The 57,671-nt window shown below is 33.1% G+C and carries 52 protein-coding genes and 1 riboswitch (2 of these 53 cut by a window edge); of the genes, 15 read left to right on the forward strand and 37 right to left on the reverse strand.

All coding sequences use genetic code 11. From position 1 onward, the window contains the following. From BUB42_RS06535 to BUB42_RS06595, 13 genes are all read left to right on the forward strand, one after another. Positions 1–543, forward strand: the 3' portion of a protein-coding gene (locus BUB42_RS06535) for a carboxylate-amine ligase (protein WP_073018349.1). The gene continues 564 nt to the left of window position 1, outside the view; only the last 543 of its 1,107 coding nucleotides appear in the window; its start codon lies beyond the left edge, outside the window; its stop codon occupies positions 541–543. Positions 544–585: 42 nt separating this feature from the next. Then, on the forward strand, positions 586–1,416 hold the full coding sequence (locus tag BUB42_RS06540; protein ID WP_084118301.1) for a type 1 glutamine amidotransferase: 831 nt from the start codon (positions 586–588) through the stop codon (positions 1,414–1,416). A gap of 15 nt (positions 1,417–1,431) precedes the next feature. Further along, positions 1,432–2,622 (forward strand): hypothetical protein, encoded by a 1,191-nt coding sequence (locus BUB42_RS06545; protein WP_073018353.1) that lies wholly within the window; start codon positions 1,432–1,434, stop codon positions 2,620–2,622. 344 nt (positions 2,623–2,966) lie between these two features. Further along, complete coding sequence (locus BUB42_RS06550; protein WP_073018355.1) at positions 2,967–3,530, forward strand: gluconate 2-dehydrogenase subunit 3 family protein; 564 nt, start codon at positions 2,967–2,969, stop codon at positions 3,528–3,530. A gap of 49 nt (positions 3,531–3,579) precedes the next feature. Then, positions 3,580–5,283, forward strand: coding sequence for a GMC oxidoreductase (locus BUB42_RS06555; protein WP_073018357.1), 1,704 nt, complete (start codon positions 3,580–3,582; stop codon positions 5,281–5,283). An 11-nt stretch (positions 5,284–5,294) separates the two neighbouring features. Beyond that, the gene (locus BUB42_RS06560) at positions 5,295–6,455 is read left to right on the forward strand and encodes a Gfo/Idh/MocA family protein (RefSeq protein WP_244533893.1); all 1,161 of its coding nucleotides are present in this window, start codon (positions 5,295–5,297) and stop codon (positions 6,453–6,455) included. Between the two features lie 34 nt (positions 6,456–6,489). Beyond that, entirely contained in the window at positions 6,490–7,542 is a 1,053-nt protein-coding gene (locus BUB42_RS06565) for a sugar phosphate isomerase/epimerase family protein (protein ID WP_073018360.1), read from the forward strand. An 18-nt stretch (positions 7,543–7,560) separates the two neighbouring features. Further along, positions 7,561–7,932 carry a c-type cytochrome gene (locus tag BUB42_RS06570; RefSeq protein WP_073018774.1) on the forward strand — a complete coding sequence of 124 codons (372 nt, stop codon included), beginning with the start codon at positions 7,561–7,563 and terminating at the stop codon, positions 7,930–7,932. Positions 7,933–8,018: 86 nt separating this feature from the next. Beyond that, the gene (locus BUB42_RS06575; RefSeq protein ID WP_073018371.1) at positions 8,019–9,476 is read left to right on the forward strand and encodes a Gfo/Idh/MocA family protein; all 1,458 of its coding nucleotides are present in this window, start codon (positions 8,019–8,021) and stop codon (positions 9,474–9,476) included. A 67-nt stretch (positions 9,477–9,543) separates the two neighbouring features. Next, on the forward strand, positions 9,544–10,248 hold the full coding sequence (locus BUB42_RS06580; RefSeq protein ID WP_139257303.1) for a 3-keto-disaccharide hydrolase: 705 nt from the start codon (positions 9,544–9,546) through the stop codon (positions 10,246–10,248). A 50-nt stretch (positions 10,249–10,298) separates the two neighbouring features. Continuing rightward, positions 10,299–11,516 carry a nucleoside permease gene (locus tag BUB42_RS06585; RefSeq protein ID WP_073018375.1) on the forward strand — a complete coding sequence of 406 codons (1,218 nt, stop codon included), beginning with the start codon at positions 10,299–10,301 and terminating at the stop codon, positions 11,514–11,516. Positions 11,517–11,526: 10 nt separating this feature from the next. After that, positions 11,527–12,414, forward strand: coding sequence for a hydroxypyruvate isomerase family protein (locus tag BUB42_RS06590; protein WP_073018377.1), 888 nt, complete (start codon positions 11,527–11,529; stop codon positions 12,412–12,414). A 19-nt stretch (positions 12,415–12,433) separates the two neighbouring features. Beyond that, entirely contained in the window at positions 12,434–13,309 is an 876-nt protein-coding gene (locus BUB42_RS06595; RefSeq protein WP_073018379.1) for a sugar phosphate isomerase/epimerase family protein, read from the forward strand. A gap of 72 nt (positions 13,310–13,381) precedes the next feature. Here BUB42_RS06595 and BUB42_RS06600 read toward each other — a convergent pair whose 3' ends face one another. From BUB42_RS06600 to BUB42_RS06705, 22 genes are all read right to left on the reverse strand, one after another. Further along, entirely contained in the window at positions 13,382–15,034 is a 1,653-nt protein-coding gene (locus BUB42_RS06600) for a M1 family metallopeptidase (protein ID WP_073018381.1), read from the reverse strand. A 59-nt stretch (positions 15,035–15,093) separates the two neighbouring features. Continuing rightward, positions 15,094–16,140 carry an alkaline phosphatase D family protein gene (locus tag BUB42_RS06605; RefSeq protein WP_073018383.1) on the reverse strand — a complete coding sequence of 349 codons (1,047 nt, stop codon included), beginning with the start codon at positions 16,138–16,140 and terminating at the stop codon, positions 15,094–15,096. A 141-nt stretch (positions 16,141–16,281) separates the two neighbouring features. Next, the gene (locus BUB42_RS06610; RefSeq protein ID WP_073018395.1) at positions 16,282–17,496 is read right to left on the reverse strand and encodes an ATP-grasp domain-containing protein; all 1,215 of its coding nucleotides are present in this window, start codon (positions 17,494–17,496) and stop codon (positions 16,282–16,284) included. Between the two features lie 3 nt (positions 17,497–17,499). Beyond that, entirely contained in the window at positions 17,500–18,933 is a 1,434-nt protein-coding gene (locus BUB42_RS06615) for a leucyl aminopeptidase family protein (protein WP_073018398.1), read from the reverse strand. A gap of 52 nt (positions 18,934–18,985) precedes the next feature. Beyond that, positions 18,986–20,119, reverse strand: coding sequence for an alpha/beta hydrolase (locus BUB42_RS06620; RefSeq protein ID WP_073018399.1), 1,134 nt, complete (start codon positions 20,117–20,119; stop codon positions 18,986–18,988). A 202-nt stretch (positions 20,120–20,321) separates the two neighbouring features. Beyond that, entirely contained in the window at positions 20,322–20,921 is a 600-nt protein-coding gene (hisIE, locus tag BUB42_RS06625; RefSeq protein WP_073018401.1) for a bifunctional phosphoribosyl-AMP cyclohydrolase/phosphoribosyl-ATP diphosphatase HisIE, read from the reverse strand. 66 nt (positions 20,922–20,987) lie between these two features. After that, positions 20,988–21,743 carry an imidazole glycerol phosphate synthase subunit HisF gene (hisF, locus tag BUB42_RS06630; protein ID WP_073018402.1) on the reverse strand — a complete coding sequence of 252 codons (756 nt, stop codon included), beginning with the start codon at positions 21,741–21,743 and terminating at the stop codon, positions 20,988–20,990. Between the two features lie 41 nt (positions 21,744–21,784). Then, positions 21,785–22,543 (reverse strand): 1-(5-phosphoribosyl)-5-[(5-phosphoribosylamino)methylideneamino]imidazole-4-carboxamide isomerase, encoded by a 759-nt coding sequence (hisA, locus tag BUB42_RS06635; RefSeq protein WP_073018404.1) that lies wholly within the window; start codon positions 22,541–22,543, stop codon positions 21,785–21,787. A 91-nt stretch (positions 22,544–22,634) separates the two neighbouring features. Then, on the reverse strand, positions 22,635–23,261 hold the full coding sequence (gene hisH / locus BUB42_RS06640) for an imidazole glycerol phosphate synthase subunit HisH (RefSeq protein ID WP_073018406.1): 627 nt from the start codon (positions 23,259–23,261) through the stop codon (positions 22,635–22,637). A 62-nt stretch (positions 23,262–23,323) separates the two neighbouring features. Then, positions 23,324–24,460 carry a bifunctional histidinol-phosphatase/imidazoleglycerol-phosphate dehydratase HisB gene (hisB, locus tag BUB42_RS06645; protein WP_073018776.1) on the reverse strand — a complete coding sequence of 379 codons (1,137 nt, stop codon included), beginning with the start codon at positions 24,458–24,460 and terminating at the stop codon, positions 23,324–23,326. Between the two features lie 286 nt (positions 24,461–24,746). Next, positions 24,747–25,799 (reverse strand): histidinol-phosphate transaminase, encoded by a 1,053-nt coding sequence (gene hisC / locus BUB42_RS06650; protein WP_073018417.1) that lies wholly within the window; start codon positions 25,797–25,799, stop codon positions 24,747–24,749. Continuing rightward, positions 25,789–27,081 (reverse strand): histidinol dehydrogenase, encoded by a 1,293-nt coding sequence (gene hisD, locus BUB42_RS06655; RefSeq protein WP_073018419.1) that lies wholly within the window; start codon positions 27,079–27,081, stop codon positions 25,789–25,791. The genes hisC and hisD overlap by 11 nt, the downstream gene beginning before the upstream one ends. A 143-nt stretch (positions 27,082–27,224) precedes the next feature. Then, complete coding sequence (gene hisG / locus BUB42_RS06660) at positions 27,225–28,082, reverse strand: ATP phosphoribosyltransferase (RefSeq protein ID WP_073018778.1); 858 nt, start codon at positions 28,080–28,082, stop codon at positions 27,225–27,227. Between the two features lie 262 nt (positions 28,083–28,344). Next, a complete protein-coding gene (locus BUB42_RS06665; RefSeq protein ID WP_073018421.1) occupies positions 28,345–28,857 on the reverse strand; it encodes a DUF2231 domain-containing protein in 513 nt (170 codons plus the stop codon). 255 nt (positions 28,858–29,112) lie between these two features. Further along, entirely contained in the window at positions 29,113–30,228 is a 1,116-nt protein-coding gene (locus BUB42_RS06670; protein WP_073018423.1) for an efflux RND transporter periplasmic adaptor subunit, read from the reverse strand. 10 nt (positions 30,229–30,238) lie between these two features. Then, positions 30,239–34,573 carry a CusA/CzcA family heavy metal efflux RND transporter gene (locus tag BUB42_RS06675; RefSeq protein WP_073018425.1) on the reverse strand — a complete coding sequence of 1,445 codons (4,335 nt, stop codon included), beginning with the start codon at positions 34,571–34,573 and terminating at the stop codon, positions 30,239–30,241. 57 nt (positions 34,574–34,630) lie between these two features. Then, a complete protein-coding gene (locus BUB42_RS06680; RefSeq protein WP_073018427.1) occupies positions 34,631–36,025 on the reverse strand; it encodes a sensor histidine kinase in 1,395 nt (464 codons plus the stop codon). Positions 36,026–36,031: 6 nt separating this feature from the next. Then, positions 36,032–36,694 (reverse strand): response regulator transcription factor, encoded by a 663-nt coding sequence (locus BUB42_RS06685; protein WP_073018779.1) that lies wholly within the window; start codon positions 36,692–36,694, stop codon positions 36,032–36,034. A gap of 25 nt (positions 36,695–36,719) precedes the next feature. Then, the gene (locus BUB42_RS06690; protein ID WP_073018429.1) at positions 36,720–38,093 is read right to left on the reverse strand and encodes a DUF3570 domain-containing protein; all 1,374 of its coding nucleotides are present in this window, start codon (positions 38,091–38,093) and stop codon (positions 36,720–36,722) included. 43 nt (positions 38,094–38,136) lie between these two features. Then, positions 38,137–38,349 (reverse strand): DUF4266 domain-containing protein, encoded by a 213-nt coding sequence (locus tag BUB42_RS06695; protein ID WP_073018440.1) that lies wholly within the window; start codon positions 38,347–38,349, stop codon positions 38,137–38,139. A 15-nt stretch (positions 38,350–38,364) separates the two neighbouring features. Next, positions 38,365–39,348 (reverse strand): FAD:protein FMN transferase, encoded by a 984-nt coding sequence (locus BUB42_RS06700; RefSeq protein WP_073018442.1) that lies wholly within the window; start codon positions 39,346–39,348, stop codon positions 38,365–38,367. Beyond that, positions 39,348–39,782 (reverse strand): thioredoxin family protein, encoded by a 435-nt coding sequence (locus tag BUB42_RS06705; protein WP_073018443.1) that lies wholly within the window; start codon positions 39,780–39,782, stop codon positions 39,348–39,350. Before BUB42_RS06705 ends, BUB42_RS06700 begins: the two co-directional genes overlap by 1 nt. A gap of 170 nt (positions 39,783–39,952) precedes the next feature. Here BUB42_RS06705 and BUB42_RS06710 point away from each other — a divergent pair, with 170 nt between their 5' ends. Further along, complete coding sequence (locus BUB42_RS06710) at positions 39,953–42,052, forward strand: LTA synthase family protein (protein WP_073018445.1); 2,100 nt, start codon at positions 39,953–39,955, stop codon at positions 42,050–42,052. A gap of 64 nt (positions 42,053–42,116) precedes the next feature. On the opposite strand, the gene BUB42_RS06715 is transcribed toward BUB42_RS06710, so the two are convergent. Continuing rightward, positions 42,117–43,115 carry a zinc dependent phospholipase C family protein gene (locus BUB42_RS06715; protein ID WP_073018447.1) on the reverse strand — a complete coding sequence of 333 codons (999 nt, stop codon included), beginning with the start codon at positions 43,113–43,115 and terminating at the stop codon, positions 42,117–42,119. Positions 43,116–43,212: 97 nt separating this feature from the next. On the opposite strand from BUB42_RS06715, the gene BUB42_RS06720 reads away from it, so the two are divergent. Then, complete coding sequence (locus BUB42_RS06720; RefSeq protein ID WP_073018449.1) at positions 43,213–43,953, forward strand: YoaK family protein; 741 nt, start codon at positions 43,213–43,215, stop codon at positions 43,951–43,953. On the opposite strand, the gene BUB42_RS06725 is transcribed toward BUB42_RS06720, so the two are convergent. The 14 genes from BUB42_RS06725 to BUB42_RS06790 form a co-directional block, all read right to left on the reverse strand. Beyond that, entirely contained in the window at positions 43,946–44,860 is a 915-nt protein-coding gene (locus tag BUB42_RS06725) for a YeiH family protein (RefSeq protein ID WP_396177673.1), read from the reverse strand. The genes BUB42_RS06720 and BUB42_RS06725 overlap by 8 nt on opposite strands. Before the next feature lie 133 nt (positions 44,861–44,993). Continuing rightward, positions 44,994–45,890 carry a LysR family transcriptional regulator gene (locus tag BUB42_RS06730; RefSeq protein WP_073018453.1) on the reverse strand — a complete coding sequence of 299 codons (897 nt, stop codon included), beginning with the start codon at positions 45,888–45,890 and terminating at the stop codon, positions 44,994–44,996. Between the two features lie 17 nt (positions 45,891–45,907). Further along, positions 45,908–47,935, reverse strand: a complete 2,028-nt coding sequence (locus tag BUB42_RS06735) for a hypothetical protein (protein WP_073018455.1) — start codon at positions 47,933–47,935, stop codon at positions 45,908–45,910. 69 nt (positions 47,936–48,004) lie between these two features. Next, on the reverse strand, positions 48,005–48,751 hold the full coding sequence (gene fabG / locus BUB42_RS06740) for a 3-oxoacyl-[acyl-carrier-protein] reductase (RefSeq protein WP_073018457.1): 747 nt from the start codon (positions 48,749–48,751) through the stop codon (positions 48,005–48,007). A gap of 186 nt (positions 48,752–48,937) precedes the next feature. Continuing rightward, positions 48,938–50,260: a Na+/H+ antiporter NhaC family protein gene (locus BUB42_RS06745; RefSeq protein WP_073018459.1), complete on the reverse strand. Its 1,323-nt coding sequence runs from the start codon at positions 50,258–50,260 to the stop codon at positions 48,938–48,940. Between the two features lie 55 nt (positions 50,261–50,315). Then, a riboswitch (SAM-I-IV-variant riboswitch) is annotated at positions 50,316–50,412 on the reverse strand. Between the two features lie 112 nt (positions 50,413–50,524). Then, positions 50,525–50,947, reverse strand: a complete 423-nt coding sequence (locus tag BUB42_RS06750; protein ID WP_073018461.1) for a hypothetical protein — start codon at positions 50,945–50,947, stop codon at positions 50,525–50,527. Positions 50,948–51,094: 147 nt separating this feature from the next. Then, entirely contained in the window at positions 51,095–51,967 is an 873-nt protein-coding gene (sucD, locus tag BUB42_RS06755; protein ID WP_073018463.1) for a succinate--CoA ligase subunit alpha, read from the reverse strand. Positions 51,968–52,062: 95 nt separating this feature from the next. Next, a complete protein-coding gene (locus tag BUB42_RS06760) occupies positions 52,063–52,425 on the reverse strand; it encodes a hypothetical protein (protein WP_073018465.1) in 363 nt (120 codons plus the stop codon). A gap of 1 nt (position 52,426) precedes the next feature. Next, a complete protein-coding gene (locus tag BUB42_RS06765) occupies positions 52,427–53,356 on the reverse strand; it encodes a UDP-3-O-(3-hydroxymyristoyl)glucosamine N-acyltransferase (protein WP_073018467.1) in 930 nt (309 codons plus the stop codon). A gap of 76 nt (positions 53,357–53,432) precedes the next feature. Continuing rightward, positions 53,433–53,999, reverse strand: a complete 567-nt coding sequence (gene efp / locus BUB42_RS06770) for an elongation factor P (RefSeq protein ID WP_073018469.1) — start codon at positions 53,997–53,999, stop codon at positions 53,433–53,435. A gap of 130 nt (positions 54,000–54,129) precedes the next feature. Then, positions 54,130–54,915, reverse strand: coding sequence for an acyl-ACP--UDP-N-acetylglucosamine O-acyltransferase (lpxA, locus tag BUB42_RS06775; RefSeq protein WP_073018471.1), 786 nt, complete (start codon positions 54,913–54,915; stop codon positions 54,130–54,132). A 69-nt stretch (positions 54,916–54,984) separates the two neighbouring features. Beyond that, entirely contained in the window at positions 54,985–56,373 is a 1,389-nt protein-coding gene (locus BUB42_RS06780) for a bifunctional UDP-3-O-[3-hydroxymyristoyl] N-acetylglucosamine deacetylase/3-hydroxyacyl-ACP dehydratase (RefSeq protein WP_073018781.1), read from the reverse strand. Then, positions 56,366–57,409: a UDP-3-O-(3-hydroxymyristoyl)glucosamine N-acyltransferase gene (gene lpxD, locus BUB42_RS06785; RefSeq protein ID WP_073018482.1), complete on the reverse strand. Its 1,044-nt coding sequence runs from the start codon at positions 57,407–57,409 to the stop codon at positions 56,366–56,368. The genes BUB42_RS06780 and lpxD overlap by 8 nt, the downstream gene beginning before the upstream one ends. Positions 57,410–57,537: 128 nt before the next feature. Then, positions 57,538–57,671 carry the final stretch of an HD domain-containing protein gene (locus BUB42_RS06790; RefSeq protein ID WP_073018484.1) on the reverse strand. The gene runs 1,096 nt beyond the window's last position, so 134 of the gene's 1,230 nt are visible here — the last part of the coding sequence; its start codon lies off the right edge, out of view; its stop codon occupies positions 57,538–57,540.

Here is a 57,671-nt window from a genome sequence, read left to right on the forward strand (position 1 = left end):
CCAGAGTATTTTGACTCCGTTGAAGCATATCAAAACTTTCTTGATACATTAGTAAAAACAAAATGTATTGATAACCCGAAGAAGATATGGTGGGATTTGCGTTTGCATCCATTTTTTAACACGATTGAATTTAGGATATGTGATATGTGCTTAACGGTTGATGAAACCATTTGTATTGTCGCCATTATCCAAGCAATTGTAGCTAAACTCTACAAATTAAATATCAACAATACTAGTTTCAATATATACAGATTAGCGCTTATTAAAGAAAATAAATTTCGCGCTGCTCGCTACGGAATTGAAAATAATATGATCGATTTTGGTTTGCAGCAAGAGGTTGAGACTAAAATGCTGATTCTTGAATTACTTGATTTTGTTGATGATGTAGTTGATGAATTAGGGAGTCGTGATGAAATTAATTTTGTTCACGAAATTTTAAAAAATGGAACTGGAGCTGATAAGCAATTAGCAGTATTTAATGAAACTAGTGATCTTTCACGTGTTGTCGATTTTATAACGGGAGAATTTACAAAGGGATTGTAAAATAATAAATTATCTTTGCATCTCTCTAATTAATAAATGATTATGCTTAACGAAATAATTAAAATTGCCCTTTTAGATATGTACAATGGAGAACCTAATCAGGGCATGCGTTGTATTATAGATGTGGTAAATCGATTTAGTCCAGTGATAAGTTTTCAAATATTTGATGTTCGTGGCAAATGTGAATTACCCGAAATTAATAAATTTGATATTTATATATCTACTGGCGGCCCAGGAAATCCCTTGATAGGAGACGGAAATTGGGATGTGAAATATTATCAATTTATCGATTCACTGACAAAATGGAATAACGAAAATACAGTTAAAAAGCACGTACTATTTATTTGTCATTCGTTCCAGATGGCATGTTTGCATTTTGGACTAGCCACGGTTACAAAAAGGAATGATACTTCTTTTGGAGTAATGACTATTCATAAAACTAAAGAAGGCGTTAATGATTCGCTTTTTGAAGGATTAGCAGATCCCTTTTACGGAATCGATTCTCGCGATTATCAAGTTGTTCAACCCAAATTAAGTGTTTTTGCTAAAAAAGGAGCAAAAATTATATCACTTGAAAAAATTAGAGATCATGTGCAATATGAACGTGCGATAATGGCAGTGCGTTTTACCGACTATTTTGTTGGTACACAATTTCATCCAGAAGCCGATCCTATAAGTTTTGTGATGCATTTACGAAATAAAGTAGCAAAAGAAAAAATGAAAAAAATGAAAGGTGAAAAAAAATTTCGAGAAATGCTGGAAGATTTAATGGATGATGATAAAATCTATAAAACAAATGAAACTTTGATTCCCAATTTCCTTCGTACTGCAATTAATGATTTATTGAAAACAAAGAAAATGTTATCTAATTAGTAAATTTCTAAGTTTATGATTTCAAAATATCGGGAGTTGTTTAATGCTCAGTTTACAGATCAAAAATATCAAGATTTTAAAAGTGATATCTCTTCCGATTTTAATTATTTGCCCACTTTTAGAGTGGCCGAAACTCCATTTTTTATTCCGAAAACCTTAAAAGCGCAATTAATTGACGGATGTAGTGAAGTTATATCTTTTATTAAACAAAAAAACTTTAAAATTCTTACAGACAAATCTTTAGAGCTTAATCATAAAGTTCCCAATGAAGACGAACACACTACTTTCTTGGCTGTAGATTTTGGTATTTGTGAAGAAAATGGAGAAGTTGTACCTAAACTAATTGAAGTACAAGGTTTTCCTTCGTTATACAATTATCAAGCTAACCTTTACGAAAAATTTAAAAATCAATATCCGTTTTTAGAAGAATTTACTCCTTTTTTTGATGGGATTGAAAGCCAGCGCTATCAGGATATTTTAGAGGAAGCAATTTGTAATTACCATCCTAAAGAAAATGTAATTCTGCTCGAAATTGAACCCGAAAAGCAAAACACAAAAATCGATTTCTATTACTGCAATAGAGATATTGGAATTCCAATAGTTTGTGTTACCGAATTGATAAAAAGAGCAAAGCAGCTTTTTTATAAAAATGAAAAAGGAGATGAAATCCTCGTTAAGCGAATTTACAATCGGGTTATTTTTGACGAACTTGATTTGCGAACTGATTTAAAATTGAATTTTCACTTCTCCGATGATTTAGATGTTGAATGGGCAGGTCATCCCAATTGGTTTTTTAGAATCAGTAAGTTCATTTTGCCTCATCTAAAAGGGAAGTATTTTATAGAAACTACGTTGTTAAGTGAATTAAAAGAAATTCCAGAAGATTTAGAAAACTATGTTTTAAAACCATTGTTTTCATTTTCGGGAACGGGCGTAATTTTTCATGTAAAAAAGGAAGATATTGAGTCAGTTGTCGAGAAAGAACTTTACATACTCCAGAAAAAAGTAAATTACAAGCCGATAGTCCAATCTCCAGATGGAAAAGTAAAAGCGGAGGTTCGTGTACTATGCGTTTGGAAAAAAGGCGACGAAGCTCCTACTCTTCTTTGTAATTTAGTTAGATTAAGTCGTGGTGAAATGATAGGAGTGAAATTTAATAAAGACAAGGACTGGGTCGGAGGAACTTTAGGACTTTTTGAGAGGTAATTTAGATTTGCCTAAGTTCTTGAAAATAAATAATACCCAGCAGTATCGTAAGTTGTAAAAAATAAAATAATATTTCGAATTTTGTATTTTTTTACGATTTCATCAGTTATTACCTTGCTAAAATTAGAGAAATACAATTTTAAATACTCTCACAAAATTTTACTATTGTAAAATATTAGACCCTTTTATGACCCTTTTTTGAATTTAGTAAAGTGATTGTCGTAAATGACTGTTAAAAATTGAAATGTGCAATAATTTAACATTAAAAAAATTAACATAGTTTTTTTTTCGTTATTATTGTATTGTAAATAGTGTTTGCTAATCAATTTTTAATCTTGGTCACAATGAATAGAAGAGAAGCATTAAAGAGTGTTGCGTTTTTGATGGGAAGCGCAATTTCAGCCACAACAATGGGCGTTTTATTCGAAAATTTTGTTTTGCCTGAGAAGGAGAAAAACTTCGTGTCGTTTTCTGCCACTGATGAGCAAATTCTCTCTGAATTTGCCGAAACAATTATCCCAACTACAGCCTCTTCTGCAGGAGCTAAAGCTGCTGGACTCGGTACTTTTATTCCAATGATTATAAGAGATTGTTATCCAGCTAATTTTCAGAAACTTTTTGCAGATGGATTGAAAGAAATGCAAATCAAATGTTCAGAAGAGTTTAATAAAGACTTTATCGCAATGTCTAACGAGGAGCGTAATCAATTGATGTCTTCTTTACGAGATGATGCCATTGCAACAAATAAAGCACCTTCCTTTTTTCTAATTGCAAGAGATTTGACTATTTTAGGATATTATACCTCTGAAATTGGATGTACGCAAGCTCGTGAATATCTTCCTATTCCCGGTCGATATGACGGAAATGTTCCTTACATAAAGGATCAGAAGGCTTGGGCGACAAACTAGAAATAATTAGAAATAGTGATTATATCAATCTTATTAAAAAATACTTCACGTGAATATAAATACTAATTTAAAAGCGGAAAATACGTATGATGCTATTGTCATAGGTTCAGGAATTAGTGGTGGTTGGGCAGCAAAGGAGCTTACCGAGAAAGGTTTAAAAGTGCTTATGCTAGAACGAGGAATGAATATTGAGCATATCAAAGATTATGACTCGGCAATGAAAGCGCCTTGGGAATTTGAACGAGCTGGAAAGCTTACCGCGGAGCAAAAAAGAACGCATCCTGTGCAAACACGAGATTATCCGTACAATGAAGCAACCGAAAAATGGTGGGTTAATGATTTAGATTGTCCCTACACTGAGGATAAGCGCTTTGATTGGTATAGAGGTTTTCACGTAGGTGGAAAATCGCTGATGTGGGGAAGACAAAGTTATCGTTTTAGTGACCATAATTTTGAAGATAATGCCAAGGATGGCTATGGAAATGATTGGCCTATTCGTTATAAAGATATTGCCAAGTGGTATGATCACGTGGAAAAATTTGCCGGAATAAGTGGTCAGGCCGAAAATTGGCCTCTGTTACCTGATGGAAAATTTTTACCACCAATGGATTTAAATTGTGTAGAAAAATCGGTTAAAGAAAGATTAGAAAAACATTATAATAAAACAAGAATACTTACAATTGGTCGTACTGCAAATTTAACCGTTCCGCACAAAGGACGAGGGAGTTGTCAATATAGAAACTTGTGCAGTCGCGGTTGTCCTTTTGGAGCTTATTTTAGTACGCAGTCCTCTACATTACCAGCAGCAATGGCTACCAACCGTTTAACCGTCAGACCCTACTCGATTGTAAATCATATTATATATGATAAAGAAACGAAAAAAGCCAAAGGCGTGATGGTTATTGATGCAGAGACAAATGAAACAATGGAATTTTATGCTAAAATCGTTTTTGTAAATGGATCTACTTTAGGTTCAACTTTTATATTATTAAATTCTACTTCGGAGGCACATCCTAACGGTATGGGAAATGCCAGCGGACAATTAGGTCATAATCTTATGGATCACCCTTTTCGGGTGGGGGCTGAAGGTTCCGCCGAAGGTTTTGAAGATAAATATACGTACGGACGAAGAGCAAATGGAATTTACATTCCTAGGTATCAGAACATGGGTAATGATAAAAGAGATTATTTACGAGGTTTTGGTTATCAAGGTGGCGCAAGTCGCGGTTCATGGCATAAAGAAGTTGCTGAATTAGCTTTTGGCGAAAATTTTAAAAATACGATGTCTTTACCAGCTGATTCTTGGAGTATGGGATTAGGTGGGTTTGGAGAAATGTTACCTTATTACGAAAATAAAGTGTACATCGACCATAATAAAAAAGATAAGTGGGGACAATCTGTGCTAGCAATTGATTGCGAATACAAAGAGAATGAAGCAAAAATGCGCGAAGATATGATGAATGATGCTGCCGAAATGTTAGAAGCGTCTGGTATCAAAAATGTGCAACCTTATGATAACGATTGTTATCCTGGAATGGCGATACACGAGATGGGTACAGCAAGAATGGGTAACGACCCGAAGGAATCGGTGTTAAATAGATGGAACCAAATGCATGAAGTCAATAATGTATTTGTTACTGACGGCGCTTGTATGCCTTCGTCAGCTTGTCAAAATCCATCATTAACTTATATGGCTTTAACAGCTCGTGCTTGCGATTATGCGGTAAAAGAACTAAAAAAAGGAAACATTTAGTTTTAAACAGTATGAGAAAATTAAGAATGGGAATGATAGGCGGTGGTCGTAATGCTTTTATTGGAGCAATCCATCGTCTAGCTGCAAATATGGACGGACTGATAGAATTATCTTGCGGTGCTCTAAGTTCTATACCTGAAATTGCATTACTGTCAGCTCAAGATTTATTTCTTCCAGAATCGCGGTCGTACACAAATTATGAAGAAATGATCGTCGCCGAAGCCGCATTGCCATCTGATGTTAGAATCGATTTTATTACTATTGTTACACCAAATTTTGCTCACTTTGCGCCAGCGATGATGGCTTTAGAATATGGCTTTCATGTAGTAATTGAAAAACCAATGACCTTTTCACTGGAAGAAGCAAAACTGTTACAACAAAAAGTTTTAGAAACAGGACTGATACTTTGTTTGACACACACCTATTCTGGTTATCCAATGGTAAAGCAAGCAAAAGCAATGATAAATGACGGGAAATTAGGGAAAGTCAGAAAAATTTGGGTTGAATATCCTCAAGGTTGGCTAAGTACGCTTTCTGAAAAAGAAGGTAATGCACAAGCTGCTTGGAGAACAGATCCTTCAAAATCAGGAAAAAGTTCAGTTATGGGAGATATTGGCACTCATGCTGCACATTTAGCCGAATATATTACAGCTTTGAAAATTACTGATGTTTGTGCAGAATTAAATACAATTGTTGAAGGACGTATAATGGATGATGATGGAGCGGTTTTATTGAAATTTGATAATGGCGCAAAAGGTGTTCTGATTGCATCACAGGTTGCTACTGGTGAAGAAAACGCATTAAAAATAAGAATTTACGGAGAAAAAGGCGGAATTGAATGGTTGCAACACGAACCAAATACTTTAATTGTAAAATGGTTGAATGAGCCAACACAGATCTTGCGAGCAGGAACTAATTATGGTTATTTATCTTCTTTTGCAACTCATAACTGTAGAACACCAGGCGGACATCCAGAAGGTTATATTGAGGCATTTGCTAATATTTATAGAAATTTTGCACTAACACTCAACTGTAAATTAGAGGGAATAAAACCGGCCCTAGAAATGTTAGATTTCCCCACGGTTGAAGAAGGAGTTCGCGGCATGGCATTTATTGATAATGTAGTTGCATCATCAAAATCTGATAAAAAATGGACTTCTTTTAAAGTGTAATTATTTTGTTCTAAAATTCTTATTTACTTGAAATATGACAACAATTAAAGGACCGGCAGTATTTTTAGCACAGTTTATCAGTGATGATGCTCCGTTTAATTCTTTAGACGGAATTTGTCAATGGGCTGCTGATCTCGGTTTTAAGGGAATTCAAATGCCAACCTTAGATGCTCGATTTATTGATTTACAAAAAGCAGCAGAAAGTAAAACTTACGCTGATGAGCTTACAGGCACAATTGCAGGATATGGACTTGAAATCACTGAATTATCGACACATTTACAAGGTCAATTAGTAGCAGTACACCCAGCTTATGATGACTTTTTTGATGGCTTTGCGCCAAAAAATGTTCGTGTAAATCCTAAAGCTAGACAAGAATGGGCGGTTCAACAATTAAAATATGCTGCAAAAGCATCTCAAAACATAGGTCTAAATGCGCACGCCACTTTTAGCGGCTCCTTGCTTTGGCAATATTTTCATCCTTGGCCACAGCGGCCTGCTGGACTTATTGAAGATGGTTTTGCAGAATTAGCAAAACGCTGGACTCCTATTCTAAATGAGTTTGATCATAATGGGGTTGATTTGTGTTACGAAATTCATCCAGGAGAAGATTTATTTGACGGAGAAACCTATGAGATGTTTTTAGAAGCGGTGAACAATCACCCTCGAGCGTGCATCCTTTATGATCCATCCCACTTTGTCTTACAACAATTAGACTACGTACAATATATTGATTTTTATCATGAAAGAATAAAAGCTTTTCATGTTAAGGATGCCGAGTTTAACCCAACAGGCAAGCAAGGAACTTTTGGAGGATACCAGAATTGGGCGAATCGTGCTGGACGTTATAGATCGCTTGGCGATGGACAAATTGATTTTAAAACTATTTTTAGTAAGCTCGCACAATATGATTTTACAGGTTGGGCCGTTTTGGAATGGGAATGCTGTATAAAAAATCAAGAGGACGGCGCTCGTGAAGGCGCTGAGTTTATTAAAAATCATATCATTAAAGTAACGGACAAAGCATTTGATGATTTTGCAGCAGTAGAAACAAATCAAATTTTAAATAGAAAAAACTTAGGATTGTAAAATATAAATCAAATTATGATGAAAATAAAAATTTTGCTTTTTGGAATTATCTTTTTAGGATTGACTTCTTTTTCAGCTAGCGATTCAGATGCACCTTACGTTAATATTGGTAAAAAATCGAATATAAAATATCAATCTTCTGAAGGGGAAAAATTAATAGCGAAGTCAGATTGTATTGGATGCCATAAAATAGATAAAAAATTAATTGGTCCCTCCTATTTAGATATTGCTAAGAAATATCCACTAAATGAAAAAAGCATTAATTATTTGGCCTCAAAAATTATAAAAGGTGGATCTGGAGTTTGGGGCGCAATTCCAATGGCAGCTCATTCAACATTAAAAAAAGAAGACGCTAAATTGATGGCAAAGTATATTTTATCTGTAAAGTAAAGAATACAGTATTATTTTGCAATACTTACATCATTTGTAACACTAGAACTTATATTATTACTATTAACTAACCATTTGAAAAAGTAATGAAACCTACAGAAGAAGAAAATGAGATCATAAATAATCGTCGTGATTTTATAAAAACAACCGCTATTGCAGCGGCGGCGTTTATGATTGTTCCTCGACATGTTTTGGGTAGAGGATTTGTTGCACCTAGTGATCGTTTATCCATTGCTGGTATTGGTGTGGGCGGTAAAGGAAAGTCGGATATCGCGATGTTTGCTAAAAGCGGAAAAGCAGATATCTCTTTTTTATGTGATGTAGATACAAGACGAGCTACCGAAAGTGTAAAAGCATTTCCAAAAGCTAAATTTTATAAAGATTGGCGTGAAATGTTAGACAAAGAACATAAAAATTTTGATGCTGTATCCGTCTCAACTCCTGACCATAATCATGCTATACAATGCCTTGCAGCAATGCAACTAGGAAAACATGTATTTGTTCAAAAACCTATGGCACATGATATTTATGAAGCTCGGATTATGACGCAAGCAGCCAAGAAGTACAAAGTGGTTACCCAAATGGGAAATCAAGGTGCTTCAAATGATGGCACTCGAATTATGAAAGAATGGTACGAAGCGGGCTTAATAGGAGATGTTCACACTGTACATGCGTGGACAGATAGACCGGTGTGGCCACAAGGAATTCCTTGGTCAAGCAATAAAGCTGATATTCCAAAAGAATTAGACTGGGAATTATGGCTAGGAACTGCTCCATACAAAGAATACGTAAATAAATTAGTACCGTTCAACTGGCGCGGTTGGTGGGATTATGGCACAGGTGCATTGGGAGATATGGGATGTCATCTACTTGAAGCACCATTTAGTGTTTTAAATTTAAAGTATGCAAAAGACGTTCAATGTAGCGTAGGTTCTGTTTACGTTGATGAATTTCAACGCGGTTATTTTCCAGAAAGTTGTCCTCCATCAAGCCATGTTACTTTAACATTCCCAAAAACAGAAAAAACAAATGGAGATGTCGCAGTCCACTGGATGGATGGTGGAATTCAACCAGAAAGGCCATCAGAATTAGGTGCAAAAGAAATTTTTGGAGATGGCGGAAGCGGAACTTTATTTACGGGTACAAAAGGAAAAATGATGTGCGATACCTACGGATTAAATCCTCGTTTACTTCCTCTCAGTAAAAATGAAAATTTAAACGTTACCCAAAAGTACAAGCGAGTGACCGATGGTGCAGATGGACATTACAAACAATGGGTTGATGCCTGTATTGCGGGCTACGGAAAACAAGAATTAAGTTCGCCTTTCGAGATTGCAGGACCATTAACTGAGGCTTTGTTGATAGCCAATTTAGCAATTAGAGGTTATGATCTCAAAATTGATGATTTAGGTGAAGATGTTTATCCTGGTCGTTCAGCTAAATTGTTATGGGATAACGATTCGATGAAAATCACCAATTTTGATGAAGTCAATCAATTTGTAAAACGGGATTATAGAGAAGGTTGGAAATCGATTACTTTATAAACAAGATTAAATATTAATTTAAAAAAAAACTGAAATGATAAAAAATATTTTTTATTCAATATTCGCAATGATAGTAGTACAAACAGCAAGTGCACAGCAAGACGCTCCTCCTAAAGGATTTAAATACATTTTTGATGGCAAGTCAGCAACCGGATGGCATACTTATGGTAAAAAAACGGTTAGTTCTGGTTGGAAAGTTGAAAATAATGAATTGCATTTTGATCCGTCGGCGGCGCAAAATGGTCAAGGAGGCGATATTGTTACCGATGCTGAATATGAAAACTTCCACTTAAAACTGGAATGGAAAGTAGCCCCTAATGCTAATAGCGGTATCATATTTTATGTAAATGAAGATTTAACTAAATTTAAAAATACGTATGATACAGGTGTAGAAATGCAAGTTTTAGATAATGATGGGCATCCTGATGGAAAAATTGAAAAACACAGAGCTGGTGATTTATACGATTTAATAAAAAGTAGTTCTGAACCAGTAAAAGCTGTGGGAGAATGGAATAATGTTGACATTGTATGCAAATTTGGAAAACTTACAATGATGTTAAATGGAGTAAAAGTTGTTGAAACCGTTTTGTGGGATGCTAACTTTAACAATTTAGTAGCAGGAAGCAAATTTGCGAGTTGGGCTGGTTTTGCTAAATTTAAAAAAGGAAAAATTGCGTTGCAAGATCACGGCGATAAAGTTTGGTTTAGAAATATAATGATCAAAGAGTGGAATACAATGAAAATAACAACTGGTTGCGAAGCTGGTATGTAATTAGATTCTGCTATACACTGACTAAACCTAAATTTTATACCGAATAACTAATGAATAATACCATCCGAACAAAATTATCCCTAATGATGTTCCTTAACTTTTTTGTGTGGGGAATATGGTTTGTTACTATGGGTACATTTTTAACCAAAGGAGGAATTGCAGCTACAGGAACTCAAACCGGACTTGCTTACGGAACCCAATGTTTAGGAGCAATTGTAGCTCCTTTTATCGTAGGAATGATTGCTGATAAATACTTTGCTGCACAAAAAATATTAGGATTACTGCACCTTTTTGGCGCCGTTATTTTGTATTTACTATCAACGCAAACAAGTTTTGATTCTTTTTATTCTTTATTGTTGATTTACATGATTCTTTTTATGCCCACTTTGGCATTAGTAAATTCTATTTCATTAAATCAAATGACAAACTCTGAAAAAGAATTTGCTAAAATTAGAGTTTGGGGCACTATAGGCTGGATTGTTGCTGGTTTAACTATAGGTTTTATGTCGTGGGAATCTGCGCCAAAAACATTAAATATCACGTTTGAAATTTCAGCTATAATCTCAGTAGGATTAGGTGTGTTTAGCTTTTTCTTACCTAACACACCACCACTTAAGAAAGGGAAATCAGTTAGTTTTGCTGAAACTATAGGATTGGATTCTTTTAAGATTTTAAAGGATAAGAACTACTTGACCTTTTTCATAGCGTCAATTTTAATTTGTATTCCTTTGGCTTTTTATTACGGGCAGGCTAACCAATTTTTGAATGAATCTGGGATGGAAAAAGCAGCGGCTAAAATGACAATCGGGCAAATGTCAGAAATGGTTTTTCTTTTTTTAATGCCTTTTTTCTTTTTAAGATTTGGTATCAAACAAATGCTATTATTTGGTATGTTCGCATGGGTTTTGCGTTATTTATTATTTGCTTATGGCGATACTGGAAGCGGTATTTGGATGTTGTATTTAGGAATTGCATTGCATGGAATTTGTTATGATTTTTTCTTTGTAACAGGACAAATTTATACAGATCAAAAAGCTGGACCTGAGTCGCGTTCATCTGCTCAAGGATTAATTACACTAGCAACTTATGGGATTGGAATGTACATTGGGTTTTATGTTGCGGGATTAATAGTAGATTATAATTCATTGGAAGAAGGTCAACATAATTGGCAACAAATATGGATATTTCCTTGTTTGTTTGCTTTAGGAGTTTCTATCCTTTTTGCTGTCTTTTTTAAAGAAAAACAAAAACTAAACTTAAAAACTTAAGCAAAGTATAATGGATAATATTAGTCGTAGAGTATTACTAAAAGGATTACTAGCTGGAACTGCTGTGATAGCAATTCCAGATAGCATTTCCTCTTTGGCTAAGCCAAAAAATATAGACGATTTAAATTTTCGATTAAAAGGAAATGTAAATCATTCAGTGGCACGCTGGTGTTTTGGTGATATCGACATTGACACGTTTTGTTCTGAGGCTAAGAAAATAGGAATTTCTGGTATTGATTTGGTTGGCCCAAAAGATTGGCCAGTATTAAAAAAATACAATCTAATTTCGACAATGTGCAATGGAGCCGAAATTAATTTGGTGGATGGTTTTAACGATATAAAATTCCACGATGTTCTAATTAAAAATTACTCTGAAATGATTCCGCTTGTCGCAAAATCAGGATATAAAAATCTAATATGTTTTAGTGGAAATCGCAGAGGAAAAACCGATGAAGAAGGTTGGAATAATTGTGTTCTTGGATTACAAAAATTGCTTCCTTTAGCTGAAAAACACAACGTGCTGCTGGTAATGGAATTATTGAATAGCAAAGTCGATCATAAAGATTATCAATGTGATAAGACTTCATGGGGAGTTACATTAGCAAAACGCTTAAACTCAGAAAATTTTAAGTTGCTTTACGACATATATCACATGCAAATTGATGAAGGTGATGTAATTAGAACTATAAAAGAAAATCACCAATATATTGCGCATTATCATACGGCTGGAGTTCCTGGACGCAATGAAATAGATGAATCGCAGGAGTTGAACTATCCCGCAATTATGAGAGAAATTGTAAAAACCGGTTTTAGCGGATTTGTTGCTCAAGAATTTATACCAAAAAATAGTGATAAATTAGCTTCATTAAAAAGCGCCATTTCAATTTGTGATATTTAATAATTTTAAAATAAATGCAATGATACAAAGAAGAGAATTTTTAATCAATGCTAGCTTAGCTTTAGGCGCACTTGCTATCGCTCCTTCATTTGCATACAATGCGAAAAAGAAAGATATCGGATTACAACTGTATTCCTTGAGAGCGTCATTACCAAAAGATGTTGAAGGAGTTTTAAGCCTAGTTGGAAAAGCAGGTTTTAGCGAAGTTGAGACTTATGGTTTTTCAATAAAGAATGGATTCTTTGGCACCAATGTTAAAGATTTTAAAGCGATGCTAATTGACAATGGTTTAAAAGCAACCAGTAATCACTTTGATTTTAATAGTTATCTAGAAACTGGTTCGACTGAAATAATAAAGGCTTATATCGAAACGGCTAATACCTTGGAAAGTAATTATGTTACCGTGCCTTGGATTTCAGAAAAATTGCGAGGAACGACAGCAGATGATTATAAAAAGTTAGCAGATAAAGTTACACAAGCCGCTGAACTATGCAAAACTGCTGGTTTGAAATTAGCGTATCATAATCATGACTTTGAATTTGAAGAATTTGGAGACACCACAGGCTATGAAATTTTATTAAACAATACAGATAAGAATATTGTTGATTTTGAACTTGATTTATACTGGGTAGTTCGCTCTGGCAATGATCCAATGCAATTATTTAAGAAATATCCTGTTCGTTTTACAATGTGGCACGTAAAAGATATGGATAAAATTAATCAAGATTTGAATACAGAGATAGGAAAAGGTGCCATTGATTTCAAATCCATATTTGCTGAAGCAAAACTTTCAGGAATGAAACATTTTTATATTGAACATGAAACGAATTACTACCCAAATCCTATTGAATCAGTTACAGAAAGTTGCTCTTACGTTAGAAAAAATCTACTCTAAAAGCTAAGTTTTCAATCTAAAAAAGAGTCAGTTGTAAATTTACGATTGACTCTTTTTTCTTTTTTTTAAATTCTATTCTGAAATATTAAGACATGCAAGATAATAATTCTTGTCAATTTCTAGCTTAGAAGCAGTTGCTTGGCTAGTTATATTTTGCCATTCTGTGGTGGGATTTAAAACTTTTTCTATTCCATCAATTGTTACTTTAACGGGCAAGTTAAAACCACTAACGCAATTTATCCATCGATACCCAATCGTATTATTTTTGAAAAAATATTCTAATGTTGGAACTCGAGTATCTCTTAAATACTGATTGAAAAATGAAGTTAAATCTAGTCCTGAATTTTTACTTAGATAATCTTCGATCTGTTTTGTGGTTACAGTTTGATGGTAAAAAGTACTATTGAGGCCTCTCAGAATACTTCTCCATTTCTCATCGTTGTTAATAATTTGACGCAACGTGTGCAACATATTAGCGCCTTTATAGTACATATCGCTAGATCCTTCGTTATTTACTTCATATTGTCCTATAATTGGTTTATCATTCTCTATATTTTTTCTAAGTCCCCGCACATAACTAAATCCGGCTTCTTTACCATAGTAAAATTCGACAAATAAACTTTCAGAGTAATTGGTAAAACTCTCGTGAATCCACATATCAGCAATGTCTTTGTACGTAATGTTATTTGCAAACCATTCGTGCCCCGACTCATGTATAATGATAAAATCAAATTTTAATCCCCATCCTGTTCCGCTTAAATCTCGACCTTGATAGCCATTTTGAAAACCATTTCCATAGGTAACTGAACTTTGATGTTCCATTCCTAAATAAGGTGCTTCAACCAGTTTATAACTGTCTTTATAGAAAGGATAAGGACCAAACCAATGCTCAAAAGCTTTTAACATTCTTGGAACATCCTGAAATTGTTTTTTGGCTTTAGCCAAATTATCTCTCAAGACATAATACGTGCAATCCAAAACACCTTTTTCTCCGTTGAATTTTTCAGAAAACGAGACGTAATCTCCAATATTGATATTGACACCGTAGTTATTAATAGGGTTTGAAACATACCAATTGTATGTTTTAGTTCCATCTTTTAATTGCTTCACATTTTGTAATCGACCATTTGAAACTGCAACTAAATCCTTTGGAACATTAACGCTGATAAGCATATTCTCTACTTCGTCATACATGTGATCTTTATTAGGCCACCACACACTAGCACCTAAACCTTGACAAGAAGATGCGATAAATAATTTACCATTGCTGTCTTTTTTCCAAGTAATACCTCCGTCCCACGGCGGATTTATCGCTACTTTAGGCTTTCCTCCGTAAAATATAATTAGTTCTTTTGTTGTACCAATTTTTTGATCAGCGTGTAATTCAATAAAAAAAGCATTTCCTTCTCTTTTGTATTTTAGTTCTTTCCCGTCTTGAATTACTTTATAAATTTCCAGTGGTTGCTGCAAATCAATTTGCATACTATTATATTCTTGCAATACTTTATATACAACAGTGTTAGATCCTGTAATTGTGCTATCTACAGGATTTACTTTTACATCAAGATGATAGCTTTTTAAATCCCACCAAGCTCTTTCTTTAGTAATACTCCCTCTCAGTGAATCCTGTCTTGTAAATACATCTTTATTTTGTAAAAGTCCTTGCGCCTCTACTCCATTAAATAAGAAAAGGGCAAAAATAATAGCAACAAACTGTTTTTTCATTTCGATGAGTTTTAGACAAAAATAAGATTTATCATTGACGTTAGAAGACGATTCAAAATTTAATTTGCCGGATAGATTTGGATAAATTGCTGCATCAACTTATTGTCTATACCTCTAATTTCCATAATTACTTTATTATTTTTAAAATCAAATTTCAAAAGACCAAAATTTATATCTTTCACAACTTCGCCTTTTTGATAAGGATTTTCCTCGCCTGAAAACCCTTTGTAGGTATGAGTTAATCCGCTAGAAGTAAAATCTACTAGTGGATAAGGTAAGCTGTCTATAATTTTAGAGGAGAAAGTAGAAATATGTCTATCACCAGAAATCATAATAGTTCCTTTAGCTTTTGTAGAAACGATCATTTTCTCCAGTTTTTCCACTTCGTGAGGAAAATTTCCCCAAGTTTCAAAACCATGTTTGTTTGACAAAAACTGGATGCTGCTAACAATAATATTAAAATTGGCATCCGAAGTTTGCAGTTCATTTTCCAGCCACTTCCATTGGTCACTTCCTAGTAATGTTCCCTGACCAAAATCATTTGGCTGAAAACGTTTTGTAGAATCAGTAGCTTTTGTTAATGCAGTTCTAAAAAATCGCGAGTCTAATACGATTATTTTTACTTTATTATTATCGATTGTGATTATTTTAGAAGTGTAAACTCCATCTCTTTTTCGTTCCAAAGCATTTTTAGATGTGCCTATAAAATCAAGAAATAATTGCTGGCTCTCTCTTTTTAGCGGATATTCCTCTCCACCATCGTTTGCGCCATAATCATGATCATCCCACGTTCCCATTATAATTTTATTTTGAATAAACTTTAAGTATTCAGGATCTTGTTTTTGAATTTGGTAATTGTCATTAAGAACTTTCATATCTTCAGTATCAGAATAGATATTATCGCCACCCCAAATCCAAACGGAAGGATTATTTTGATCGATAGCTAGCCAGAGTTCATTTTTAATTTTTTGATTGTCGCATGAACCAAATGCTATTGTAAAAAGGGAATCGTTGCCATTATTTTTAATTGTGATTGAGTTTTGCTGAAATGGCGTTTTACAACCCATAAAAGTAATTATGCAAAGCAGAAATAGTAATTTTTTCATGTGGAATTGTATTGAAATATATTTGAAAGGATTAAAAATCGAAGTTAACTAAATGCTTTGCTTTGTACGTTAAACTATCATTACTAAAAAAAGCGACTAATCAATATGATTTAGTCGCTTTATTTTTTTAGTACATATCTTTTAATGCAAAGTTGTAATCTTTGCTTGCTCGACAACAGCTGTGAAATCAGCTGCTAAGCGATTTCCATAATCTTCTAATAGTGCTAAAACTCTTTCTTGTTTATCTGATTTTACTATTAATCCAGCGTGATATTTTAGCGGAACGATAAAACAAACTTCTGGATCTGAAAAGGAACTTAAATCAGGATGTTCAAACTTAGATAAGGTTAACGCAATTCCTGCATATCCCTTTTTAGCTTTTGGTAACGAATATTTTATTTCTTTGGCTAAGCAATTCTCAATCTCCGCCCATTCTTTCCACAAATTTATGTTGGACGCCTCAGCAACCATTTCTGCAAGGTGCGCTCCGCCAACTCTGGATGAAGTTTCTAGAAAATAGATTTGTCCAGTCTCCTTGCATTTTATGAATTCGGTATGAGCTGCGCCATGTTTGAGTCCAAAACCTTTTAAAACTTGTTCATTAATTTTCTTAATCGCTTTGTCATCATCACTGTTGTATTTGATATTAGCTGAACGAAAAACACCGCCGCCTTGAGAAACCTCCATTGGCGTAGCCAAATATTTTGAAGTCAAACTAAAAATAACTTTACCTTCAAAAATCAAGCTGTCACAGTGATAAACATCGCCAGGCTTAAATTGTTCTAACAAATATTTAAAACGATTGTTTCCCATTTCGTTAATGTGAATCCACAAACTCTCTTTGTCATATACTTTTATGATCCCTGTTGCCGAAGCTTCTGAACGGGGTTTAAAAACCCATGGTGCTTGGACTGTATCAGCAAATGTGTTGATATCATGGTCATTAAATAATGAACAAAAAGCTGGAATTGCAATACCACAACTTTTTGCTCGCATGCGCATTGCCAGTTTGTCTCTAAAATATCGTCCTGTAGTTTGTCCCATTCCATCAATACGCAAGTTTTCACGCAAATAAGTCGCTTTTTCAACGTCATAATCATCAAGAGCAACAATGGCATCAATTTTAGTAGATTTCATAAAATTTCCAACTCCTAGTAAAAGATGTTCTAAATTCCAGTCAACATCTTGCCCTTCCATATAGAAAATTTCATCAATATGGTCTAGGGGCCATGCTTCATTTCTTAGTTTTTCACTGGTAACTAGATACACTTTGTTACCTAAGTTTTTCAGCTGAATTAAAAAATCGGAACCTTTAAAATAATTTGAAATGCAAAGAAATGTTTTAGAATTTTCCATCTGTTATAAATTTTCTATGAATTTAGTTAATAAATGAACGCCATACGCGGTTGCGTGTTTACTTTTTGCAAATTCATCATCGCCAAATGCGACGCCGGCAATATCAAGATGTGCCCAAGCTTTGTGTTCTTTTGTGAAATATTCTAAAAATTTGGCCGCGCTAATTGCTCCAGCAACTGGTTTGCCGCTATAGTTTTTTACATCGGCAATATCACTTTCAATATCTGATTTATATACGTCCCAGAGCGGCAACGGCCATAAACGCTCGCCAATTGCATCGCCACTTTGTTGTAATTTTTCAGCCATTTCTTTGTTATTGGTAAACAAAGCACCACATTCAAAACCTAAAGTTGCAACACTACTTCCAGTAAGCGTCGCGATATCAACAATATAATCCGGTTTATAATTTTTTATTAAATACGATAATCCATCGGCTAATACGAGTCGGCCCTCAGCGTCGGTATCGATTATTTCTATCGAATGGCCGCTATAACTTTGTATTACATCACTGGGTAAAAACGACTTGGCATCAACGGAATTTTCAGCACATGGAACTATTGCAGTTACTTGAACCGGTAATTGTAAATCAGCTATTAATTGCATTGCTCCAAGAACAGCGCCACCACCGGCCATATCGCACTTCATGTGAAGCATTCCCGCTGTTTTTATGTTCAGTCCACCAGTGTCAAAAGTGATTCCTTTTCCTACTAATCCAATATGTTTACTGTTTTCGACTGGCTGTTTCGGACTGTAATTCATTATAATAAATTGCGGCTCATTCTCGCTTCCTTTTCCTACTGCTAGAAAAGCTCCTAAACCAGCAATTTTTGAGGCTTCATAACCTAAAACGTCTACTTGAAATCCGTATTTTTCGCCTGAATCTTTAGCCCAAGTAGCCATGTATTTTGGATTGACAGTATTTGGAGGTAAATTAACTAATTCATAAACGCTTAATTGTGCTTTTGCTATTTTCAAACCTTTTTTGGCTGCAGCCAAATGATCACTTGCCGAAACTAAATTTAACGTAAAATCTGTATCTAAGAACGGGTGCGATTTTTTATCTAATTTAAAATGACCAAGGTTATAAGTGCCCAGAATTAAACCAGAAATCATTGCTTCAACTTGATTATCATCAACTTGTTCAGGCAAAACTAAGGCTAAATTAACACTAAAAAGCTCTTTTTGCTTAGCAGAAATTCGGCGGAAAATAGTTTTAATAGATTTATAATCTGTTGTTTTTCCTAAACCAATAAATAAATGAATAGTATTGCTTTTCTCGACAACATAATGCGTGTCTTTCTTAGCTGAGAAAACTTTAGCTGAAATTTCTATATCATTGAAAGTATTTACACGCTGATTTTTTTCAGCAGATTCAAACACAGGAATTAAAATAGTTCCTGAAAAATTAGCCAAGTTTGGGATAGAATTTATTTTCATTTATAATGATTTAGTCTTCGTTTTTAATTTTTAATCGCTTTCATCAATCTTATTATTTAGTCTGAAAAAACAACCATTCAATTGCTTTAGGAAATTCATCACTCCAGTACGTTTCCGTGTGTTTTCCTTTTCTGTTGATGCTTAAATTGATTTGACTGCTATCTGTTATAAATTCCTTCGAAATCAAATCTTGTTGAAACTTTTTAACTTCAGCTAGTAAATTTTTACTTTCTTCTCCACCTGCGTACAAATAAATTTTAACGTCTGGAGTATTTTCTTTTTTAGCGGTAATTTTTAATTCGGGAACCACCCAAAGCGAAGGTGAGAAAATCATTAACTTCCCATAAACTTCTGGATTTTTTAATCCGCTAAAAATACTAACTAATCCGCCCATTGAGCTTCCGCCTATTCCTGTAAATTCTCTTTCCTTTTTGGTTCGGAAATTACTATCCACAAATGGTTTTAATGTTTCTGTTACAAAGCGAATGTATTTTTTTCCTTGCCCTTTTCCTAAAACTGTTTTGCCCACATTGTATTCCAATATTCGATCTTCCTCAGCATGTTCTATTGCAATGACTATAATTTTCCCAATTTTATATTCTGACATTACGGCTAATTTTTTATCAATTTCCCAATTGCCAAATTCAGCAGATTCATTGAATAAATTTTGAGCATCCTGTAAATACATGACAGGATAGTTTTCGCTTGAATTGTCATAATCGTGCGGTAATAAGGCCCAAATCTTTCTTGTTTTATTCAATTGCGGAATCTCAAATTCATCCGATATTAATTGAACTTGTGGCAGGAAAGATTGTTTAAACGGTAACCAGTTTTTTCTCCATCGCGCAACATGTTCTTTTTGGATTCCTGTGTGTAATAATGTAGAGCGATTTTCTGTCCGATTTCCTTCTATGTTAATCTCAACTTCACTCCAATCACCTTTTGTGAACTTGTATAAAAGTTGTTGTGGATATTCAAAATCATGTGGAAATTTATAATGATAAGAACTATTTCCAATTTTTTCCATCAGGAATTCTTTGTCTTGCGTTCGCCACTTATTGAAATTTCCAGAGATATAAACAGGTCGCATATCGTCCTCATCAGTTGTCAAGATTATATAAAGACCTGTATTTAATTTTGTAATATCTTGATCAAAAACGATATTTTCTGAATTATTAATTTGCATTGTAATGTGGTATTTTATAAAGAAAGTAAATATAAGGGATTGTTTTTTGAAATAAAAGAAAAAAATCCAATAGCAAATGATTTTCACTATTAGATTTTTATGTTGATTAGCTCGTTAATAATAATACTTAAAAACGACAATTCAATTGTTTTTTGGGACAATGAATGCATTTAGAAATATATCGAAAACCTGATAAAGTGTTTTATTTTTGACGACTTTTTAAGACATTTACAACGTCATTTATTTTGAAACCTTTGGCTTGTAATAATATCAGATAATGAAATAATAAATCAGCACTTTCGCTTAAAAACAGATCATCGTTATCATCTTTGGCTTCAATTACGACTTCGATAGCTTCTTCACCTACTTTTTGCGCGATCTTATTAATTCCTAATTTAAACAACGATGCCACATAACTTTTTTCAGAATCGGCGTTTTCCCTGCGAGTTTGGATGGTGTTCTCTAATTTGGAAATAAAACCATATTCAGTCTTGTTTTCTTCTGCCCAGCAAGTATCAGTTCCATTGTGACAGGTTGCTCCTACTGGTTCCACCTGAATCAACAACGTATCGTTATCACAATCGTTTTTGATGTCAATTAAATTCAAAAAATTGCCACTTTCCTCTCCTTTCGTCCAAAGTCTTTGTTTTGTTCTACTGTAAAAAGTTACTTTATTAGTTTCTACAGTTTTTGCGTACGCCTCTGCATTCATGTAACCCAACATCAAAACATTTTTAGTTTCACTGTCTTGAATGATTGCAGGAATTAATCCATCTGTATTTTTTGAAAAATCTATATTCATTTTTTTTAAGTTAGCTATTCGAGGTTAGATTTAGCGATTAAAATTTAAGTCATTAATAAATTAAATTTAAATTCTAACTTCTATATTGTTGTTTTTTAATTCTTCCTTCAATGTTTTAATTTCAATTTCCTTAAAGTGAAATACACTTGCTGCTAAAGCTGCGTCTGCTTTGCCATCATTAAAAGCATCAACAAAATGCTGTATATTTCCTGCTCCACCAGAAGCAATTATTGGAATATTAACTAATTTAGAAAGTTTTGCCAAGGCTTCATTTGCAAATCCGTTTTTAGTTCCGTCATTATCCATTGATGTAAACAAAATTTCTCCAGCTCCACGTTGCTCAACTTCTGTTGCCCAATCAAATAAATTCCAGTCAGTTGGAACTTTGCCGCCCACTAAATGCACAATCCATTGGCCGTCAATTTGCTTTGCATCAATAGCAACTACCACGCATTGGCTTCCAAATTTTTGTGCCAAATCATTTATCAACTGCGGGTTTTTAACAGCAGATGAATTAATAGAAACTTTATCAGCTCCATTTTGCAATAAAATTTCAACATCTTCAACAGAAGAAATTCCACCACCAACAGTAAAAGGAATATTTATAGTAGAAGCCACTTTCCGAACCAAATCGACCAAAGTTTTCCTTCTTTCTTCAGTTGCTGAAATGTCTAAGAAAACCAGTTCGTCCGCGCCTGCATCCGAATAAATTTTGGCTAATTCTACAGGATCGCCTGCATCCCGCAAATCTACAAAATTTACGCCTTTCACGGTTCGTCCGTTTTTTATATCAAGACAAGGGATTATTCTTTTTGTTAGCATTTTTATTATGTTTTGCGCAAAGACGTTGCAATGCAACGTCTTTACATTATATATTGTTCCAATTGTTTCATCGAAATTCGTCCTTCATAGATTGCTTTTCCAATGATTATTCCCTCACAACCTAATTCAGCTAATTTAGGTAATTCATCAAAAGTCGATATTCCGCCAGAAGCGATTAGTTTAATCTCGCCTCCCGACTGCGCTCGAGAGGACAGACTTGAATTAAAATTACATTCGTCAAGTATTTTCTTATACAAATCAAAACTAGGACCTTCAAGCATACCATCTTTAGCAATATCAGTACAAATTACGTATTGAATTCCTTTATTTTGGTATTCCTGAATAAAGGGAATCAAATCTTCATCAGAATCTTCTAGCCAACCTGAAACTGCTACTTTTTCATTGTTGGCATCAGCTCCTAAAATAATTTTGTCAGCGCCATATTCAGCAATCCATTTTTCAAATATCGCTCTGTTTTTTACCGCTATACTTCCACCTGTGATCTGGTTTGCACCACTTTCAAAAGCAATCTTTAAATCGGCATCGGATTTTAATCCACCACCAAAATCAATTTTTAGTTTTGTTTTCGAGGCAATTTGCTCTAATATTTTGTAGTTAACAATTTGGCTTGATTTAGCTCCGTCTAAATCAACCAAATGTAAATATTCGATCCCATGAGCTTCAAATTCTTTGGCTACTTCAAGCGGATTTTCATTGTAAATAATCTTGGTGTTGTAATCGCCTTTTGATAAGCGAACACATTTTCCGTCTATTATATCTATTGCTGGTATTATTCTCATTAGGTTTTTGATTGTAGATTAACGTCCCGATCGTTCGGGATTAATTTCAGATTGCTAAAGGGATTGATTTTTACCATCATCATTGAACTGTTTATAATTTTAAAAAGTTACCCAAAACTTTCTCACCTATATCACCACTTTTTTCTGGGTGAAATTGTGTTCCGTAAAAATTATCTTTTTGCAAAGCCGATGCATATTCCAATTCATAGTTTGTTGTAGCAATTGCTTCATTACAAAGTGGCGCATAAAAACTATGAACTAAATACATGTATTCGTTTTCAGGAATTCCGCTAAATAACTCTGATTTTAAGTTATAAATTTGGTTCCAGCCCATTTGCGGTACTTTAACCTTATTTGAAAATTTTACAACATCAACATCAAAAATCCCTAATCCTTTGGTATTACCTTCCTCCGATGATTTACACATCAATTGCATGCCTAAACAAATCCCTAAAACAGGTTGCTTTAATTCTGGAAGTAAAGTATCTAAGCCGCTTTCAACAAGCATTTTCATAGCAGAACTCGCCTCACCAACACCAGGAAAAATTACTTTATCCGCGGCTTTTATTTCGTCAGGATTATCACTTAAAACTGCTTTAAAACCTAATCTTTCGATGGCAAACATAATGCTTTGGATGTTTCCAGCTCCGTAATTTATAATTACAAGCCCCCCATCCCCCGAAGGGGGAGCAAAAGTTGATCTTTTTTGTTCATTCATTAATTTATATTTTTTTATAACGTAAAGCAATCTAAATTCCCCGGCGCGGCAGGGTAAGGGGGCTACAGCATCCCTTTTGTACTTGGCAAAATCATTTTTTCTGTATCGCGTTTTACGGCTACTTTTATTGCTTTGGCGAAAGCCTTAAAAATCGCTTCTATCTTGTGATGCTCGTTTGTGCCTTCTGCTTTGATGTTAATGTTTGCTTTTGCTCCATCCGAAAATGATTTAAAAAAGTGTAGAAACATCTCCGTTGGCATTTTACCAACCATTTCTCGTTTGAATTCTGTTTCCCAAACTAGCCAGTTTCTACCTCCAAAATCAATTGCAACTTGCGCTAAACAATCGTCCATTGGCAAACAAAAACCGTAACGTTCAATACCTAATTTATTTCCTAACGCTTTTGCAAAAACTTCTCCAAGCGCAATGGCAGTATCTTCAATGGTGTGGTGTTCATCGACTTCTAAATCACCTTTTACAAGAATTTCTAAGTCCATTTGACCGTGACGCGCGATTTGGTCTAACATGTGATCAAAAAAAGCTATTCCTGTCTCGATTTTACTTTTTCCAGTTCCGTCGAGGTTTAGGTTAATGTAAATATCAGTTTCGTTGGTTTTTCTCTTAATTGAAGCGGAACGTTCTTCTAATTTTAAAAACTCGTAAATTACTTTCCAGTCCGTAGTTTTTAGAGCGATAACGGAATCTAAATCTTCTTTTTTGGCAGTAATTTCAGCAAATCCTAGTATTTCATCTGTATTTAGGAATATTGCTTTCGATCCTAAATTTTTCGCTAATTCTACATCAGTAATTCGGTCCCCAATCACAAATGAATTTTCTAAATCATATTCAGGATTACTAATATATTTAGCTAACAAACCTAATGCTGGTTTACGAGTAGGTGCATTTTCATGTGGAAATGTTTTATCAATTAAAATTTCACTAAAAATAACGCCTTCATTTTCAAAAGCTTTCATAACCAAATTATGAACAGGCCAAAAGTTAGCTTCTGGATGAGAATCGGTTCCCAGACCATCTTGATTAGTGACCATAACCAACTCAAAATCTAGTTCTTTGGCTATTTTACCCAAATATTGAAAAGCAAATGGATAAAACTCCAATTTTTCAAAACTATCTAATTGATAATCATTAGGTTCTAAAACCATCGTTCCATCACGATCTATAAAAAGTATTTTTTTCATTATTTTGTTGCTTTTAGCCAGTTGTTTTTTATTTGGGCGTGTCCCTGCGGGCCGGGCTATTCGTTCCCGCTTTTTTATGACTTCGTTCCTCTGCCATAAAAAGAGCTCCACTACTATCCCTCACGCGACTCAAATCATATTTATAGACGTTTATCGTCTTCGACCATCCTTTGCATTTTCTCTGGAGCACTATCCGTAGTAACTTCTTCACAAGGTCTAAACAAAATCATGTAACTAGAAAAGTTACCATCAATGTAAAGACTATTTTTTTCGTCGTTTATTACTATTAATTAATTTCCTTTAAAGCTGCAATTAATTTTTGATTTTCGACTTCTGTTCCAACAGTTAAACGCAACGTATTATTACAAAGTGGTTGAGTTGTTCGGTTACGAATAACAATTCCTCTGGCAATCAAATCAGCATATCTTTTATTCGCATCATCAACTTTAACTAATATAAAATTAGCTTCTGATGGATAGATTTTTTCAACAAATTTTACATCAAGTAAAACATTAAGTAAATCTATTCTTTGTGCTATAATTGAGTTTATTTCGGAGCTTATTTGATCAGGGCTAGCTAACCTATCCAAAGCTCTTTTTTGACTTAATTCATTAACATTATACGGTGGTTTTATTTTATTTAAAACCGCAATTACTTCACTCGAACCATAGCAAATTCCCAATCGGATTCCTGCCAAACCATACGCTTTTGATAATGTTTGAGTGATCACTAAATTAGGATATTCGTCTAACTCGTTGATCCAACTTTCCTTTTTGGAGAAATCAATATAAGCTTCGTCAATTACAATTAAACCTTTGAAATTCTGTAAAAGGTACGCAACACTTTCATCAGAAAATGAGTTACCTGTCGGATTATTGGGACTGCATAAAAAGATTATCTTCGTATTGTCATCTACAGCAGCCATGATTTTTTCGATTTGTGGCTGAAAATCATCTGAAAGTAGGATTTCTTTATTTTCCACTGCATTGATATTAGCTAGAACGCCGTACATTCCGTACGTTGGAGGTAGAGTAATTACATTGTCAATTTTTGGTTCACAAAAAGCTCTAAACAATAAATCCAATACTTCATCACTTCCATTTCCTAATAGAATTTGATTCGTTTTAACATTTTTTTGTTTCGCGAAGATTTCTTTCACGTTCATTTGCTGTGGATCAGGATAGCGATTCACTCCATTCTCGAACGGATTTTCATTGGCATCCAAAAAAATCATATTAGCAGTGTCAAAATCCTTAAATTCATCTCTTGCAGAAGAGTAAGGTTTCATCGTTTTTACGTTTGATCTTACTAAATTATTTATGTCAAAATTACTTTTCATTATTGATTGCTTTAAGTCGTAATGTAACTGCATTTTTGTGCGCTTGCAACCCCTCAGCTTCCGCCATGATTTCAATTGCTCTACCAATATTCAGAATTCCTTTTTCAGAGATTTTTTGAAAAGTCATAGCTTTTAAAAAACTATCTAGGTTTACACCGCTATAATTCTTAGCATAACCATTTGTTGGTAACGTATGATTAGTTCCAGAAGCATAATCGCCAGCACTTTCTGGAGTGTAATTTCCTATGAAGATAGAACCTGCATTTTCAATTTTATCGACATAAAAATCATCACAAGCTGTACAAACAATAAAATGTTCCGGACCGTATTCATTAATTAAATCAAGCGCAATTGTATCGTTTTCAACAAAAATTAACTTAGAATTTGCAATTGCTTTCTCGGCGATATCTTTTCGTGGTAAAACTGTGATTTGTTTTTGAATCTCGATCTCAACAGCATCGATTAAATTTTTAGAAGTAGAAACTAATATTACTTGACTGTCTACTCCGTGTTCTGCTTGCGATAATAAATCTGATGCTACAAAGGCAGCAACAGCAGTATCATCAGCAACAATCAACAACTCTGATGGACCAGCTGGCATATCAATAGCCACTCCAAATTGCGTTGCTAATTGCTTAGCAACCGTCACAAATTGGTTTCCAGGTCCAAAAATTTTATACACCTTCGGAATCGTTTCCGTACCAAAAGTTAAACCAGCAATAGCTTGTATTCCTCCTACTTTTAAAATTTTAGTAACGCCACATAAATTAGCGGCATATAAAATAGCAGGATTTATATTTCCATTTTTATCTGGCGGCGAACACAAAACAATTTCCTTACAACCAGCAATAGTAGCTGGAACAGCAAGCATTAAAACAGTTGAAAACAAGGGTGCAGTTCCGCCTGGAATATATAAACCAACTTTTTGAATTGGTCGTTTTTCCTGCCAGCAATTAACTCCTTCAATCGTTTCCACTTGAACTTTCTCTGTTTTTTGTGCAGCGTGAAATTTTTCAATGTTTGATTTGGCGAGTTGAATCGCTGCTTTTAATTCTTCTGAAACATTATTGACAGCTTCTGTAATTTCTGCAGTAGAAACTTCTATCTTTTCACAAGCAACCCCGTCAAAAAGTGAAGTGTATTTGGCAACAGCCTCATCCCCTTTTTTTTGAACTTCCTTAAAAATTTCTTTAACTGTAGCTTCAATGTCATCTACTGTTTTTGTTGGTCTTTCTAAAATACTTGACCAAGTTTCTGGTTTTGGATTGTATATTTTATTCATTTTATCTAGATTTAAAACCCAATTTTTTAAATTCCAAATTCCAATTCTCGCAAGTTTTAGAATTTAGATTTTTAACTATTGAAAGTTTATAAGTTTAAAACTTCATTTTTTTATTTCGTACCTCAAACCTCGTAAATCGTACTTTAAAGCACCATTTTCTCAATTGGGCAAACTAAAATTCCTTCAGCTCCAGCCTCTTTCAGTTGGTCAATAACATCCCAAAAAGTATCTTTCTCTATAACTGAATGAACGCTACTCCATCCTTCTTGCGCCAATGGAATTACGGTTAGACTTCGCAATACCGAAAGAATTTTTCCCACTGCATCAATTTTGTCATTGGGAACATTCATCAAGATATATTTTGATTTTCGAGCTCTCAATACAGATTCAATTCTGAATTTTAAAGTGTCTATTATTTTTTGAGATTCTGGACTTACTTTTGGAGAAACCGCTAAAACTGCTTCGCTTTTAAAAATAACTTCCACTTCCTTTAAATTGTTCTTGAAAAGGGTGCTTCCGCTCGAAACGATATCAACAATTGCATCTGCAAGACCAATATTAGGTGCAATTTCTACTGAACCTGAAATTTGGTGAATATCAACTGAAACTCCTTTCGAATTGAAAAAATCAAGCACTGTTTTAGGATAGGACGTCGCAATACGCATGCCGTCTAGATCTTGAACCGAGTTATATTCAAATGTTTTGGGAACTGCAACCGAGACTTTGCATTTTGAAAAACCAAGTTTCTGAATCACTTCAATATCGCCTCCTTTTTCAACTAATAAATTGTCGCCTACAATAGCAATATCGACAACTCCATCCATCAAATATTGCGGAATATCTGAATTTCTTAGATATAGAACTTCCAAAGGAAAATTTGAAGCTTCGGCTTTTAATTGATCAATTCCGTTGTCTATTGAAATTCCAGCATCTTTTAGAATTTGAATACTTTCTTCATTTAAACGACCTGATTTTTGAATTGCAATTTTTAATGTACTCATTTTGTTTTGTTTTTTGTTTTTATAAATAGCTGAGTACAAAAATTAGGTAATAAAAAAACCCGCTTGATGTACTCAAACGGGTTTTAGAATATAATGATTTACACACATATCATTAACACATCGCTTGAGAGCAATAATGAAAATGATGATGATGCAATTGATTTGTAAACATTTTGACTTTTTTTAATCTGATGCAAATATAAGAGATTAATTATTTAAAATCCAATTCTAAATATAACTTATTTCTCAAAAATTGTGAATATTAATGATTTTTACTTTCACTTTCAGAATTTCTTGGCGTTGATTCCTGCGCATTAACATTAGTATTTAGGTAATTGTCTCTAATTTCAGTATGACGAATTTCACCACCTGATGTTCCTACCAATGTAGCTAAATAAATAGCTGGAACTGCAATGAGCACTACTACTACAGAAATGAACTTTGCCTTAGCATGATTTTTTACATTGAGAATTATTCCCAATGCAGAAATTCCGCCCAGCAAATATATTACGATTGCTAACTTTTCTGCTAATTCCTCGTGTTCATGAATTATAGCTTTCCCAATGCCGGGGAAGTCCTCTACCATTTCCTCGGCGCCTTCGCCTGTTTGCATACTAATTAAGGCAAAAATTGCAGAGAAGATAAATAATACATAAGCCGTATTTTTGACTGAATTATTTTTTAAAAATAGTCCTACTACCAAAATCCCTAGGGCAAAAATAGTTCCAATTATTGGGAAATGATTTACTACTAAATGTAAATGAGCGTCATTCATAATATAATTAATTTAAGGTTTAGATATTTTACATCCTTCAAGGTTTATAAACCTTGTGAGGTGTCTTACTGTAATTTTTTACTGCTGCAAAGTAGTCGAAACTTTGTTTATTTTTTTATTTTTTTTTGCTAAAAGATTTCAAAACCTTATCGGTGTCTCGCGATGCTATTTTTTGAAATCTTCAATTTTAAAAATCACAATCAATTTACTTTTAGCTATTATGTGTTTTATTGTCAAAAAAGTATAAAATCTTTGTTAGTTAGTCAATTCAAAAACACCTTTTGTCAAAATTCTTGAAGACGCATTAATAATTGAATTTGGTAGTATTTCTACAAACTTCTCTGATTTTTCGCCCACCGTCACAGAAACTTTTTTAAATGAATAACCGTTTTTTTCATTTTCCAGCAAAAGTACAAAACTTTTATTATCCTCTTTTATAATTGCTTCCGATGGAATTGCTAATCCTTTCTTAGAATCCACAATCACATTTGCTTCGACAAACATTCCAGTTAGTAATTTTTGTTTTATTGATTCGTCTAAATGCGCATGCACATTTATAGTTCTGTCATTTCCTTCTATTGATTTTCCAACTAAATGTACTTCGGCATTAAATGTTTCTTTGGAAGCTTCTGGAACTGTAAATAAGATTTTTTGTCCTATTTTGATCTGTAAAATATCTTTTTCAAAAATAGCTAATTCGAGATGTAAATGGTCAGTATCAACTATTTCTAAAATTACATCTGACGGTGCGGCGTACATTCCCACGTTAGCATTCATAATAACTATGTCACCTGAAATTGGAGAAAAAATAGTGATTATTGAAGTTAGCTTTCCGTTTTCTACATTTTTAGGATTAATATTTAGTAACACTAATTTAGCGCGTAAACTTTGTGACATTGCTTTTGCTCTTCGAAAATCACTTTCTGCTTTTAAATAGTTTTTTTGTGACGTTATATTTTCATCAAATAAGGTTTTTTGACGCATGTATTCTGATTTTAGGAATGTAAGTTGCTCTATAACTTCCATATAATCTTTTTGGATATCTAGAAATTCAGTGCTTTGCAATGTCAATAATGCTTGACCTTTCTTGACTTTATCACCTACAAGAAGTGTGGTAGCTTTTACATAACCGCCCACAAATGTTGTAACCTTAGCCCGGTTTTGAGGTGGAACATCAATTTTCCCAGATGTTTTTATTGTCACATTAAAATCTTGTTCGACTGGAGTTGCAATTTCCATTGATAAGGACTTAAATTGTGCTGCAGTTACTATTGTAAAACCATTGTTTTTTGGAGTTTCTTCTTCTGCTTTTGATTCTTTACACGAAATTAGTAAAAGTGAAAGTGAAATTATATATAGTAATTTTTTCATTATCGTGAATTTATATATTTAAGTACTGTAAATCTAATTGGGTTTGGTTGAAATGTAATATTGTGTCTAAATATTCAACTTGAATGATTGTCGAATTTTCAAGACTTTGAATGTATTGAAAAAAGTCAATTTCTCCATTTTTATAACTACTGTTGGCAACTTTTATAATTTCATCTGATAATTTTTTTCCAAATGCATTATAGTAATTTATCGCTTCCTGATATTTAGCTAATTCATTGGTTTTTTGTTTGATGTATTGCTCTATTTTTACTTCTTCATTTTGCTTTTGCTGTTCCCAACTTTGTAATTCTAACTTTGCAACTTTGGTTTTAGAAATATTCCCAGAGAATAATATTGGCAATGCCACACCAACTTGAAAACCATGTAAAGATTGTGATAAGCCGTTATTTTTGCCCTGAAAATATTCTAAATTAATATCAGGCAACCAATGCTGTTTTTGTAAAGTAATTTGGTTTTTAAAATTAGAAGTAACACTTTCTAAATAAGAACTGTAAAACACCTTACTTGAAGTCTCATTTACAATTTCTACTGGAGTAATTGAATTAGTTTTTATAATTATTTCTTCATCAGTTTGAAGTAATGATTGTAGTAATTCATATTGCGCTTTTTTGTCTTTGTCTATTTGAGAAAGTTTAGTTCTTATTTGTCTAAATTTAGCTTGCGCCGTAATTTTCTCCAGATAATTAGTTTCACCTAATTCAAAGCGTCTGTCGCTAGCTTTAGAGAAATTTTGATATAAGCTATCCAAATAAGAATACAATTTTTCTTGATTTTGTAAATAAACTATCTGCTGATAAGATTTAGAAACGGCTAAGCTGAGCTTGTTTTTTTGAATGCTGAAGGTGGCTTTTTCTCTTTCAAATTCAGATTTAAAGACCTTTTCTTGTGCAGCGTAAACCGTAGGAAAAGCAAAGCGTTGCTGCGCACCAAAAACTCTAATAGGCAGATCGTTTAATGCTAAATTATTCTGATCAAAGCTGTAATAAATATTAGTTTTATCAAAAGTGTAAGCTGTTTTTATATTCGCTTCTGTTTTGTCAACTTGCAGTTGTGCTGCTCTTATACCTTTGTTATTTTGAATTGCTGTAGACAATAAACCTTCTAATTCAGAATTAGAATTTTGTGCAAAAGTAAATGATGAACTTACTAATAATAAAATTAAAATGGTAAACTTTTGATTCGATTTCACATTTAATTTTTTGAAGTTTTTTTGTTCAAATATTTTATACAAAATGGGCAGTACAATCATAGTCAAAATTGTTGCTGTGAATAATCCGCCAATTACTACAGTCGCTAATGGTCTTTGCACTTCTGCTCCTGCTGATGATGAAATTGCCATTGGTAAAAAACCTAAAGCGGCGGCTGATGCGGTTAGTAAAACAGCACGCAATCTATCAGTAGTACCTTTTATAATTAATTCATCGATATCTTTCATGCCTTGATGTTTGAGTTCTTTAAAATGTTCAATAAGTACAATCCCGTTCAAGACTGCGATACCAAATAATGCAATGAATCCAACCCCAGCCGAAATACTGAATGGTAGATCTCGTATCCAAAGAAATAAAACGCCACCAACGGCTGAAAGTGGAATCGCAGAATAAACCATTAACGCTTCTTTTACTGATCCAAAAGCAAAATATAAAAGAACAAAAATCAGGAATAATGCTATAGGAACTGCAATCAATAAACGTGCTTTAGCGCTTTGTAAATTTTCAAATTGTCCTCCATATTTAACATAATATCCAACGGGAAGCTTAATATTATTATCCACAATTTTTTGAATATCAGTAACCACACTTTGCAAATCTCGGTTTCTTACATTGATTCCCACAACAATTCTCCTATTGGTATCGTCACGTGAAATTTTTGCAGGACCTTCGGTGTATTCGATTGAAGCTAATTCACTAAGCGGAATTTGTTCTCCATTTGGAATTGAAACATATAAACTGCGTAAATCCTCAATATCGCGTCGATTGGTTTGCGCCAAACGAACAACCATGTCAAAACGTTTTTCCCCTTCAAACACATTTCCAACTGTTTTTCCGGCAAAGCCAAGAGAAATCATGTCGTTTAAATCAGAAATGTTTAGTCCGTAACGAGCAATTTTAGACCGATCGTAAATCACCGACATTTGTGGTAAACCCTCTGTTTTTTCTATTATTATATCTGATGCGCCTTCGACTTTTGCGATCGCATTTTTTATTTCATGTGCTTTTTGTGCCAAAATATTTAAGTCTTCGCCAAAAACTTTCACTGCAATGTCAGAGCGAGTTCCCGATATTAATTCGTTGAAACGCATTTCTATGGGTTGCGTAAATTCAATTTCCATGTTAGGAATTTCTTTCTCGAGAGCTGCTTTAATTTTGTCTGCTAATTCATCTTTGCTTGATGCCGAAGTCCATTCTGATTTTGGTTTTAATTTGACAATGACGTCACTTTCTTCCATTGACATTGGATCTGTTGGAACTTCAGCAGCGCCAATTCTACTAATAACTTGAGTTACTTCAGGAAAATTTTTGAGAATGATTTTTTCTATTTTTGTCGTTGTAGCAATTGTTTTCGTCAGCGAGGTTCCCGTTTTTAAAACTGGCTGAATGACAAAATCACCTTCATCTAAAGTTGGAATAAATTCGCCTCCCATTGTTGCAAATAATCCTCCAGCCAATAATAGCAATCCTGCTGCGCTGTAAAGGATTTTTTTGGTGTTATTTATTGCCCAAGTAATTATAGGTAAATACCAAGAGTTTAGTCTGCGAATTAATTTTGCTGAGATTGAATTTGGATTTTCGGCTACAGGTTTTAAAAATAAAGACGAAACTACCGGAACATAAGTAAAACAGAAAATCATTGCACCTAATAAAGCAAAACTAAAAGTCATTGCCATAGGTTTGAACATTTTACCTTCAATTCCTGACAGTGAAAGAATGGGAATAAAAACAATTAAAATAATCAATTGACCAAAAATAGCCGAATTCATCATTTTAGATGCACTTTGACGAGTAATGTCATCTATTGCTAACTGCCGTTCTTTTTTATCAAGATTTATTAAATGAGCTGATTTACTTGCTATTTGGAACGCAATAAATTCAACAATAATTACTGCGCCGTCAATTATGATTCCAAAATCAATAGCGCCAAGACTCATTAAATTAGCATCAATTCCAAAAATATTCATAAACGAAATCGCAAATAGTAAGCACAATGGAATTACCGAAGCAACGACTAAACCAGAACGCCAATTTCCCAGTAACAAAACGACTACAAAAATTACAATTAAACAACCTAAAATTAAGTTTTCGGCAACAGTGAAAGTCGTTTTTCCAACTAATTCGCTACGCTCTAAGAAACCATTAATGTAAACACCTTCTGGTAATGATTTTTGGATTTCGGTAACTCTATTTTTAACATCATCGATTACTTGTTTTGAATTTCCGCCTTTCAGCATCATAACTTGTCCTAAAACCTTTTCGCCTTCTCCATTGCCAGTAATTGCTCCAAAACGGTTGGCATGACCGAAACGTATTTCAGCAACGTTTTTGATAAAAATAGGAACGCCGTTGTTATTAGCTACAACTATATTTCCTATGTCGTCTAGAGATTTTACTTTTCCTTCCCCTCGTATAAAATAACTTTGATTTACCTTTTCAATGTATCCTCCGCCAGCGATACTGTTGTTTTTTTCAAGTGCAGTAAAAATTTCGTTTGTCGTAATATTCATTGCTTTTAATCGCGCTGGGTCAATGGCAACCTCATATTGTTTTAAATAGCCACCCCAAGTGTTGATTTCTACAACTCCTTTTATACCTGATAATTGCCGTTTTACAACCCAGTCTTGAATAGTTCGCAAATCAGTAACCGAATAATTATCTTTGAATTCCGGCTTTACTTCTAATGTATATTGGTAAATTTCGCCAAGTCCTGTAGTTATTGGTCCCATTTCTGGTGTACCAAAACCTTGCGGAATTTTCTCTGTCGCTGCTTTAATTTTTTCAGCAATGAGCTGTCTTGGTAAATAGGTTCCCAAATCATCTTCAAAGACAATAGTAACAACCGATAAACCAAACTTAGAAATAGATCGAATTTCAGTTACTCCAGGCAAATTTGCCATTTCAATTTCTACTGGATAGGTAATATACTGTTCAATATCCTGAGTAGAAAGATTTCTAGAAGTTGTAATTACTTGCACCTGATTGTTAGTTACATCAGGAACGGCACCTATTGAAATTTGGAAAACAGAAAATATTCCAAATCCAAAAACTCCCAGCGTGAAAAGTAAAATAATTAGTTTGTTTTTTAAACTGAAAGCTATAATTTTATCAAGCATTTTTTATCTTATTTATACTTCAAAAGTAAGGCTCAAAGATATGAATTTCCTTAAGAATTACTTAATTTGTGATTCACATAAGCTTAAAATTACACTTGTACCTTTACTTTCTTGACTGTTAATTACAATTTCAATTGCCAGCAACGAGCACAATCTGTTTACAATAGAAAGACCTAAACCCGTTCCTTTTATTTCTGGGTGATCACTGGATTTTGATCTGTAAAACGGATTATAAATCCTTTCTAAATCTTCTTGCGGTATTCCAATACCTGAATCGATGATATGACATTCAATTTTAGAATTGCTTTCTTTTATTTCAATTGTTAAACTTCCATTTTCATTCGAATATTTTACCGCATTTGAAATCAAATTATTAATTACAATTGAAAATAAATATAGATCCGTTTCGAAATAAAAATCTTTTGAAAAATCATTTGAAACTCCTATTTTTTTTACTTTGATGGCTGAGGAATGGCGTGCAATTGTATCTAAAAATAACGCATTCAAATATACTTTCTCAGTTTTGATCGTTTGCTTTTGGTTTTCAAAACGAGCGAGTAAAAGCAGCTGATCGACTAAGTGATTTAAACGATTGACTTCTTTTACACAAAAATTGATCTTTTCCTCATACTGTGCGTGATCTCTAGGTTTTCGAATTAGCACTTCGAGCGTTCCTTTAATAACTGTAAGTGGAGTTCGCAATTCATGTGACGCGTCCGAAGTAAATTGTTTTTCTCTTTTAATAGCAGTTTCAATTCTATCTAATAAATTATTTATCGTTTGTGATAACACATACAATTCATCTTTGTTTGGAGGCAAAAGGATTCGAGAAGTCAAATTATCTGTGGTAATAATATTAGAGGTCGTAATAATTGAACTTATAGGTTTTATAAATCGACCGGCAATAAATCGTGCGATAATGAAAAGTAAAATTAAAATAATAGGAAATGCTATTATGAGCACTTCTGCTAAATTGTTGAGCACCATTGTCGCGTCTTCAAGCGACATAGCGATTATTATGTACCCAATTATTTTTGTTTTTTCGTAAATGGGAACTTGTATTTGCCGGATTGCGCTATTGGCTAACTTAGTGTCGAAAAGGTTATTTTCGGCCTGGTCAGGTTTAAAAGCTAAACTAGATCGCTTAAGGTTAGGCGATTTTTCAATAACTTTTCCGTTGCTATCTGTAAACTGAATAAACACCGGATTTACGTCAAGCGTGTTGTGTTCTCGTTCTTTCCATTCCTCGCGATGAATCAAATAAAAAGTATTGCCTTCAATTTTAATTTCATCAATATGTTTCTTCACTTCGCTAGTAATATCAGTATTTACGTGACTGTAAACACTAAATTTTACTATAGAATAAATGATAAAGAAAACTACAAAAATTAATAAAGCAGTAGTTACAATATAATTGAAAGCGATTCTATTTTTAAAAGAAAGTTGCTCCATTTTTAATTAATCATTAGCAATATATCCAACGCCTCGAACTGTTTTTATATAGTCTTGTTCGATTTTTAAATTCAATTTTTTACGTATCGCATTAATAAATACATCAATAACACCGGTATCATATTCAAAATGAATGTCCCAAACATCTTCAATTATCTGATTTCTAGTGCATACATTTCCTTTGTTTTTGACTAAATAAGTAAGTAATTCAAATTCGCGTTGCGTCAAAGCTACTTCATTTTTATTGACTAAAACAAGATGTTTGGCTATAAAAATTTCTATTGTTCCAAGAGTAAGAATTTCACTTTCTTTTTGCTTTCTAAAATGAATTTTAATACGCTCCAATAATTCGTCAAAGCTAAATGGTTTTTTAATATAATCATTCGCGCCGGCTTTGAGTCCTTCAATTGTTTCTTGAACGGTATCTTTAGCAGTTAAAAAAATAATTGGTGTCGTATTATTTTTCAACCGTATGGCTTTACAAAGTTCTAATCCGTTCATTTTGGGAAGCATCCAATCGAGTAAAATTAAATCAAAATTTTGTTTTTGAATTAATTCAAAACCTTGAAGTCCGTCAAAGGCACTGCTTATTTGATAGCCTTCCTCTTCTAAACCTTGTTGCAGAAACTGTACAATCCCCGCTTCGTCTTCTACAATTAGTATATGCATAATTTCTGTTTTTTTAAAATATGGATTATTGCATAATAAATTTAAAAGCAATTGATGCTATATTAGCTTGTAAATGGTCACTACGTTCGTAATGATTAAATCTAAAATCAATATTCTTGATTCCAAATTCCCAAATTTTTGCGGCTGTAAAAATATCAGTATAATTAATTCCAAAACCATATTGATTAGCATCAAAGGCCGCTAAATCAGCATCTGAAGTATAATATTTTTCGGTTGATAAATGAGTTTCATTCGGTGCATAATATTTAGAAGCAGTTTGTGCATAATAACGATACATTGGAGAAACAGTGAATCTATCAGATAATTTTATCGGAAGTTCAATATTGGCTGTATGAGCTTGAATGTTCCAATTATCAGAATAATAGCGATAATAAGTTCTAATTATAAACTTCTCACTCAAATAATAATTTAACCGGGCTCCAACTGGTATTTTAAATCGAGAATCTGGCAATCTTTCTATATCATCAGCTAGTTTATACACACCCACATTACTTGCATTTTCATAATTACTTATGTATTGTGGCTGTCCAATATAGAAATTAGCTTTATCAGCAAAATATATTCGATGATATGGAGATGACAATAATCCTTGTTGTTGCACAATATCTGTAAAAAATGAAACTTGTAACTTCTTAGTTAGAACCTGAGAAAAACCTAGGGCGGCTGAAAATGAATTTCTCTTCACGCCACTTATTGATTCAAAAGCTGACGGAGCGTAAGCAGATGTTGACAAACCGTTTTGATTAAAAATAGATCGCCCAGCCAAATAGCCTTGATTTACAAAGTTTGAACCATAAATTGCATATTCATCTAATTCTTTTGGATATATTGGTCGCCATTGATCTAAATAGGCATTTACTTTTAAACTCAATTCTGTGTTTTTCTCATTAAAAAGACTCGCAATTCCACCACCAAAACCTATTGAAGTATAATCATATTCATTTGAAAATGAAACATCAGTATTCCAAATAAAATTTCTGGAATCGCTGTTATGACTGTAATTTACAACTGCAGAAACTAACTGATCACTTTGAGAAGCACCAGATGAAGCTTGCCAAGGTGTGGGATTTGCACCAGAATCATAAGGATTTATATTGCTGGAAGAAGCAGAAGTATAAGCTGAAATTCCTAAATCAACAGTTAAAACATCATCATCGTTCAAAGGCATCGCTACAATAATATTTAAAGCAACATCAGCAAGTTTTTCTGATCCAAGTCCACCCGATACGGCTGATCTCGCTCCATCTTGATCGTAATAACTGGTCAAAAAGTCAACTTCTATATTTTCTAGTACTCTTTTTTTAAATTCCGGTTCTTTATCTTGTGCAAATGCCGAAACAGACATTAAGATAAAAAGAGCTATAATTTTTATTTTCATTTTTTAACAAATTGAATTTTATTAACTAAACTGCTATTATTCTTTAATTACAACCGCAGCCACCACCAGATTTCCCTCCATTAGCTCCAGCCGCAGCTTCGCGATACACTTGGAATGAAGTCTCGTATCGTTCTACAGTTCGTGCCGTCAGTTTCATATCAGGATCGTTAATTTTTTCTTTTTCATATTCTTTTACAGGGCTGCAAGACTGCAACATTAATATTGAAAAAAATAGAAATACCATTTTCTTTGTCATTTTAAATAATTTTATTTATTTATATTTTTGAATGTCTATTCCTTTTGAGGAGTGAATTTTACCTTGATCATCAACAATAATGCATTCAACACCTTTAATTTGGTTTACAAGGTCTAAACCTACTTCTACACCCATCACAAAAATTCCTGTTGCCATCGCATCGGCTATTTCGGTTTGTTTTGCAAAAACAGATATACTTACTATTCCTGTGGCCGGATAACCAGTTCGAGGATCTATAATATGAGAATAACGAATTCCATTAAAAATAACGTATTTTTCATAACTGCCAGAAGTTTCGACAGCACTATCTTCTAATGGGAATGTGGCAAAAACTTTATTTTTATTCAAAGGATTCACAATGCCTATTGACCACAGTTTTCTATCTGGTTGTTTTCCCCAAGCATTAATATCTCCTGAAACATTGATAACTCCTGACAAACAGCCTTTTGAAAAAAGTAAATCTTTCACTTTATCAGCAATATACCCTTGACCTATTCCGCCTAAACCTAGTTTCATTCCGGCTAGTTTCAGGAAAATGGTGTGCTCACTTTTGTTTAAAATAATATTTTTATAGTCTATTTTCGCCACTGATTTTTTTATCGCTTCTGCTGTAGGCATTGTTTTCATACTGCCATCAAATTTCCATATTTTATCCATGGAAGCGTACGAAATATCAAATGCACCCTTTGTAATTTGGGAAATTTTGATGGAACGTTCTACTAAATCAAAAACTTCTGCATCTACTTTTACAGGTTTTATTCCTGCATTTCTATTTACGTCAGAAATTTGTGTAGTGGGAATCCAATCAGAAATTAAATTCTCGATTCGTTTTGTTTCGGCTATAGCCAAATCAATATACTCATTAGCTTTCACAGTATCTTTTGCGACAGCAGTAACTTCAAAAGGACTTCCCAACATATACATCTTGCGCTTGAGTGCAATTTGTGAAACTGCTGACAAACTAAGTAAGAGCGATACAGTAATCAATAAATTTGTCATTATTTTTCGAAAGAATGAATGAGTTGAATGTATTCTTGAGGTGAAACGTTTTTATAACCAGTAATTCCCAATATAGTTCCTGATTTGTCTAACAGCAAGACCAGAGGAAAATTGCCTGATTTATTATAGCGATCTGCTAATTTTTTATTATTGGCAGTCACAGCTGCTGGCAATAAATTAGCTTTTTTCTTAGGGAAATCAGCTTTATAAACGATCCATTTTTGCTCTGCTTCTTTTTTGAACTCTTCAGATTGCCAAATGTTATTATCTAACTTTATACACGGTGCACACCAGTCAGATCCTGAAAACACAAGAACTATATTTTTATTTTCAATGATAGCTTGGTTTTTTGCATCTTCAAAATTAGTTTTCCAATTTTGAGAAAATCCTATTGTTCCTAATAAAAGCATTATGTAAGTTATATTATTTTTCATCTAGACTTCACAATTAAATTCAATGTAAAATTATTCTTTTTAATCTTTATTCGAAAAACAGAAATTTGATCTTAAGTCAATATTAATTATTATTCAAATCTTTAAAACTTCTAAATAAGTAAATTTGTATATTAATTATAGTTTTTCATTAAAAAAATAACACAATCTAAATGAATATCACAAAGAAAGCATCACCATTTTATTACTTACTTCTTTTTTACATTATTGTTAGTTTGTCAGTCAGAATAATTCTTTTTTTCCATCCAATAACTCAAACTACATTTGCAGTGATTGATACTTTATCAGTATTTGTTTTTGGGTTTTTATCAGACTTTTTTGTTTTTGTTTTAATGAGTGGTTTTTTGTGGCTCTATCTTATTTTAATCTCTAACTCGAAATACCATAAACCTTATGGCTATATTATTTTTGGTGTTTTTATAGCACTGTTTCTTTACATTTTATCAGGAAAATCAGTGCTTAATGAATATGGTGGTGCGTTACCTAAAATTGGTTTGGTATTTGTCAGTTTGAAAACTATTTTATTTGGATTGCTACTTTTTTTACCAAAATATAGAAGTCAAATTCGTTTTTGGTTATTTTCCTTCGTAATTTTTCTCTATGTAGTTTTGATTTTGCAAAACGGAATTAGTGAATACTTTTTTTGGAATGAATTTGGAGTACGATACAATTTTATCGCGGTAAATTATCTTATTTATACGAATGAAGTAATTGGAAATATAATGGAATCATACCCTGTAATTCCTATATTTTCAGCCTTATTTATTATTGCAGGTTTAGTTACATATTTTATTGTAAAAAAATCAAGGAATTATATTGAAAACATTCCAACTTTTGTAGAGAAAATAAAAATTTCTGGAATTTACCTTTTACTTTTTGGACTATCATTACTTGCAATTCCATCACTATCAATTAAAGAAAATTCAACAAATATTTTCGCAAATGAATTGCAAGCAAACGGAATTTTTAAGTTTTATTTGGCCTTTATGAATAGCGAACTAGACTATTTTAAATTTTATAAGACCGTTCCTAAAGCTGATGCTTATGTGCAACTAAAGCAGCAAATTTCATTATTATCTGGAGAAACAACACTGAGACAGATTAAAAGTGAAGCGGCCGAAAACCATAAAAATGTAGTTCTCATTACTATTGAAAGTTATAGCGCTGAATTTATGAAAATGTACGGCAATGAACAAAATATCACGCCTTTTTTAGACAGTTTGGCAACAAAAAGTTTAGTTTTTACTAATTTATATGCTGTGGGAAATAGAACCGTTCGCGGTCTTGAAGCGGTTACTTTATGTTTACCTCCTACTGCAGGTGAAAGTGTTATTAAACGTAAAGATGACAAAAATAAGTTTTCAACGGGATCCATTTTTAGAAATAAAGGCTATGATGTAAAATTTATGTATGGCGGCGATGCTTTTTTTGATAATATGGAAGATTTTTTCGCAGGCAATAATTATGATATTGTAGATAAAAAAACTTTTGCACCGCACGAAATTACTTTTGATAATATTTGGGGAGTTTGTGATGAAGACATGTACAACAAAGCGATTACTATTATGAACAAAGAAGGACAATCAGGTAAGCCTTTTTTCAATCATATCATGACCGTTAGTAATCATAGACCTTTTACGTACCCAAATGGTAAAATTGATATTCCCGGCGATGCTAAATCTCGAGATGGCGGTGTAAAGTATACCGATTTTGCAATGAAAAAATTCTTTGAAAATGCCAAGAAACAATCTTGGTTTAATAACACAGTATTTGTCATTCTAGCAGATCATTGCGCATCAAGTGCAGGAAAAACAGAACTTCCAGCTGATAAATACCGCATTCCAGCAATGATTTATTGTCCCGGTTTTGTAAAACCTCAATATTACACTAATTTGATGTCGCAAATTGACGTGATGCCAACGGTTTTAGGATTATTGAATTTTGATTATCAAAGTAAATTTTATGGTCAAGATGTTCTAAAATTAGATTATAAACCACGAGCTTTCATTGCAACATATCAGGATTTAGGTTTGATAAAAAACAATATTCTTACCATCATTTCTCCTAAGCAAAAAGTCAAACAATTTCAGTTAACATTGAGAAAAGGCCAAAAAGTGGCTCCTGAATTTCAAATTTATTACGACCAAATAGTACTAAAAAAAGAAAGAACCGATTTAGTACAAGAAACAATCGCCTATTATCAAACGGCATCGGATATTTTAAAAAAGCATAAATATCAGAAAGTTAATTAGCATAAAAAAACGGGTACGATCAAAGTCTATCCCGTTTTTTATTGGGCAACTATTATTATTATTATTATTCTTTCTCATTGATCAAACCAAAAAGGGTACCTTGGTTAAAAGTTTTTAAATCTTTTTTCAAATATTTAGTATTGCGTTGTGTAAGTTCGCTAGGATCTAATTTACTCAAATCAGGTTTACCTGCATTGACCCACGCAGTGTACCAAAAACTAGCCGTCACGGTAATTGCTTTTTTCATCTGCTTTTCTACCATTCCGTTTAGCTCTGTGTGAAATCTTCTGGCATATTCATCAGAATATAGTGTTCCACCGTATTTGTTTTTTACAATTACTCCAGAAGCATCTGTTACAAAGATTTTATTTTCAGGAGTTGAAGTTCTTAACTTTTTATCAGCTGCTAAAAGAGGTTCAACTAAACTGTGTGTATCAAACATCAATTCCCAAATTGCTTTATCAACATCTTCTAAATAAATTCCTTCTGGTACATTTAGTTTATAATCGTTAACAAACAATTCAGGTAAGCGGCTTTCCCATAAGGAATGAATTCCTTTTTGATTTGTATTTTGTCCATCGTGATTATCAGATGTATGCAAAGGCATGTGAGCATCAGCAATATAATGACCCAAATCACCTGCGATAAACAAGATTTCGTTCTTTCTTTTGTCTTTAAAAGCTTTAGTAAGCTTTGTCATCAAATCTTGAATATGCCAAGGCAAAATTCCGTTTTTTGTTAAAAACTTTTCATCATATTTTTTTTGAGCTTCATCCATTGTTTTTGGAAAAGTAGTCACGTCGCCAAAATTTTCCATGTCAAAATAATGACGTGGTGGCTCTGATTTATCATTTAATACGTTTCTTCTTAAATCTGGTACGGTCGATTCTTGTGTGATATAATCGATATGATTGTAAAAAAAAGTTTGTAACGGTTTTGGCAAAGCTAATACCGCTGCCCTGTTAATCCGTTCATGTCCAATTACGCCCCATGACAAAAGTAAAAAAGCAGCAGAAATTATGGTTAAAGCAATAAACGTAGGTCTAATTTTAAAATTTTTCATTAAATTTATTTTTTTGAGACACAAATGTATTTCTTTATTTCGTTTTCAGAAAAAAAACCGTTTAAGATTCTGTTAATTAACTAAGAAAATAAGCACTATGTTTCGACATCAAGGAAAAAACAGAACTTTTATCCACAACCTACAGCTAGCAGCTATATTGTCATTAGTAGCCGGAATTGTTAATATCACTGGTGTTTTGTCGATACAAACATTAACTACAAATGTAACAGGTCATTTTGCCTTTTTTGCCGAGGAAGTTATGAAACGAGATTATACCGCAGCGATCACTTTTTTACTATTGATTCTTTTCTTTCTTTTTGGAGCATTTATTTCAAATTTTCTAGCCGAATTAATTTATAAAAAACGGACTAATTTATCTCATGTAATTCCCATTTCGCTTGAAATGATAATTTTATTTAGCGTTGGTTATTTTGGTTCTCAAACTCAATTGTCAAGTCTCGAGGGAAAATGGATCGCTTTTTCAATGCTTTTTGCAATGGGGATGCAAAATGCTATGGTTACAAAAATCTCTCAATCAATCGTAAGAACGACACATTTAACGGGTCTCTTTACCGATCTAGGAATTGAATTATCGCAATTATTTTTTTATAAAAAAATTGAAGAAAAGAAAAAATTAAAATCAAGTATTTACCTTCGATTATCAATCATAATTTTCTTTTTTCTTGGGTGTTTTTTAGGTGGTTTTGTGTATCATGTATTAGAAATGAAAACACTTTTTGTTGCAGTTGCATTTCTTTTGATAGCACTTTTATATGACTATATCCGATTAAAATTTTATATTATCAAACGTAAAACACTGCGCTACAATACTAAGTAAAGTACAGTATCGAATATAATGCGGCAGTAGATATAAAAAGCCACAGTAAAAAACCTTGAAAAAGTGGTTTAAAACCAACTGATTTTAGCGCTGTGAAATTCAACCCAGCTCCTATTAAAAACAAAGTGAGCGTCAATCCTATTTTAGCAATTGTAACTAAAAAAGGCGAAATAAGAGCGACTTGCAAAACGTAAGTATTCATAAGCATTGCCAAAATAAATAATCCAATAAAATAGGGAATTTTTATTCTTGTAGATCTATTCTTAAAAATAAACGATGTTAATAAAGCAACGGGAACAATCCATAAAGCTCGAGCTAGCTTTACAGTTGTCGCAATTTGAAGTGCTTCAGCACCATATTTATTGGCTGCACCTACTACTGAACTTGTGTCGTGAATAGCAATGGCGCACCACAAACCAAATTGTTGTTGTGACATCTCTAACCAATGACCTATTGCTGGAAATAAAAATAAAGCAATCGAATTCAGAATAAATATTACTCCAAGCGCAACAGAAGTTTGCTTTTCATTTGATTCAATAACCGGAGCGATTGCCGCAATAGCACTCCCGCCGCAAATGGCAGTTCCACAAGAAATTAAATGGGAGGTTTTCTTTTCAATATCCAACCACTTTCCAAGAAAAAAACCTAAAATCAATGTACAAAATATAGATAAAATTGTAAATAAAAATCCCTGCTTCCCTGCCGACATGGCGGCATTAATATTCATTCCAAAACCTAGTCCCACAACCGAAAATTGCAGTAAAACATTTGTAATTTTATAATTGTATTGTAAGAACGGATGTCCAGAAATATTTGCTACCAGTAAACCAAGCAGCAAAGCTATCGGTGGAGAAACATATCCCGAAAGACAAAATAGAATTAGTAATAAAAAAATTATTTTTTTAATCGTTGGTCGATTAGAAAAACTGGGATTGTATTTTTTATGTGTTAAATGACGATTTTTCAAAATAGCTGATTGTGCATTACTCTACAAAGATCTTGCGTATATACAACTTTTAAAAATCATAAAAAATAATCTGTTATAACTTTAAGTTATAATAGTTAAAAATGTTTTTAAGAAACAAATCGGAAAGCGCGTCTTGTTTTCCTTGCAGACTTATAATATAAAAATAACGTTCAATGCTAAGATTTTGAACATCTAAAATCGTCAGCTCTTTATTTTTTAATTCTTTTTCAATCGAATGAATCGATAAAAAAGCTACACAATCAGAATTTAATAAATACGATTTTATACTCTCAGTACTGCCAAGTTGCATTTCAATATTCAAATTTGAAAATTTTATTCCAAAAGGCTTCAATGCATGTTCAATAACTTCAAGTGTTCCAGATCCTTGTTCTCGGATTAGAAAATTCATCTTTATTAGATCCTCGTGAGTAACATAATCTAGTTTTGTTAAAAAGTGAGCGCTATTGCAAACTAAAACTAACTCATCCTTTATAAACTCAGTATATTTAATCGATTTATTTTTTGACTGACCTTCTACAATGCCTATTTCAATTTCCTGTTTGATTAATGCACTTTCAATTTGCTCGGTATTGCCGTTCAATAAATTAACCTTTACCTCTTTTAATTTGTTATGGAAAAGAGCAAGAAGTGGCGGAATTATATATTGAGATATTGTTGTGCTCGCTCCCACTCGCAACAATCCAACACGCTCATCAATCAGCGCACTCATATCAAAATCTATTTTACGATAGTATTCAAAAATGCTTTTTGTGTGTTCTAATAATACTTCTCCCGCAGAGGTAAGTAAAATTTTAGAACCATTTCTTTCAAAAAGTTTTATTTTATATTGCTCTTCTAACTCTTTTATATGCTTTGAAATCGCAGGTTGTGTTATAAATAGTTCAGTTGCAGCTTTGGTAAAACTCAACCTATTTGCCACTGTATAAAACACCTTTAGTCTAAAATCCATATTTCACTTGTATTACATTAAAATAATCCGTTGTATTTTCGAACAAACCACTCCGTTACTAACGCTATCGAAATTAATATTAGTAAGTAGATCCAATCAATTAAAGGAGTTTTAGAAACAATATCTTTCTGAATTGCTTTATAATCATCATTTTCCAAAAGTACTTTTACCAAAGCATCAATTTGATCAGGATAAAACTCTTTGCCTTTTGTGTGTGATGCTAATTGCGACAATTTTTCTACATCGGGATTAATAAATTGTTTTTCGATATCAAAATCAAGAATTTCAAAACTACTGGAATAGGTAGAATTTGAATTTAATTCTTTTACTGAAAATTTATAAGAACCTGCTATTAATCCATCAAGGTTGACTTTGTAAATATTGTTTCCTTTTAATAAATCGTAATCCTTAATTTCCTTTGTTTTACTATTTGTTAATCTAATAGTCAAACGAGCTTTTTCGTCAAATTCATAGTTTTTATTAAAATATTTAGCTGTAATTTCAATCGCGTCTCCAAAATTATAAAAGCGATCATGTTCCACTACCAGTGATTGTTTAGTATTTTTACTAGCTAAAAACTGAATTATTTTATCAATAAAAATATCAAATTTTTCAAATGATTGATTGTTAACGTGCGTTTGTAGTCGCCACTTCCAACTGTTTTCACCCAAAAGATAAGCAGCTCGACTACCTTGATTTTCTGTGAATGCTAATATTGGTGCTCTAGTTTCTATGTTTCTAATTTTAGAAGAAAGTAAAACCGATACATCATCTTTTATATTTATAGTTCCGAAAGTATTTTGCAAAGGAGGAAAATTTTCAAACCCAATATTTTCAGCACTAAATAAATTAAACTGCGTATTAAAAACGGACAAATAATCTTCTTTTCCACCGCTCATTTTAAAGATAAAATTATTTTGTTGTTGGTTCAAAAAATTAAAATCAGTGCTATTGCCCGTTATTACAAAAGTATTGATTCTTAATTTTTTGTTAGTATCAAAAATAGTTTTAAAATCAGTTGTGGGTTGGTATAAAATAAGAACATTGTAATCTTGTAGCGATTTAATTTCAGTTGGCTTAACAATTGTGACTTTACGCTGTACATTAGATTCAATCGCTCTTTTTAGAGCTCCCAGATCAGGATGACTAATTGAGGAAATTATGGCAATATTGGTCTTTTGGTCTATTACTTCTACCGCAAAATTTTTGGTATTATTGAAAATGTTTTTTTCTTTTTCTCGAGATGAAATACTAGCTTTAAATACCTGTAAACCGATCTTTTCAGCGGGCAAGAGTACATTTACAGTTGCTGTTTTTCTCGAAGGCGAAAAAGCGATTGATTGTTTACTGATAACTGAATTACCTTGCGAAATTATAAAATCAGCTGTAATGTTTTTAGTGCCAGAGTAATTTAAAAAGGCTTCAACTGGGAATTTGTTTTTGTGAAACGCATATTTGTTTACATTGAGTTGATTGATTTTAAAATCTAAAAAAGTAGTTGTATCACCTACTATTACCGGATACACCTTTTTATCATCGTCAAAACTATAGACATAATCATTTCCCGAGGTTTGATTTCCATCAGTAATCAAAATCGTTGGATAGATTTGGTTTTTATAAATACTTTTTAAACTTGTAGCAACTACATCTATATTAGACTGAATTCCGTTAAAATTAAATGTGTCTGAAGGTTCAAAATCTGATGAAAACTGATACGATTGCACGTTAAATTTCTGTTGTAGATCTTTATTGGATTGTAATTTTTTAAATATTTCTACTATTTTTTCTTCGGATTTTAAAAATGCAATCGAAGTCGAATTATCTACAACAAGAGGCAACGGTGTTTTTACTATCTCCAGCGTTTTCGTGGTTATTATTGGATTTATTAATAACAATAAAATGCAAAAAATGGATAAAAAACGTAAAAAAGCCAAAAACCAACCGACTTTCGATTTGTTTTTGGCTTTATAAATATATTGAAAATATGAAAAACTCCCAGCTATTAGTAAAGAAACAAGTAATAATAGTATGTTGTTTGTGGTCATAGTATGGTAGTATTCGATAATCAATTTAGTTTGTCAATAGCTACTGTAAACTAAATACTAATCACTTTTTTAAGTAAGCATTCCACCACACACATTCATTACTTGTCCTGTTATGTACGCACTCATATCGGAAGCGAAGAAAAGACAAGCATTAGCAACATCTTCTGTTGTTCCACCGCGTTTCAACGGGATTCCGTCTCTCCATCCTTTAACAACATCTTCATTCAATTTTGCAGTCATTTCAGTTTCAATAAAGCCTGGCGCAATTACATTGCAACGAATGTTACGAGATCCGAGTTCTAAAGCAACTGATTTAGAAAAACCAATAACACCAGCTTTTGATGCTGCATAATTAGTTTGTCCAGCGTTTCCTTTTACACCCACAACTGAACTCATATTGATAATAGATCCAGAACGCTGCTTCAAAAAAGTACGTTGAATCGCTTTAGTCATGTTAAAAACTGATTTCAAGTTTACATCCATTACTTTATCAAAATCTTCTTCAGACATACGCATGAGCAAGTTGTCCTTAGTAATTCCAGCATTGTTTATCAATATATCCACGGTTCCAAATTCAGCAATAACGGCATCGACAAACGTTTGAGCTTCATTAAAATCAGCAGCATTTGATTGATATCCTTTTGCCTTAATTCCAAGAGCGTTTAATTCATTTTCTAATGCAACGGCTGATTCTACTGATGAGCTGTATGTAAAAGCAACATTTGCTCCATGTTTTGCAAAAACTTGCGCAATTCCTTTCCCTATTCCTCGGCTAGCGCCTGTTATAATGGCAACTTTTCCTTCTAGTAATTTCATATTCAAAAATTAATTTATTTTTTATTTGGAGCTATTCCTGCTATCCATTGCAATCTTTTCTATTTTTAAAGAAAAAATAGAAAAGGATTTCCATTGCTATCAGGGCTAAAAACTAATTGTCAAATATATAATAATTCCTTTCTTAAAAAAAATTTCACTTTCAATAAAAAGCATAAAACTTCCTTTTTAGATGCTAAAAAATCTTTTTACTAATTTATCCCAAAACGAACTATAAATTGCAACTAATGTGAACCCCAATAAGAATAAATGATACCAAGCATTGCTAATCAAATCAACAAAATCTAATTTTCCATTTGCAAAACTTAAAATAAGTAAAACTTGAGCGCCATAAGGCAAAACACCTTGAATTATACACGAAAAAATATCAAGAATTGCAGCTGTTTTTTTTGGACTTAAATCATACTCATCATTAATTTCTTTCGCAATAGGTCCTGTAATTACTATCGACACGGTGTTATTGGCTATAGCCAAATTCGTGAAACCAACCAAAGCACCAATTCCAGCTTGTGCAGATTTCTTACTTTTTATCAATTTTTTTATTTGAACTAATAAATATGTTATTCCACCAGCTTTATCAACCATAGCTGCTAATCCGCCAGTAAGCATGGACAATAGAAAGATATCAGTCATGCTAATAAAACCTTCATAAATTTTTTGTGTAAATTCGATTATTGTAAACGAACCACCAACATACCCAATAATTCCCGCCAATATTGTACCTATAATAAGGGTCGAAAAAACATTGATACCTGCAACTGCTAAAATTATAACAAGAACATAAGGGACAATAGCAATCCATGAAAAATCATTTTTTTCAATGGCGATAGCAATAATATCTGAATTGAGTCCTAAATAAAAGAAAACTAAAATTGTTAGTACTGCCGCTGGAAATGCAATGAACAAGTTAATTTTGAATTTATCTTTCAAATCACATCCTAATGATTGCGTAGCTGCAATTGTAGTATCTGAAATCATAGACAAATTATCGCCAAGCATGGATCCACCCAATAAAGCACCTGAAATTAATGGTAATGAAGCACCACTTTTATCGGCAAGAGAAACAGCAATAGGTCCAATAGCCACGATGGCGCCAACCGAAGTTCCCGTAGCAGTAGATAAAAAAGAGGCAATCAAGAAAATTCCCAATGGAAAATAAGCGACATCAATTGTATTGATTCCAAGGTTTACCACTGCATCAACGCCTCCCATAGCTTTACTAACGACCGCAAAAGCTCCAGCTAATAAATAGATCAAGCACATGGTCATAATTTTGCTTTCACCACAACCTGCTATTAAGGTTTCCACTTTTTCATCTGTAGATGATTTGTACAATAAAAAAGCAGCAATGATACCAATTAAAACAGCTACTGGAGATGGAAAAGCGTAAAAATCATTGAGTACAATTCCGGCTCCTAAAAAAGTAAAAATAAAAACAAACAACGGAATTAACGCAAATGGATTTCCGGTTTCTTTTGAAAAATTAGTCATAAAATTAATTTAGAATTAAAAGTTATGACGAAAAACAAAGCTAATAATGGGAATGTAAAACAACATTTTTTCCAAAGAATTTGGCTTATCGTTTTAGCACCTTGCTTGTTGCTGCAGGTTGCTATCCTATTACAGGATTCGTGATAACGGGTGCAAAAGTAATTAATATTTTATGAAAAACACAATAGGATAACTTCTTTTTTCATTTTAGTCAAAAAAAGCCTTACCGAAGTAAAGCTTTTTATTTTATATGTAATAAATAGCTTAAAAAGCTACATTCCATTTAGGTAATCTTCCGTTTTCATCTAAGAAATTTTGTAAAATTTGTCCTTCTACAGCTGTTGGAATCCCTTTAGAATCCGAATTAAAAGTCTCGTACCAAATCACTTCAAGTGCAGTGATATCTTCAATTTTCATTTGAGCTGGCCAAGTATATTTTCTTCCTGTTTTTGCAAATTGATGTCCTTCAACGATCTTGTCTCTAAGACCACCATTTTTAATTTTTAAAGTACCATCATTTTGTACTGTACCAGTTGAACCCACCATGATGAGTTCTTTTACATCTGCGACTGCATAAACTAGAAAAACACCAGATCCTTCTGATGCATTGCAAACTTCTGCAAGACTATCTTCTGTAGTGAACGAAAACTGATTGGTAACTTTAAATTTTTTTAACTCTTTGTACATACTTATTATTTTTGCCACAAAGGCACAGAGGCACAAAGTGAATTTTATTACTGATTTCCGTTTATTAGTAAAAAGAAACGGCTTAACTTTTAACTAAAAAATACCTCACAAAGCCATGAGGTATTTAATTTTATTTTTTTAGATGGATTAACCTAAAACTTCTTTTACTTTTTTACCAATTTCAGCTGGTGAATCCACAACATGAATTCCACATTCTCTCATGATTTGTTTTTTAGCTTCAGCTGTATCGTCAGATCCACCTACAATTGCACCTGCATGTCCCATTGTACGTCCTGGAGGAGCAGTAACTCCTGCAATGAAACCTACAACTGGCTTACGATTACCATCTGCTTTGATCCAATGAGCAGCATCAGCCTCTAATTGTCCGCCTATTTCACCTATCATTACGATACATTCTGTTTCTGGATCGTTCATCAATAATTCTACTGCCTCTTTTGTAGTTGTTCCAATGATTGGATCTCCACCAATACCTATTGCAGTAGTGATTCCTAATCCTTGTTTTACCACTTGGTCAGCTGCTTCGTAAGTTAATGTTCCTGATTTAGAAACGATTCCAATAGTTCCTTTTTTGAAAACAAAACCTGGCATAATACCAACTTTAGCTTCACCCGGGGTAATAATTCCAGGACAATTAGGACCTATCAATCTTGCATTTCTTTCTTTCACATAACTGTTAGCTTTTATCATGTCAGCAACTGGAATTCCTTCTGTAATTGCAATAATTACTTTTATACCAGCATCAGCAGCTTCCATAATGGCGTCAGCAGCAAAAGCAGGTGGTACAAAAATGATAGTGGTATCAGCTCCCGCTTGTTCTACAGCATCTTTTACAGTATTAAAAACTGGTCTATCTAAGTGACTAGTTCCACCTTTTCCAGGAGTAACACCACCAACAACGTTAGTACCGTACTCGATCATTTGAGAAGCATGGAAAGTTCCTTCACTTCCTGTAAAACCTTGAACAATTATTTTGGAATCTTTATTAACTAAAACACTCATGATATATTATTTTATGTAGTTTTTAAAATTGTGTGACAAAAGTATAAAATAGAAAGCACTAAATGGTATTCACTAATCAGTTTTTTACTTTAAAATTAGGACAATTGACTCATTTGGTAACCGCGAAATAATTTGCCTTCTTTTATTTGCCAAATAGTAATAAAATGCGCCAACAACATTTCCTCCCTTGGATTCTCAATCGTTTTGACGAAATGGGAATAACGAATAGAGACTAGATCATTTTCAGCAACTATATGACTAATTCTAACTTTCGAGCGCACGTACGCTTTACTTAGTTCAATAGATAAATCGATTAAAGTATTATAGTTTAATTCGACAAAACCTTTGCTACTATTCCACTCCACAATAATATCTGGATGTAGATATTCCTTTAAAACTGTGCTATCAATTAAAGCATCTGATTTATAGAATTTCTCAACAATTTGCTTAGCAGACATATTATTTAATTTTATTTAAAATTTCTGGAATCTTTTTTATATTCGCCAGTTGCTTTAATTTTTCTCTTGATTCTTCTATTGGTGTCCCAAAGTAAGATTTGCCGCCTTCAACAGATTTTGTAACTCCTGTTTGACCTAATATTACTGCCTTTGCTCCTATTGTTATTCCACTTGTTGTTCCTACTTGTCCCCAAATGGTGACCTCGTCTTCAATGATTACACATCCTGCAATTCCAGTTTGTGAAGCAATCAAACATTTTTTTCCAATAACAGTATCGTGTCCTACATGTACTTGATTGTCAATTTTTGTTCCTTCACCAATTGTTGTATCGCCAGTAACTCCTTTATCAATTGTACAAAGTGCTCCAATTCCGACATTGTTTTCAATAACCACTCTTCCTCCGGAAAGTAATTGATCATATCCTTCAGGGCGTTTTTTATAATAAAATGCATCGCCACCTAATACAGTTCCTGCGTGAATTATTACATTGTCACCAATTATCGTATGATCATAAATAGCAACGTTTGAATGTATCAAACAGTTTTTTCCAATCACAACATGGTTTCCTATAAATGTGTTGGGTTGAATAATTGTCCCCTCTCCAATAATTGCGGATGGAGCTATTGATACACTCGAAAATTGAAATGGCTTAAAAAAATGAGTCAATTTATTGAAATCTCTAAAAGGATCATCAGAAATTAATAGTGCTTTTCCATCCGGACAATCAACACTTTTATTAATTAAAATAATAGTTGCTGCTGATTGCAACGCTTTATCGTAATATTTTGGATGATCTACAAACACAATATCGCCAGACTCCACAACATGAATCTCGTTCATTCCTGTTACTGGGAAATTATTATCACCAACATATTCACAGCTGATAATGGCTGCTATTTCTTTTAAAGAATAACCTTTTGGGAATTTCATACTATTATTTAGAAAAAGTTTGAATTAGAAAATATGAAAATTTGATAATTATCACATTTTCTAATTATCAAATTATTTATTCTTTTACACGCTCCATGTAAGATCCTGATGCAGTATCAATTTTAATTTTGTCCCCTTCATTAATAAATAAAGGAACATTTACGGTTGCACCAGTTTCAACAGTTGCTGATTTAGTAGCATTAGTAGCAGTATTTCCTTTAATTCCCGGCTCAGCATACGTGACTTCAAGTATCACTGATGCTGGCATGTCTACTGAAAGTGGTAAATCAGTTTCTGTATTGATGCTTACCATAACATTTTCGCCTTCTTTTAATAAATCAGGTGAATCCAAAATATTTTTATTCAAAGTAATTTGCTCAAAAGTTTCTGTATTCATAAAATGAAAATCATTTCCTTCTGGATATAAAAACTGAAATTTATGATTTTCAACTCGTACTTCCTCAATTTTATGACCTGCCGAAAAGGTATTGTCTAATACTTTCCCGTTAGTCAAACTTCTCAATTTTGTTCTAACAAAAGCTGGACCTTTGCCCGGTTTTACATGAAGAAATTCTATGATTTTGTATATATCATTGTTATACTTGATGCACAATCCGTTTTTAATATCTGATGTTGATGCCATTTTATTGTTTATTTTTTTATTCCCTCCCAAACCTCGCCAAAGAAAAGGATTGAAAGCGGAAGTTGTTATTTAATTTATTGTTATTTATTTTTTCTCGTTCACTCCCCTTTCTGGAGAGCTATGGTGTAAATTAATAATTCCCTGAGTAACCTTTCATTACTCCTCTCGATGAATTTCTTATAAAATCGATTATTTCATCTCTTTCTGGAGTTGCTTCCATTTCTCCTTCTATAATTCCTAGAGCTTGAGTGGTATTATAATTTTTTTGGTATAAAATGCGGTATATTCCTTGAATTTCTCTAATTTTTTCCGATGAAAACCCACGTCTTCTTAGTCCAACTGAATTTATTCCTACATAAGAAAGCGGTTCTTTTGCTGCTTTAGTAAAAGGGGGTACATCTTTTCTTAAAAGTGAACCACCAGAAATCATGGCATGATCTCCTATACTTATAAATTGATGCACAGCCGAAAGTCCTCCAATTATTGCATAGTTTCCTACTGTAACATGACCGCCTAATAAAACTCCATTAACAATAATTACGTTGTTACCAATGTGGCAATCATGCGCAATATGTGCCGTTGCCATTACAAGACAATTATTACCTAAAGTTGTTTGACCGGATGCAATAGTTCCTCTATTTATTGTAACACATTCTCTTATAGTACAATTATCACCAATTATTGCCAAAGAATCTTCTCCACCAAATTTTAAATCCTGCGGAACTGCAGCTATTACAGCACCTGGAAAAATATTACAATTTTTTCCTATTCTTGCGCCTTCCATTATTGTGACATTAGATCCAATCCAAGTTCCATCGCCAATAACAACATTATTGTGAATTGTAGTAAATGGCTCAATGACTACATTTTTAGCGATTTTGGCGCCTGGATGCACATAGGCTAGTGGTTGATTCATTTTTTTTTGTTTAACCGATTAAATGTTTAACCGATTAATCGAATAATCGATTAATCAAATTATCAAAAATTATTGTTTTCTTGCAATTTGCGCCATCAATTCTGCTTCAGCAACGAGTTTTCCATTTGCATAAGCATTTGCTTGCATGTGACAAATTCCTCTTCTTATTGGAGTAATCAAATCACATTTAAATATTAATGTATCACCTGGTAAAACTTTTTGTTTGAATTTGACATTGTCAATCTTCATGAAATAAGTGAGATAATTTTCGGGATCTGGGACTGTACTTAAAACTAAAATTCCTCCAGTTTGTGCCATTGCTTCCACTATTATAACTCCTGGCATTACTGGCGCCTCAGGAAAATGTCCCACAAAGAAATTCTCATTCATCGTAACATTTTTCATCCCTACAACGTGACTTTCGGACATTTCAATAATTCGATCTATAAATAAAAATGGAGGTCTGTGCGGTAGTACAGACATTATTTTATGAATATCCATCAGCGGTTCCAAATTCAAATCAAAAACAGGTACAAAATTCCTTTGTTCAATTTTTATGATTTTAGCCATTTTTTTGGCAAACTGCGTATTAACGAAATGACCTGGTTTGTTGGCAATAACTTTTCCTTGTATTTTTGTCCCAATTAAAGCTAGATCGCCTACTACATCCAGTAATTTATGTCTCGCTGCTTCGTTAGGATAATGCAAAGTTAGATTGTCTAAAATCCCGTTAGATTTTACTGTAATTTCGTCTTTGCCAAAAGCGACTTTTAAATTCTCCATAGTTGAAGCAGAAATTTCCTTATCTACGTAAACTATAGCATTATTTAAATCACCTCCTTTTATTAATCCTTCTTCTAATAAAAACTCTAATTCATGAAGAAAACTGAAAGTTCTCGATTCTGATATTTCAGCTTTAAAATCGGCAATGCTTTTCATATTAGCATTTTGAGTTCCTAATATTTTTGTGCCAAAATCTACCATAGCAGTTACGCAATAATGATCACTAGGCATCACTAAAATTTCACTGCCCGAAGCTTCATCAGTAAAAGAAATAACTTCTTTCACTACATAAACATTTCGTTTTGCATTCTGTTCTACAAAGCCAGCTGTTTCAAGGGCTTCTACAAAGTATTTAGAAGAACCATCCATAATAGGAAGTTCTGAGGCATTCAATTCTATAATTATATTATCAACATCACAACCTACTAGAGCTGCTAAAACATGCTCTGGCGTTTGAATTTTAACCCCTAATTTTTCTAAATTGGTTCCTCTTTGTGTGTTTACCACATAGTTTGCATCTGCCTCAATAATTGGAGTTCCTTCTAGATCTATTCGAACAAAAGTAAAACCATTGTTTACTGGAGCAGGTTTAAAAGTCATTTTGACTTCTTTACCCGTATGCAGTCCAACACCAGTTAACGAAATTTCTGTTTTGATGGTCTTCTGTTTAACCATTGTTTCCATTTTTTTGGTTTAAAATTTGTTTTTTTAACTCTTTTATTTCTGCCACAATTTTAGATAAGTTTTTAAAATGAACAAATGATTTGCTAAAATCATTATATCCAAAGGCAGGACTTCCTTGTATTATTTCATTGTCTTTTACATTTCTACCGACACCTGATTGCGCTTGAATACGAACATTATCACCTATTATTAAATGACCTACTATTCCTACCTGGCCTCCAATCATCCCATTTTTTCCAATTTTTGTTGAACCGGCAACACCAGTTTGCGCTGCAATCACTGTATTTTCGCCTATTTCAACATTATGGGCAATTTGGATTTGGTTGTCTAATTTTACACCTTTTCTAATAATTGTAGATCCCATTGTCGCTCTATCAATTGTGGTGCAAGAGCCTATGTCAACATCATCCTCGATCACTACATTTCCAATCTGTGGAATTTTTGTGTACGATCCATCGGCATTTGGCGCGAAGCCAAAACCATCTGAACCAATTATTGCCCCTGAATGAATAGTACAATTATTTCCAATGATTGTTTCCGAATAGATCTTTGCTCCTGAAAATAAAATTACATTATCACCAATGACTACGTTATCTCCAACAAAGCAATTAGGATAAATTTTTACATTTTTTCCAATTGTAACGTTATCGCTAATATAACTAAAACTTCCTAAATAAAGATTTTCTCCGTGCTTAACACTAGGTGAGAGGAATGAAGCCTGCTCTACTCCGCTTTTACTGTGCTTTACTTCATTGTAATATTCCAATAATTTTGAAAACGCTGCATATGCATCGGCAACTTTAATCAATGTAGTAGTTATTTTGTGTTCTGGGATAAAACTATCATTTACAATTGTTACTGATGCTTTTGTAGTATATATGTAATTTAAATATTTAGGATTTGATAAAAAAGTAAGTGATCCCTCAGAGCCCTCTTCGATTTTTGACAATCTGCAAACTTCGATCATTGGATTTCCAACAACTTCCCCCGACAAGATTCCTGCTATTTGTTCGGCTGTAAATTTCATCTTATCTGATTTAATTTTTTATCGAAATAAGATAAGGCATTAAAAAATGTCTTGGTGCTATTCAAAAAAAATGTATTTGTTCTTTCCATTGCGACAAAAATATAAAAAAATAGATTTTAAATGGTTTTTTATAACAGTTGTTTTGGAAAACAGATATAATACTTGGTCACTAATTTAGATAATGATTTTAAATTGAGCTGATCAGACGATTCAATTACGTCTTCAACTGTGCAGTCTTTTCTTAGAATTTTGATCGAATCTG

Source organism: Flavobacterium micromati, from assembly GCF_900129585.1.
Lineage (GTDB): Bacteria > Bacteroidota > Bacteroidia > Flavobacteriales > Flavobacteriaceae > Flavobacterium > Flavobacterium micromati.

What these genes read in the sequence shown, in the direction of transcription:
- BUB42_RS06560 (WP_244533893.1), top strand. Translation starts at nt 5,295, where the DNA reads ATGAGAAAATTAAGAATGGGAATGATAGGCGGTGGTCGTAATGCTTTT.
- hisD (WP_073018419.1), bottom strand. Translation starts at nt 27,081, where the DNA reads ATGAATAAAATATACAATCCAAAACCAGAAACTTGGTCAAGTATTTTA.
- BUB42_RS06730 (WP_073018453.1), bottom strand. Translation starts at nt 45,890, where the DNA reads ATGGATTTTAGACTAAAGGTGTTTTATACAGTGGCAAATAGGTTGAGT.
- BUB42_RS06745 (WP_073018459.1), bottom strand. Translation starts at nt 50,260, where the DNA reads ATGACTAATTTTTCAAAAGAAACCGGAAATCCATTTGCGTTAATTCCG.
- BUB42_RS06760 (WP_073018465.1), bottom strand. Translation starts at nt 52,425, where the DNA reads ATGTCTGCTAAGCAAATTGTTGAGAAATTCTATAAATCAGATGCTTTA.
- hisB (WP_073018776.1), bottom strand. Translation starts at nt 24,460, where the DNA reads ATGAAAAAAATACTTTTTATAGATCGTGATGGAACGATGGTTTTAGAA.
- BUB42_RS06620 (WP_073018399.1), bottom strand. Translation starts at nt 20,119, where the DNA reads ATGCAAATTAATAATTCAGAAAATATCGTTTTTGATCAAGATATTACA.
- BUB42_RS06680 (WP_073018427.1), bottom strand. Translation starts at nt 36,025, where the DNA reads ATGGAGCAACTTTCTTTTAAAAATAGAATCGCTTTCAATTATATTGTA.
- BUB42_RS06600 (WP_073018381.1), bottom strand. Translation starts at nt 15,034, where the DNA reads ATGAAAAAACAGTTTGTTGCTATTATTTTTGCCCTTTTCTTATTTAAT.
- BUB42_RS06595 (WP_073018379.1), top strand. Translation starts at nt 12,434, where the DNA reads ATGATACAAAGAAGAGAATTTTTAATCAATGCTAGCTTAGCTTTAGGC.
- hisG (WP_073018778.1), bottom strand. Translation starts at nt 28,082, where the DNA reads ATGAGTACATTAAAAATTGCAATTCAAAAATCAGGTCGTTTAAATGAA.
- BUB42_RS06780 (WP_073018781.1), bottom strand. Translation starts at nt 56,373, where the DNA reads ATGGTTAAACAGAAGACCATCAAAACAGAAATTTCGTTAACTGGTGTT.
- sucD (WP_073018463.1), bottom strand. Translation starts at nt 51,967, where the DNA reads ATGAGTGTTTTAGTTAATAAAGATTCCAAAATAATTGTTCAAGGTTTT.
- BUB42_RS06690 (WP_073018429.1), bottom strand. Translation starts at nt 38,093, where the DNA reads ATGAAAATAAAAATTATAGCTCTTTTTATCTTAATGTCTGTTTCGGCA.
- fabG (WP_073018457.1), bottom strand. Translation starts at nt 48,751, where the DNA reads ATGAAATTACTAGAAGGAAAAGTTGCCATTATAACAGGCGCTAGCCGA.
- BUB42_RS06540 (WP_084118301.1), top strand. Translation starts at nt 586, where the DNA reads ATGCTTAACGAAATAATTAAAATTGCCCTTTTAGATATGTACAATGGA.
- BUB42_RS06565 (WP_073018360.1), top strand. Translation starts at nt 6,490, where the DNA reads ATGACAACAATTAAAGGACCGGCAGTATTTTTAGCACAGTTTATCAGT.
- BUB42_RS06580 (WP_139257303.1), top strand. Translation starts at nt 9,544, where the DNA reads ATGATAGTAGTACAAACAGCAAGTGCACAGCAAGACGCTCCTCCTAAA.
- BUB42_RS06750 (WP_073018461.1), bottom strand. Translation starts at nt 50,947, where the DNA reads ATGTACAAAGAGTTAAAAAAATTTAAAGTTACCAATCAGTTTTCGTTC.
- BUB42_RS06570 (WP_073018774.1), top strand. Translation starts at nt 7,561, where the DNA reads ATGAAAATAAAAATTTTGCTTTTTGGAATTATCTTTTTAGGATTGACT.
- BUB42_RS06695 (WP_073018440.1), bottom strand. Translation starts at nt 38,349, where the DNA reads ATGACAAAGAAAATGGTATTTCTATTTTTTTCAATATTAATGTTGCAG.
- BUB42_RS06545 (WP_073018353.1), top strand. Translation starts at nt 1,432, where the DNA reads ATGATTTCAAAATATCGGGAGTTGTTTAATGCTCAGTTTACAGATCAA.
- BUB42_RS06715 (WP_073018447.1), bottom strand. Translation starts at nt 43,115, where the DNA reads ATGAAAAATTTTAAAATTAGACCTACGTTTATTGCTTTAACCATAATT.
- BUB42_RS06705 (WP_073018443.1), bottom strand. Translation starts at nt 39,782, where the DNA reads ATGAAAAATAATATAACTTACATAATGCTTTTATTAGGAACAATAGGA.
- hisC (WP_073018417.1), bottom strand. Translation starts at nt 25,799, where the DNA reads ATGAAAAGTAATTTTGACATAAATAATTTAGTAAGATCAAACGTAAAA.
- BUB42_RS06710 (WP_073018445.1), top strand. Translation starts at nt 39,953, where the DNA reads ATGAATATCACAAAGAAAGCATCACCATTTTATTACTTACTTCTTTTT.
- BUB42_RS06615 (WP_073018398.1), bottom strand. Translation starts at nt 18,933, where the DNA reads ATGAAAATAAATTCTATCCCAAACTTGGCTAATTTTTCAGGAACTATT.
- BUB42_RS06665 (WP_073018421.1), bottom strand. Translation starts at nt 28,857, where the DNA reads ATGAATGACGCTCATTTACATTTAGTAGTAAATCATTTCCCAATAATT.
- BUB42_RS06685 (WP_073018779.1), bottom strand. Translation starts at nt 36,694, where the DNA reads ATGCATATACTAATTGTAGAAGACGAAGCGGGGATTGTACAGTTTCTG.
- lpxD (WP_073018482.1), bottom strand. Translation starts at nt 57,409, where the DNA reads ATGAAATTTACAGCCGAACAAATAGCAGGAATCTTGTCGGGGGAAGTT.
- hisH (WP_073018406.1), bottom strand. Translation starts at nt 23,261, where the DNA reads ATGAATGAACAAAAAAGATCAACTTTTGCTCCCCCTTCGGGGGATGGG.
- BUB42_RS06670 (WP_073018423.1), bottom strand. Translation starts at nt 30,228, where the DNA reads ATGAAAAAATTACTATATATAATTTCACTTTCACTTTTACTAATTTCG.
- BUB42_RS06585 (WP_073018375.1), top strand. Translation starts at nt 10,299, where the DNA reads ATGAATAATACCATCCGAACAAAATTATCCCTAATGATGTTCCTTAAC.
- BUB42_RS06675 (WP_073018425.1), bottom strand. Translation starts at nt 34,573, where the DNA reads ATGCTTGATAAAATTATAGCTTTCAGTTTAAAAAACAAACTAATTATT.
- BUB42_RS06765 (WP_073018467.1), bottom strand. Translation starts at nt 53,356, where the DNA reads ATGAAATTCCCAAAAGGTTATTCTTTAAAAGAAATAGCAGCCATTATC.
- efp (WP_073018469.1), bottom strand. Translation starts at nt 53,999, where the DNA reads ATGGCATCAACATCAGATATTAAAAACGGATTGTGCATCAAGTATAAC.
- BUB42_RS06590 (WP_073018377.1), top strand. Translation starts at nt 11,527, where the DNA reads ATGGATAATATTAGTCGTAGAGTATTACTAAAAGGATTACTAGCTGGA.
- hisF (WP_073018402.1), bottom strand. Translation starts at nt 21,743, where the DNA reads ATGCTAACAAAAAGAATAATCCCTTGTCTTGATATAAAAAACGGACGA.
- BUB42_RS06700 (WP_073018442.1), bottom strand. Translation starts at nt 39,348, where the DNA reads ATGACAAATTTATTGATTACTGTATCGCTCTTACTTAGTTTGTCAGCA.
- BUB42_RS06735 (WP_073018455.1), bottom strand. Translation starts at nt 47,935, where the DNA reads ATGACCACAAACAACATACTATTATTACTTGTTTCTTTACTAATAGCT.
- lpxA (WP_073018471.1), bottom strand. Translation starts at nt 54,915, where the DNA reads ATGAATCAACCACTAGCCTATGTGCATCCAGGCGCCAAAATCGCTAAA.
- BUB42_RS06605 (WP_073018383.1), bottom strand. Translation starts at nt 16,140, where the DNA reads ATGAAAAAATTACTATTTCTGCTTTGCATAATTACTTTTATGGGTTGT.
- hisA (WP_073018404.1), bottom strand. Translation starts at nt 22,543, where the DNA reads ATGAGAATAATACCAGCAATAGATATAATAGACGGAAAATGTGTTCGC.
- hisIE (WP_073018401.1), bottom strand. Translation starts at nt 20,921, where the DNA reads ATGAATATAGATTTTTCAAAAAATACAGATGGATTAATTCCTGCAATC.
- BUB42_RS06575 (WP_073018371.1), top strand. Translation starts at nt 8,019, where the DNA reads ATGAAACCTACAGAAGAAGAAAATGAGATCATAAATAATCGTCGTGAT.
- BUB42_RS06720 (WP_073018449.1), top strand. Translation starts at nt 43,213, where the DNA reads ATGTTTCGACATCAAGGAAAAAACAGAACTTTTATCCACAACCTACAG.
- BUB42_RS06550 (WP_073018355.1), top strand. Translation starts at nt 2,967, where the DNA reads ATGAATAGAAGAGAAGCATTAAAGAGTGTTGCGTTTTTGATGGGAAGC.
- BUB42_RS06610 (WP_073018395.1), bottom strand. Translation starts at nt 17,496, where the DNA reads ATGGAAAATTCTAAAACATTTCTTTGCATTTCAAATTATTTTAAAGGT.